Source organism: Anoxybacillus sp. MB8, assembly GCF_011006755.1.
Lineage (GTDB): Bacteria > Bacillota > Bacilli > Bacillales > Anoxybacillaceae > Anoxybacillus > Anoxybacillus gonensis.
Genome location: NZ_RXXX01000004.1, coordinates 56,798 through 114,468 on the forward strand (window position 1 = coordinate 56,798; position 57,671 = coordinate 114,468).

General features: G+C 40.8%; 60 protein-coding genes (2 of these 60 running past the window's edge). 16 read left to right on the forward strand and 44 right to left on the reverse strand.

The features are described 5' to 3' along the window. The 13 genes from spoVS to cysK form a co-directional block, all read right to left on the reverse strand. A protein-coding gene (gene spoVS / locus EKC99_RS02695; RefSeq protein WP_003181955.1) for a stage V sporulation protein SpoVS crosses the window boundary here: on the reverse strand, window positions 1-241 show its 5' portion. It extends 20 nt beyond the left edge of the window; 241 of the gene's 261 nt are visible here — the first part of the coding sequence; its start codon is at window positions 239-241; its stop codon lies beyond the left edge, outside the window. A 126-nt stretch (window positions 242-367) separates the two neighbouring features. Next, window positions 368-1,162, reverse strand: coding sequence for a TIGR00282 family metallophosphoesterase (locus tag EKC99_RS02700; RefSeq protein WP_163150356.1), 795 nt, complete (start codon window positions 1,160-1,162; stop codon window positions 368-370). A gap of 99 nt (window positions 1,163-1,261) precedes the next feature. Further along, window positions 1,262-2,818 (reverse strand): ribonuclease Y, encoded by a 1,557-nt coding sequence (gene rny, locus EKC99_RS02705; protein ID WP_009362675.1) that lies wholly within the window; start codon window positions 2,816-2,818, stop codon window positions 1,262-1,264. Between the two features lie 277 nt (window positions 2,819-3,095). After that, window positions 3,096-4,133, reverse strand: coding sequence for a recombinase RecA (recA, locus tag EKC99_RS02710; protein ID WP_163150357.1), 1,038 nt, complete (start codon window positions 4,131-4,133; stop codon window positions 3,096-3,098). Window positions 4,134-4,239: 106 nt separating this feature from the next. Continuing rightward, entirely contained in the window at window positions 4,240-5,472 is a 1,233-nt protein-coding gene (locus EKC99_RS02715; RefSeq protein WP_163150359.1) for a competence/damage-inducible protein A, read from the reverse strand. 21 nt (window positions 5,473-5,493) lie between these two features. Continuing rightward, a complete protein-coding gene (gene pgsA, locus EKC99_RS02720; protein ID WP_163150361.1) occupies window positions 5,494-6,072 on the reverse strand; it encodes a CDP-diacylglycerol--glycerol-3-phosphate 3-phosphatidyltransferase in 579 nt (192 codons plus the stop codon). 29 nt (window positions 6,073-6,101) lie between these two features. Further along, the gene (locus tag EKC99_RS02725) at window positions 6,102-6,968 is read right to left on the reverse strand and encodes a helix-turn-helix domain-containing protein (protein WP_019418271.1); all 867 of its coding nucleotides are present in this window, start codon (window positions 6,966-6,968) and stop codon (window positions 6,102-6,104) included. 9 nt (window positions 6,969-6,977) lie between these two features. Beyond that, on the reverse strand, window positions 6,978-7,769 hold the full coding sequence (locus EKC99_RS02730; RefSeq protein ID WP_009362682.1) for a DUF3388 domain-containing protein: 792 nt from the start codon (window positions 7,767-7,769) through the stop codon (window positions 6,978-6,980). Between the two features lie 182 nt (window positions 7,770-7,951). Further along, window positions 7,952-8,200, reverse strand: a complete 249-nt coding sequence (locus tag EKC99_RS02735) for a DUF3243 domain-containing protein (RefSeq protein WP_009362683.1) — start codon at window positions 8,198-8,200, stop codon at window positions 7,952-7,954. A gap of 65 nt (window positions 8,201-8,265) precedes the next feature. Beyond that, the gene (ymfI, locus tag EKC99_RS02740; protein WP_163150363.1) at window positions 8,266-8,979 is read right to left on the reverse strand and encodes an elongation factor P 5-aminopentanone reductase; all 714 of its coding nucleotides are present in this window, start codon (window positions 8,977-8,979) and stop codon (window positions 8,266-8,268) included. 6 nt (window positions 8,980-8,985) lie between these two features. Beyond that, on the reverse strand, window positions 8,986-10,266 hold the full coding sequence (gene yfmH / locus EKC99_RS02745) for an EF-P 5-aminopentanol modification-associated protein YfmH (protein ID WP_163150365.1): 1,281 nt from the start codon (window positions 10,264-10,266) through the stop codon (window positions 8,986-8,988). Beyond that, the gene (yfmF, locus tag EKC99_RS02750) at window positions 10,263-11,540 is read right to left on the reverse strand and encodes an EF-P 5-aminopentanol modification-associated protein YfmF (RefSeq protein ID WP_163150367.1); all 1,278 of its coding nucleotides are present in this window, start codon (window positions 11,538-11,540) and stop codon (window positions 10,263-10,265) included. Before yfmF ends, yfmH begins: the two co-directional genes overlap by 4 nt. A gap of 46 nt (window positions 11,541-11,586) precedes the next feature. Then, on the reverse strand, window positions 11,587-12,507 hold the full coding sequence (gene cysK, locus EKC99_RS02755) for a cysteine synthase A (RefSeq protein ID WP_163150369.1): 921 nt from the start codon (window positions 12,505-12,507) through the stop codon (window positions 11,587-11,589). Window positions 12,508-12,648: 141 nt separating this feature from the next. On the opposite strand from cysK, the gene EKC99_RS02760 reads away from it, so the two are divergent. Next, window positions 12,649-13,014 carry a rhodanese-like domain-containing protein gene (locus EKC99_RS02760; protein WP_163150371.1) on the forward strand — a complete coding sequence of 122 codons (366 nt, stop codon included), beginning with the start codon at window positions 12,649-12,651 and terminating at the stop codon, window positions 13,012-13,014. A 12-nt stretch (window positions 13,015-13,026) separates the two neighbouring features. Here EKC99_RS02760 and EKC99_RS02765 read toward each other — a convergent pair whose 3' ends face one another. From EKC99_RS02765 to EKC99_RS02780, 4 genes are read right to left on the reverse strand one after another with little or no spacing between them, the layout of a single operon-like run. After that, complete coding sequence (locus tag EKC99_RS02765) at window positions 13,027-15,171, reverse strand: DNA topoisomerase III (RefSeq protein ID WP_163150373.1); 2,145 nt, start codon at window positions 15,169-15,171, stop codon at window positions 13,027-13,029. Window positions 15,172-15,217: 46 nt separating this feature from the next. Next, window positions 15,218-15,964: a membrane protein insertase YidC gene (gene yidC / locus EKC99_RS02770; protein ID WP_163150469.1), complete on the reverse strand. Its 747-nt coding sequence runs from the start codon at window positions 15,962-15,964 to the stop codon at window positions 15,218-15,220. Between the two features lie 24 nt (window positions 15,965-15,988). After that, window positions 15,989-16,267 carry a hypothetical protein gene (locus EKC99_RS02775; protein WP_163150375.1) on the reverse strand — a complete coding sequence of 93 codons (279 nt, stop codon included), beginning with the start codon at window positions 16,265-16,267 and terminating at the stop codon, window positions 15,989-15,991. A 45-nt stretch (window positions 16,268-16,312) separates the two neighbouring features. Beyond that, a complete protein-coding gene (locus EKC99_RS02780) occupies window positions 16,313-16,600 on the reverse strand; it encodes a MerR family transcriptional regulator (protein WP_006323413.1) in 288 nt (95 codons plus the stop codon). A 325-nt stretch (window positions 16,601-16,925) separates the two neighbouring features. On the opposite strand from EKC99_RS02780, the gene EKC99_RS02785 reads away from it, so the two are divergent. Beyond that, window positions 16,926-17,063: a hypothetical protein gene (locus EKC99_RS02785; RefSeq protein ID WP_006323411.1), complete on the forward strand. Its 138-nt coding sequence runs from the start codon at window positions 16,926-16,928 to the stop codon at window positions 17,061-17,063. A 22-nt stretch (window positions 17,064-17,085) separates the two neighbouring features. Here EKC99_RS02785 and EKC99_RS02790 read toward each other — a convergent pair whose 3' ends face one another. The 3 genes from EKC99_RS02790 to EKC99_RS02800 form a co-directional block, all read right to left on the reverse strand. Further along, window positions 17,086-17,946 carry a TIGR03943 family putative permease subunit gene (locus EKC99_RS02790; RefSeq protein ID WP_100215879.1) on the reverse strand — a complete coding sequence of 287 codons (861 nt, stop codon included), beginning with the start codon at window positions 17,944-17,946 and terminating at the stop codon, window positions 17,086-17,088. A 6-nt stretch (window positions 17,947-17,952) separates the two neighbouring features. Then, window positions 17,953-18,930, reverse strand: a complete 978-nt coding sequence (locus EKC99_RS02795; protein ID WP_019418261.1) for a permease — start codon at window positions 18,928-18,930, stop codon at window positions 17,953-17,955. Between the two features lie 114 nt (window positions 18,931-19,044). Further along, window positions 19,045-19,962 carry a diacylglycerol/lipid kinase family protein gene (locus EKC99_RS02800; RefSeq protein ID WP_163150377.1) on the reverse strand — a complete coding sequence of 306 codons (918 nt, stop codon included), beginning with the start codon at window positions 19,960-19,962 and terminating at the stop codon, window positions 19,045-19,047. Between the two features lie 297 nt (window positions 19,963-20,259). On the opposite strand from EKC99_RS02800, the gene EKC99_RS02805 reads away from it, so the two are divergent. From EKC99_RS02805 to EKC99_RS02830, 6 genes are all read left to right on the forward strand, one after another. Beyond that, window positions 20,260-20,619 (forward strand): Na-translocating system protein MpsC family protein, encoded by a 360-nt coding sequence (locus EKC99_RS02805; protein ID WP_163150379.1) that lies wholly within the window; start codon window positions 20,260-20,262, stop codon window positions 20,617-20,619. Window positions 20,620-20,738: 119 nt separating this feature from the next. Further along, entirely contained in the window at window positions 20,739-21,728 is a 990-nt protein-coding gene (locus tag EKC99_RS02810) for a sodium-dependent bicarbonate transport family permease (RefSeq protein ID WP_163150381.1), read from the forward strand. 81 nt (window positions 21,729-21,809) lie between these two features. Continuing rightward, a complete protein-coding gene (locus EKC99_RS02815) occupies window positions 21,810-22,928 on the forward strand; it encodes an NAD(P)/FAD-dependent oxidoreductase (RefSeq protein ID WP_163150383.1) in 1,119 nt (372 codons plus the stop codon). A gap of 48 nt (window positions 22,929-22,976) precedes the next feature. Next, window positions 22,977-23,627, forward strand: coding sequence for an MtnX-like HAD-IB family phosphatase (locus EKC99_RS02820; protein ID WP_163150385.1), 651 nt, complete (start codon window positions 22,977-22,979; stop codon window positions 23,625-23,627). Next, window positions 23,624-24,661 carry an iron-containing alcohol dehydrogenase family protein gene (locus tag EKC99_RS02825; RefSeq protein ID WP_163150387.1) on the forward strand — a complete coding sequence of 346 codons (1,038 nt, stop codon included), beginning with the start codon at window positions 23,624-23,626 and terminating at the stop codon, window positions 24,659-24,661. The genes EKC99_RS02820 and EKC99_RS02825 overlap by 4 nt, the downstream gene beginning before the upstream one ends. 44 nt (window positions 24,662-24,705) lie before the next feature. Continuing rightward, window positions 24,706-24,969 (forward strand): sigma-G-dependent sporulation-specific acid-soluble spore protein CsgA, encoded by a 264-nt coding sequence (locus EKC99_RS02830; protein ID WP_370628347.1) that lies wholly within the window; start codon window positions 24,706-24,708, stop codon window positions 24,967-24,969. Between the two features lie 39 nt (window positions 24,970-25,008). Here EKC99_RS02830 and EKC99_RS02835 read toward each other — a convergent pair whose 3' ends face one another. From EKC99_RS02835 to EKC99_RS02895, 13 genes are all read right to left on the reverse strand, one after another. Next, on the reverse strand, window positions 25,009-25,740 hold the full coding sequence (locus tag EKC99_RS02835; RefSeq protein ID WP_163150389.1) for a YkgJ family cysteine cluster protein: 732 nt from the start codon (window positions 25,738-25,740) through the stop codon (window positions 25,009-25,011). Window positions 25,741-25,892: 152 nt separating this feature from the next. After that, on the reverse strand, window positions 25,893-26,840 hold the full coding sequence (hutG, locus tag EKC99_RS02840) for a formimidoylglutamase (protein WP_163150391.1): 948 nt from the start codon (window positions 26,838-26,840) through the stop codon (window positions 25,893-25,895). Next, window positions 26,824-28,086: an imidazolonepropionase gene (hutI, locus tag EKC99_RS02845; protein WP_163150393.1), complete on the reverse strand. Its 1,263-nt coding sequence runs from the start codon at window positions 28,084-28,086 to the stop codon at window positions 26,824-26,826. The genes hutG and hutI overlap by 17 nt, the downstream gene beginning before the upstream one ends. Window positions 28,087-28,088: 2 nt before the next feature. Beyond that, window positions 28,089-29,738, reverse strand: coding sequence for a urocanate hydratase (gene hutU, locus EKC99_RS02850; protein WP_483296089.1), 1,650 nt, complete (start codon window positions 29,736-29,738; stop codon window positions 28,089-28,091). A gap of 14 nt (window positions 29,739-29,752) precedes the next feature. After that, window positions 29,753-31,276 (reverse strand): histidine ammonia-lyase, encoded by a 1,524-nt coding sequence (gene hutH, locus EKC99_RS02855; protein ID WP_163150397.1) that lies wholly within the window; start codon window positions 31,274-31,276, stop codon window positions 29,753-29,755. 89 nt (window positions 31,277-31,365) lie between these two features. Next, entirely contained in the window at window positions 31,366-31,815 is a 450-nt protein-coding gene (gene hutP / locus EKC99_RS02860; RefSeq protein WP_020424588.1) for a histidine utilization transcription antiterminator HutP, read from the reverse strand. 335 nt (window positions 31,816-32,150) lie between these two features. Next, window positions 32,151-32,381: a thioredoxin family protein gene (locus EKC99_RS02865; protein WP_009362706.1), complete on the reverse strand. Its 231-nt coding sequence runs from the start codon at window positions 32,379-32,381 to the stop codon at window positions 32,151-32,153. 12 nt (window positions 32,382-32,393) lie between these two features. Next, window positions 32,394-33,341, reverse strand: coding sequence for a permease (locus tag EKC99_RS02870; RefSeq protein ID WP_163150399.1), 948 nt, complete (start codon window positions 33,339-33,341; stop codon window positions 32,394-32,396). After that, a complete protein-coding gene (locus EKC99_RS02875; protein ID WP_163150401.1) occupies window positions 33,334-33,693 on the reverse strand; it encodes an ArsR/SmtB family transcription factor in 360 nt (119 codons plus the stop codon). Before EKC99_RS02875 ends, EKC99_RS02870 begins: the two co-directional genes overlap by 8 nt. A gap of 238 nt (window positions 33,694-33,931) precedes the next feature. After that, window positions 33,932-34,321, reverse strand: coding sequence for a GtrA family protein (locus tag EKC99_RS02880; protein ID WP_205597785.1), 390 nt, complete (start codon window positions 34,319-34,321; stop codon window positions 33,932-33,934). After that, window positions 34,311-35,273: a glycosyltransferase family 2 protein gene (locus tag EKC99_RS02885; RefSeq protein ID WP_163150405.1), complete on the reverse strand. Its 963-nt coding sequence runs from the start codon at window positions 35,271-35,273 to the stop codon at window positions 34,311-34,313. The genes EKC99_RS02880 and EKC99_RS02885 overlap by 11 nt, the downstream gene beginning before the upstream one ends. A 12-nt stretch (window positions 35,274-35,285) precedes the next feature. Next, entirely contained in the window at window positions 35,286-35,885 is a 600-nt protein-coding gene (locus EKC99_RS02890) for a mannosyltransferase YkcB-related protein (protein ID WP_240468788.1), read from the reverse strand. Next, a complete protein-coding gene (locus EKC99_RS02895) occupies window positions 35,867-36,190 on the reverse strand; it encodes a YnfA family protein (protein ID WP_163150407.1) in 324 nt (107 codons plus the stop codon). The genes EKC99_RS02890 and EKC99_RS02895 overlap by 19 nt, the downstream gene beginning before the upstream one ends. A gap of 388 nt (window positions 36,191-36,578) precedes the next feature. Here EKC99_RS02895 and EKC99_RS02900 point away from each other — a divergent pair, with 388 nt between their 5' ends. The 6 genes from EKC99_RS02900 (at window position 36,579) to EKC99_RS02925 (ending at window position 41,782) form a co-directional block, all read left to right on the forward strand. Further along, window positions 36,579-37,307 (forward strand): amino acid ABC transporter ATP-binding protein, encoded by a 729-nt coding sequence (locus tag EKC99_RS02900; RefSeq protein WP_163150409.1) that lies wholly within the window; start codon window positions 36,579-36,581, stop codon window positions 37,305-37,307. A gap of 19 nt (window positions 37,308-37,326) precedes the next feature. Then, window positions 37,327-38,181: a glutamate ABC transporter substrate-binding protein gene (locus EKC99_RS02905; protein ID WP_163150411.1), complete on the forward strand. Its 855-nt coding sequence runs from the start codon at window positions 37,327-37,329 to the stop codon at window positions 38,179-38,181. A 64-nt stretch (window positions 38,182-38,245) separates the two neighbouring features. After that, the gene (locus EKC99_RS02910) at window positions 38,246-38,899 is read left to right on the forward strand and encodes an amino acid ABC transporter permease (RefSeq protein WP_019418239.1); all 654 of its coding nucleotides are present in this window, start codon (window positions 38,246-38,248) and stop codon (window positions 38,897-38,899) included. 14 nt (window positions 38,900-38,913) lie between these two features. After that, window positions 38,914-39,564: an amino acid ABC transporter permease gene (locus tag EKC99_RS02915; protein WP_021095745.1), complete on the forward strand. Its 651-nt coding sequence runs from the start codon at window positions 38,914-38,916 to the stop codon at window positions 39,562-39,564. A gap of 67 nt (window positions 39,565-39,631) precedes the next feature. Next, a complete protein-coding gene (locus EKC99_RS02920; protein WP_163150413.1) occupies window positions 39,632-40,882 on the forward strand; it encodes a sensor histidine kinase in 1,251 nt (416 codons plus the stop codon). Window positions 40,883-40,894: 12 nt separating this feature from the next. After that, on the forward strand, window positions 40,895-41,782 hold the full coding sequence (locus EKC99_RS02925) for a response regulator (protein ID WP_163150415.1): 888 nt from the start codon (window positions 40,895-40,897) through the stop codon (window positions 41,780-41,782). Window positions 41,783-41,820: 38 nt separating this feature from the next. Here the strand turns inward: EKC99_RS02925 and EKC99_RS02930 are convergent, their stop codons facing one another. Further along, window positions 41,821-43,524, reverse strand: coding sequence for a two-component system sensor histidine kinase NtrB (locus tag EKC99_RS02930; RefSeq protein ID WP_163150417.1), 1,704 nt, complete (start codon window positions 43,522-43,524; stop codon window positions 41,821-41,823). Between the two features lie 142 nt (window positions 43,525-43,666). Between EKC99_RS02930 and EKC99_RS02935 the strand changes: the two genes are divergently transcribed. Further along, window positions 43,667-44,059, forward strand: a complete 393-nt coding sequence (locus tag EKC99_RS02935; protein ID WP_163150419.1) for a permease — start codon at window positions 43,667-43,669, stop codon at window positions 44,057-44,059. Window positions 44,060-44,085: 26 nt separating this feature from the next. Here EKC99_RS02935 and EKC99_RS02940 read toward each other — a convergent pair whose 3' ends face one another. From EKC99_RS02940 to EKC99_RS02955, 4 genes are all read right to left on the reverse strand, one after another. Further along, on the reverse strand, window positions 44,086-45,231 hold the full coding sequence (locus EKC99_RS02940) for a mannitol-1-phosphate 5-dehydrogenase (RefSeq protein WP_163150421.1): 1,146 nt from the start codon (window positions 45,229-45,231) through the stop codon (window positions 44,086-44,088). Window position 45,232: 1 nt separating this feature from the next. After that, window positions 45,233-45,670, reverse strand: coding sequence for a PTS mannitol transporter subunit IIA (locus tag EKC99_RS02945; RefSeq protein ID WP_026011586.1), 438 nt, complete (start codon window positions 45,668-45,670; stop codon window positions 45,233-45,235). Further along, entirely contained in the window at window positions 45,671-47,746 is a 2,076-nt protein-coding gene (locus EKC99_RS02950; RefSeq protein WP_163150423.1) for a BglG family transcription antiterminator, read from the reverse strand. A gap of 195 nt (window positions 47,747-47,941) precedes the next feature. Beyond that, complete coding sequence (locus EKC99_RS02955) at window positions 47,942-49,342, reverse strand: PTS mannitol transporter subunit IIBC (RefSeq protein WP_163150424.1); 1,401 nt, start codon at window positions 49,340-49,342, stop codon at window positions 47,942-47,944. A gap of 226 nt (window positions 49,343-49,568) precedes the next feature. Here EKC99_RS02955 and EKC99_RS02960 point away from each other — a divergent pair, with 226 nt between their 5' ends. Further along, window positions 49,569-50,333, forward strand: a complete 765-nt coding sequence (locus tag EKC99_RS02960; protein WP_163150426.1) for a CAP domain-containing protein — start codon at window positions 49,569-49,571, stop codon at window positions 50,331-50,333. A 94-nt stretch (window positions 50,334-50,427) separates the two neighbouring features. On the opposite strand, the gene EKC99_RS02965 is transcribed toward EKC99_RS02960, so the two are convergent. The 6 genes from EKC99_RS02965 to EKC99_RS02990 form a co-directional block, all read right to left on the reverse strand. Continuing rightward, window positions 50,428-52,488 (reverse strand): GDYXXLXY domain-containing protein, encoded by a 2,061-nt coding sequence (locus EKC99_RS02965; RefSeq protein WP_163150428.1) that lies wholly within the window; start codon window positions 52,486-52,488, stop codon window positions 50,428-50,430. Between the two features lie 66 nt (window positions 52,489-52,554). Further along, window positions 52,555-53,319, reverse strand: a complete 765-nt coding sequence (locus EKC99_RS02970; RefSeq protein ID WP_163150430.1) for an IclR family transcriptional regulator — start codon at window positions 53,317-53,319, stop codon at window positions 52,555-52,557. A 57-nt stretch (window positions 53,320-53,376) separates the two neighbouring features. Then, window positions 53,377-55,560 (reverse strand): malate synthase G, encoded by a 2,184-nt coding sequence (locus tag EKC99_RS02975; RefSeq protein ID WP_163150471.1) that lies wholly within the window; start codon window positions 55,558-55,560, stop codon window positions 53,377-53,379. A 133-nt stretch (window positions 55,561-55,693) separates the two neighbouring features. Next, window positions 55,694-56,344, reverse strand: coding sequence for a TetR/AcrR family transcriptional regulator (locus EKC99_RS02980; protein ID WP_035065617.1), 651 nt, complete (start codon window positions 56,342-56,344; stop codon window positions 55,694-55,696). 11 nt (window positions 56,345-56,355) lie between these two features. Beyond that, complete coding sequence (locus EKC99_RS02985; protein ID WP_163150432.1) at window positions 56,356-57,150, reverse strand: ABC transporter permease; 795 nt, start codon at window positions 57,148-57,150, stop codon at window positions 56,356-56,358. Between the two features lie 10 nt (window positions 57,151-57,160). Further along, window positions 57,161-57,671, reverse strand: the 3' portion of a protein-coding gene (locus EKC99_RS02990; RefSeq protein WP_163150434.1) for an ABC transporter ATP-binding protein. 362 nt of this gene lie beyond the right edge of the window; the window shows 511 of its 873 coding nt (coding positions 363-873); its start codon lies beyond the right edge, outside the window; it ends in the stop codon at window positions 57,161-57,163.

The following is a 57,671-nucleotide window of genomic DNA, read 5'->3' on the forward strand; positions in this document are numbered from 1 at the left end:
GCTTAATTGCTGTCCGCTCTTCCCCATCAATTTGAATGTCCGTAAACGCAGGAATACAAATGAGATCAACTCCGCTCGGTGCTACGAATCCTCGCGCGATCGCTACTGCCTTAACGGCCTGATTTAATGCACCTGCGCCAATGGCTTGAATTTCAGCTGCACCGCGTTCTCTTAACACGCCTGCAAGTGCACCAGCTACGGAATTAGGATTAGATTTTGCTGAAACTTTTAATATTTCCATTTCTAGCTCCTCCTCGTTTCTAACAATTGCTTATGAAAAGTTGTACTGTTCATTATATATTCGTCCCTGTTTGCTCGTATTCCTGCTACGATATGTATTTTTTTCAGAAAAATCTTAAAAGAGGAACTAGTCAAAATACGGATGATCGTCATTGATAATAATTCGTTGAATAGACCTCGTTTTTCCGGTTTTTTCGTCTATTTCAATGAGCACAGCATTCAATTGTGTTCGACCTGTCGTCACTTCAAATCGAACCGGAAGCCCTGTTAAAAATTTGCGCAATACAGCTTCGCGATCAACTCCTAAAATACCGTCATAAGGACCCGTCATACCGACATCAGTAATGTATCCTGTTCCATTTGGCAAAATGCGTGAGTCAGCGGTTTGAACGTGTGTATGCGTGCCAACTACTGCGCTTACTCGGCCATCTAAGTACCATCCCATCGCTTGTTTCTCACTCGTTGCTTCTGCATGAAAATCAACGAGAATCACAGGAGTCCGCGCAAGCGCCATCTCGACTAATTCATCCGCTTTTTTAAACGGGCAATCGATCGCTGGTAAAAAAGTTCTTCCTTGTAAGCTAATAATCGCTACTTCATATCCTTCCACATGAACAAATACGATCCCTTTTCCAGGTGTACCTATTGGAAAATTGGCTGGACGAACGAGCACTTTCGCTTGGTCAATAAACTCGAAAACTTCACGATTATCCCACGCATGATTGCCAAGCGTCACTACATGCACTCCTATTTCTACAAAACGACGATATATTTTTTCAGTAATTCCTTTTCCACCCGCTGCATTTTCACCGTTTACAACAATAACATGGGGCTTATATTTTGCTTTCAGTTTCGGCACATATTCATCAATCATTTTTCGTCCCGGCTGTCCTACGACATCACCGATAAATAATATTTTCATTGTACTACCCTTTCTATACTCATGATCTCTATTTTTCAGTTTCGCACAAAATAAAGCATTTATCAATACGAAAAAGCTACCCCGAATAAGGAGTAGCTTTTACTTTGCGTATTCAACAGCTCGTGTTTCGCGAATCACTGTAACTTTAATATGCCCTGGGTAATCAAGCTCTTCTTCGATACGCTTGCGAATGTCACGTGCTAAACGATGCGCTTCCAAGTCATCAATCATATCTGGCTTAACCATGATACGAATTTCACGTCCAGCTTGGATCGCATATGATTTTTCAACACCTTCATACGACTCAGCAATTTCTTCAAGCTTTTCAAGTCGACGAATGTAGTTTTCCAATGTTTCGCTACGAGCGCCTGGTCGAGCAGCAGATAAAGCGTCTGCAGCAGCGACAAGAACAGCGATAATCGACGTCGGTTCCGTATCGCCATGATGGGACGCAATGCTGTTAATGACAACCGGATGCTCTTTATATTTCGTTGCGAGCTCTACCCCGATTTCGACATGGCTTCCTTCTACTTCATGGTCAACAGCTTTTCCGATGTCATGAAGGAGACCTGCTCGTCTTGCAAGCATTTCATCTTCTCCTAACTCAGCTGCCATTAAACCAGCTAAATATGCCACTTCCATCGAATGTTTAAGCACATTTTGTCCATAGCTTGTACGGAACTTCAAACGCCCTAAAATTTTAATTAAATCTGGATGCAATCCGTGGACACCAACTTCAAACGTCGTTTGTTCTCCCACTTCACGAATATGTTCATCCACTTCTCTTCTCGCCTTCTCGACCATCTCTTCAATTCGTGCTGGATGGATACGCCCGTCTTGAACGAGTTTATCTAGCGCAATACGCGCTGTTTCACGACGGATCGGATCAAAACCAGATAAAATGACCGCTTCCGGCGTATCATCAATGATAAGGTCAATACCTGTTAACGTTTCTAATGTACGAATGTTACGCCCTTCACGTCCGATGATTCGGCCTTTCATTTCGTCATTCGGCAAGTTCACAACAGATACAGTTGTTTCTGCTACATGATCAGCAGCACAACGTTGAATGGCAAGCGATAAAATTTCTTTTGCTTTTTTATCCGCTTCTTCTTTCGCTTTCGTTTCTGCCTCTTTAACCATGAGCGCAATTTCATGCGAAAGTTCTTTTTCTACACGCTCTAAAATGATTTGGCGTGCATCGTCACGCGTCAAACTAGAAATGCGCTCTAGTTCGGCTTGTTCTTTTCGAACGAGTTCTTCCACTTTGCTTTCCATCTCTTCAATATGCTGTTGTCTTTCATTCAGAGAATTCTCTTTCTTTTCAAGCAATGCTTCTCGCTTGTTTAACGCTTCATCCTTTCGATCGAGATTCTCTTCCTTTTGCAACAAACGGTTTTCCTGTTTTTGTAACTCACTTCTTCGTTCGCGAATTTCTCGTTCTGCTTCAACGCGAAGTTTGTGAATCTCATCCTTTGCTTCAAGAAGCGCCTCTTTTTTCAATGCGTCTGCTTCTCGTTTCGCTTCTTCGATCATTTGTTTGGCAGCTGCTTGTGCACCACCAATTTTTGCCTCGGCAATGGATTTACGAACAAAAAAGCCAACAACTGCACCGACGACTAGGGCAAGCAAAGCGGAGATGATCGTTTCACCCATTGTCCTCACCTCCTCTTGCTATAAATTCGTTACTTCATCAATGTCGGCATGTACATTGCAACCATTCAACATACACTTCAAAATTGTCAAATATACATGTACATTTTAAAGGTGGCCTTCCATATTGTCAAGGCTTGTCATTGTGGGAAAGCGTTTCATATCGTTTTATTTTCCAAAAAGAGAGGGTGTTCCAAAAATAACGGAGCACCCTTTCCATAACTATATATGCACATCATTACTTTTTTATTGAAGCAAGGTGGCCTTTTCGAACAATTTTTTACTCTAAAAAGTCTAGATCATCTTCGCGCACAGATGTCGTCGCTGCGCCTGCTGTAATGCCATAATGTTGGCGAATTTCACGCGCAATTTCTTCCATAATGTGTGGATTTTCCTTTAAAAATTGTTTTGCATTTTCTCGTCCTTGTCCTAGTCGCTCATCTTTATATGAATACCAAGCGCCACTTTTTTGGATAATGTCGAGTTCAGCACCCATATCAATAATTTCGCCTTCTTTTGAAATTCCTTCGCCATACATAATATCTACATCCGCTGTTTTAAACGGCGGCGCCACTTTGTTTTTCACGACTTTAATTTTCGTCTTATTTCCAACCATGTCGTTGCCTTGTTTAATTTGTTCTGCACGACGCACTTCTAAACGAACAGACGCATAAAACTTCAATGCACGACCCCCAGGGGTTGTCTCTGGGTTCCCAAACATAACACCCACTTTTTCCCTTATTTGGTTAATGAAGATAGCGATCGTTTTAGATTTGTTGATGGCGCCTGATAGTTTACGTAGCGCTTGGGACATGAGTCGCGCCTGCAATCCAACGTGAGCATCCCCCATTTCCCCTTCAATTTCTGCCTTCGGAACAAGAGCTGCGACTGAGTCAATGACGATAATGTCAACTGCCCCACTTCGCACAAGTGCTTCGGCGATTTCTAACGCTTGCTCTCCTGTATCTGGCTGTGAAAGCAACAATTCATCGATATTAACCCCTAATTTTTCAGCATAAATAGGGTCTAACGCATGTTCCGCATCAATAAATGCAGCTTGACCTCCTTGCTTTTGCACTTCTGCAATCGCGTGAAGGGCAACCGTTGTTTTCCCCGAAGACTCCGGACCGTAAATTTCAATAATCCGTCCGCGCGGATATCCTCCTACACCTAGCGCAATATCAAGAGCAAGGGAACCGCTCGATACCGTCGAAATTTGACGATCTGTTTGCTCCCCTAGCTTCATAATTGAACCTTTTCCAAACTGCTTCTCAATTTGCTTTAACGCTTGTTCTAATGCTGCTTGACGATCGTTCAAAGAAACTCCTCCTTTTGCTTGTGAAAAATAAAGCAGTAACTGCTACTTATTACTATACAGCTTTTCTATTTATTTGCCAAGAAAAAATCGAATGAGTGTTCGTAAATTAATGTAGCAACTGCAGCAAATAATAACAACCGTATTTCGCTGTACGCATCCGAATGGCTTGGCGTCCGCCTGATAATGTAAGGGCAAATGTCTTTGTTCCTTGTTCTGTTGCAATCCCTATCCATACCGTTCCTACTGGCTTTCCTTCCAACTCGTCCGGTCCTGCAACACCTGTAAAACTAATACCGATATCGCTTCCGCAAAGCTTTCGAACATTTTCTGCCATCAACTGCGCACATCGTTCACTAACTGCCCCCTCCGTTTGTAATATTTCTTTCGGCACATGGAGCACATTTTCCTTTATTTCATTCGTATAACAAACAACTCCCCCCACGATGACTGTAGAAGCCGTTGGAAGTGCTGTCATTTCTTCTAAAAATAAACCTCCCGTTAAACTTTCAGCAACAGCGAGCGTCTGATTGTTTTCTTTTAATGTAGCTAACAATTTGCTAAACAACGTGTCATCATTATAACCGTAAAAGTAAGGACGAACGCGGGCTAAAATGTTTTGCTCCAACTCATCAATGAGCCGCTTTGCTTCTTCTTCACGCTCATGCTTCGCTGTTAAGCGAAGAGTTACTTCGCCATCAGACGCCAGTGGAGCAATCGTCGGATTTGTTTGAGCATCGATGAAATCCTCAATTTCTGCTTCTAACTGTGATTCACCGATATGAAAAAAACGGAGAACACGCGAAACAATTTTCTCGCGAACATGACGTTTTTGCAATAAAAAAGGACGTCCATATTTGATGAACATCGGTTGCATTTCTTTTGGCGGTCCCGGGAGGAGCATGTACGTGATGTGATCAACAGTTATTGCCATTCCCGGGGCCATCCCATGTTCATTTTTTAACACATAACTTCCTTCCAATACGAGCGCTTGTTTTCGATTGTTCGGAGACATTGGGCGCTTCGTTTTCGCAAAATAATCACAAATAGAATGCCATGCTTCTTCATCTAAAACGAGCGATTTATTTAACATGTTTGCAATTGTTTCTTTCGTTAAATCGTCTTTTGTCGGACCAAGTCCCCCTGTGAAAATGATTAAGTTCGAGCGTTGCTTCGCTACTTCAATCGCATGTGTAAGCCTTTGAGGGTTATCGCCAACAACCGTATGGTAATACACATCTATTCCTATTTCAGCTAATTGTTGCGATAAAAACTGAGCGTTCGTATTTGCAATTTGACCAAGTAAAAGTTCTGAACCGACCGCAATGAGTTCTGCTTTCATCTTTCTCCCATCCCTTTTTATTTACTTTGAATGACGAAATGCTTGTTTATTTTTCGCAAAGTAATCCCATCCTGACCAAATCGTGAAAATAAGTGCAACCCACAACGAAATGTCCGCAAACGGAAACGACAAAAGTGAAAAAGGAAGATTATGCAAAAGAAGCGCAGCAATCGCTACAATTTGCGTCCACGTTTTAATTTTTCCAAGCATATTTGCTGCTACCACTTCACCTTCTCCCGCTAAAACAAGCCGTAATCCGGTTACAGCAAATTCACGGCTAATAATGACAATCACGATCCATGCAGGAGCTAAACCTAATTGGACAAGCGCAATGAGCGCAGCAGATACAAGTAATTTATCTGCGAGAGGGTCAAGAAACTTCCCTAAATTCGTTACTAATCCATATTTTCGTGCATAGTATCCATCAACCCAATCGGTTGTTGATGCGATGATAAAAATAAGCGCAGCTATGGCGTGTGTTACCGGCAGCTGTTCTGTTCCGATTTGAATCACACCGAAATCAATCGGTGCCAACAAAAAAATAAGAAAGAAAGGAATAAGCAACATTCGCGCAATCGTAATTTGATTCGGTATATTCACAACACTGACCTCCAACACTTCATCCAACATTATTGTTTTTTATAGATAATAGTAATATCTTGGCGCACATGATCGTTTGGATTGACAGGGTATTGTAGCGTCTGCCCGTTTATTTTTACTTCTGCATTCAATGTTTGTCCGATGACTAGCAATACTTCTGTTTCATTTGTTAAATCAAATGTTTCAGATTGATTCGCATACATCATTTTCCGTGCAAACGCCTTTCCTTTTCCATTTTTCACTTCAATCCAAGCATCTCCTTTTGTTGCAATGTCAATGATCAATTGCTCTCCTGTCACTTCAAGTGTCGATCTTCTTCCATTCGTTTCAATCACTTTAACCGTCGCTTCTAATGGTTGTTCCTGCTGTTCATTTTCTCCTTCGTTTTCAGACTGTTGTTCACTTTGTTTTTCCGGTTGTTGCTCGTTTGCTTGCTCGGACTGTTCAAATTCTGTCTTTTCGTTAATCACTTGCTCTTGTGGTTTTTCGTTCACCGTCCGATTTTGGAAAAAAAACCAAAGAACAACAGCCACTCCAATCACTAATGTACCAATTAAAATTTTCGGAAGAACATCGAGCACTTTTGCGCCTTGTTCTGATAATTGTCGCGATTTTACACGCGATAGTTCGCCAGGAAGTTCTTCTTGTTGGGCATTTGGAATTTCGTTTGCATATTGCTCAAACAGTTCGTCAGCATCAAGGCCGACTGCCTCAGCATATTGCCGAATAAATGCTCGAACATAAAATTTTCCTGGCATAATGACATAATTTCCTTGTTCAATTGCGATTAAATATCGTTTTTGAATTTTAGTGATTTCTTGCAAATCATCTAAACTCATATGACGTTGTTCTCTCGCTTCTTTCAAACGCTTCCCTAACTCTGTCAACGGAAACACCTTCCATCTTTAAAAATCGATATTTGAAAATCCGTCATTTCCAAAAAATGAAGACTGATCAACGAGATCATACGTAATTTCCTCATCTGCATCGTGACGCAATTCAATGATATAGTCAAAGTCGTCGAGCTTATATTCTGTATGCCTTACAAAAATATCAGGATGTTCAATCACTTTCGTCGCCGGTAGACGCATGAGCTCACGAATGAGTTGCCAATGTCGCTCGTTTGACCGACGCGTCGAAACAATCCCGTCAATAATAAAAACATTATTTTCGCTATATTCATCTTCGATTAATTGACTACGAATCGTCTGTTTAATTAATGTAGAAGAAACAAACAACCAACGCTTGTTTGCACACACGCTTGCAGCTACGATCGATTCCGTTTTCCCCACGCGTGGCATGCCACGAATTCCAATTAACTTATGCCCCTCTTGTTTAAATAGCTCTGCCATAAAATCAACGAGCAAACCTAGCTCGTCTCTAACAAAGCGAAACGTCTTTTTGTCATCAGCATCGCGCTGAATATAACGCCCGTGCCGAACAGCAAGACGGTCCCGAAGCTTCGGTTCACGTAATTTCGTTACCGTAATATCTTCCATCGTCGCTAAAATGGATTGTAAGCGCTCAATTTGTTCATGACTTTTACATAACAAAAGCATACCTCGCCGCGAATCATCCACACCGTTGATCGTGACGATATTAATGGAAAGCATGCCAAGGAGCGATGCGATATCCCCTAACAATCCCGGGCGATTCATATGTATTTCATACTCTAAATACCATTCTTTTTTCTCCATATACCCCTTCTCCCCTTTACGTTACACGATGCGATCATTTAAGCAACGCTTTGTCGAAACACGCATGTATGTTTATTTTACCATTTGAATGCGAGAATGAAAAGAATGGACGAGGGTTTTTTGTGAACAGATAAACATAGTAAAACAAGCTGGTGGATATCACCAGCTTGCGCTTACATGACTTATTTATTTTGGACAAGTTTAATCATCATGTTTGCAATAGCATGTTGCTCTTGCTCATTTGCGACATGCCACAAATCAGCAAGTACACGCTCTTCTGGGTTTTTCGGATCGACTTGTTTCGCCAAATAATCCCCAATTTGATAAGCAATATCCGAAATGACTTGCTGGTTCATCCCTTGCTCTTGTGCTTGATGAAGACGATCAGCTAAAAAGCTTTTCCATTGTTCAAAATTATCAAGAACAGACATATGCAAACCTCCTTGAAATTCGTTTCAAGAACAGTTTGCCTCACAACATAAAAAATTATGCTTGCTTAACAATACCAACCGCCATTTACAGATAAAATTTGTCCCGTAATATACGATGCATGATCAGAAATTAAAAATGACACAGCTTTTGCAACATCTTCGGGCTTCCCTATTCGCCCGAGTGGAATATCATCAATTAAAGCTTGAATTTCTTCTTCAGTAAACTCATGAAGCATCGGTGTATCAATGGCCCCTGGAGCGATCGCATTGACTCGTATGCCACTTGGAGCAACTTCTTTTGCTAACGCTTTAACAAATGTATTTTGCGCACCTTTTACCATCGAATATAACACTTCGCAAGACGCACCGGTTAGTCCCCAAATGGATGAAATGACTACAATTTGTCCACGACGTTGTTGAATCATAGAAGGCAACAGTCGTTTTGTCAGTAAAAATGGACTTGTTACATGCAGTTGCACCATTTGTTCTACTTGCTCATTAGTCATGTCCGTCATCAATCCATACGCACTCATTCCACTATTATGAATAAGCACGTCAATAGGATGGAAAATAGAAGACATTAACACATCTACTCCAGAAGGATGAGATAAATCAGCTTGAATCGCATATGTGTCTGTGGATAGTTCTTTCATTACATGTCGAACGGATTGTTCATTTTTGTAGTAATGTAAGTATAAACCATACCCATCTTTAGCGAGCTGCCGAGCAATTTCTTGCCCAATCCCCCCGCTCGCTCCCGTAATTAACGCATATTTCATCTCATTTCACCTTTTCGGAACAACTTGACATACAGTAAACTGTTCGCGAACAAAACATTCGCGAGCGACCGTTTTTAAATCGTCAGATGTTAATGATTGTAACGTTTCTACCACATCGAACAAACTCATATGATCAAACGCATACCGAGTAAACTGATTTGCAATATATTCAAGAGAGTTTAACGAACGTAAAAATGTGCCGATCTTTTTTCTTTTCATTCGTTCGACTTGCTCATCATCAATATCGTCAAACTCCAAAAGAATACGCTGAATTTCTGCCGCTAATTGATCAGGTTGCGATGTATCACCGCCAACTAATCCGAACCCAAAATCACTTTCTTCCGTATAGTCGACCATAAATGTTTCGTCAATTAATCCTTGTTGATACAATCGCTCATAATGCGGCGAGCTTTTCCCAAATAAATAGTCAAGCAATAAACCGATGGCACATTCATGTTTTAACTTTTCTTTTCCTTTTGTATATACGTTGTTCGCTTTTATACCAACGAAACATTTTGGCGTTTGCACGTTCATTTCAATGACATGTCGTTCACGAGCAACATGAGTCGGCTCCTCATAACGAAATCGCTCGATCTCTGTTGGCGGACGGAACGTTTTTTTCGCTTGATTCGTTCGAATTTGTTCAAGTATAGCGGATGGCTCAATAGGGCCTGTAACAAACAATAACATGTTGCTCGGATGATAAAACGTTTCATAACACTCATATAATAAGTCTTTCGTAATGTGTGAAATCGACTCTACCGTTCCTGCAATATCAATTTTTACGGGATGGTGATGATACATGCTTTCGATTGTCCCAAAATACAAACGCCAATCCGGATTGTCATCATACATGCGAATTTCTTGACCGATAATCCCTTTTTCCTTTTCAACCGTTTGTTCTGTAAAATACGGCTCTTGCACGAAATCCAGTAACGTTTCTAAATTTTTTTCTACATTTGTTGTACTAGAAAATAAATAGGCCGTGCGTGTGAAAGACGTAAAAGCATTCGCAGATGCGCCTTGTTTGCTAAACGTTTGAAATACATCGCCATCCTCTTTTTCAAACAATTTATGTTCTAAAAAATGAGCGATGCCATCTGGTACCTTTTTCATCGTTGTTTTTCCGTATGGAGTAAAGTAGTTATCCACCGAACCGTATTTCGTTGTAAAGGTTGCATATGTTTTGTTAAATTCTTTTTTTGGCAAAATGTAAACATCTAATCCATTGTTTAACCGTTCATAAAATAATTGTTCCTGTAATTGATCGTGGTGAATGAGTTTCATTTTTTCTCACCTTCCTTCTCCGTTAAAAAATAAATCGTATCTAATTCAATTTTTTTCCCCACACGCACGATATCTTCTCGCGTCACTTTTTCAATCCCTTCAAGCCATTGTTGTAACGGACGTTGATTTGTTGCAATGACATTATGGTAAGACATTTCGATCATCCCTCTAGCTGTATCAATCGTTTCTAATAGTTGATTACGAATGACCGCTTTTGTTTGAACGATTTCTTCATCGCTAAATTGTCCGTTACGCATCGCTTCTGCTTGAGCATGGATGATTTCGAGTGCACGCTCGTATTTGCTTGGGTCAATTCCTGCCATGACCATCATCATTCCTTGGTGACTTTCAATACGTGAAGCTGCGTAATAAGCTAAACTCGCTTTTTCGCGCACATTAATAAACAATTTTGAATGTGCAAATCCTCCAAATATCCCATTCCATACTTGTAACGCATCATAATCTGGATCATTATATGTCGTGTTCGTTCGATAACCGAGATGAAGCTTCCCTTGTTTCACATCTTGTTTTTCTACAACTTCTTGCACATCTGTTCGTCTTATGATCGTCGGTGTTGCTATTGAACGCGGCGGGCGCACTTGTAACGAAAAACGTTCAGTCACATCATGCTCTACATCTGCTAACATGACATCTCCAACAATGTATAAATCTATTTCATCGTGTTTCAACATGTGCTCATAATGTTCATATAACCGTTTGGCATCAATCGAATCGACATCCTCTAGTTTACCGTGAACATCGAGCGCATAAGGTGAACCTTTATACATTTCTTCCATGAGTCGATGTTGGGCATATCGTATTTTATCGTCAAACAACGATTGAATTTTTTGTTTCAATGCTCGTTTCTCCTGTTCAACGATCGCAACAGAAAACCCATCTTCCTCGGTAAACGGACGAAATAACATATCGCTAAATAACGTCAACGCTTCACGTAATAATGGGGATGTGTCACCTAAAAATTTTTCGTTTGCAATATCCATTCGAATAGTAATAATATGATTTTCTCCTTTTTTCGCTAAATCAACTTGTAACGTAGCACCATATAGTTCGTCTAAATATGTACGTAACGCTTTCATCGACGGATGCCGCTCGGTAGCGTTCTGTAGTACGTATGGAACAAGAGCTCGCATCGTTACATCTTTTTCACATAACGGCGCTTTCATCTTTAATACGAGCGTATTCGTTTTATATTTTTTTGTCGAAATGACATGAAGACGAAGACCGCCTATCGTTTTTACTTCTTCTTGAAACATACAATCACTCCTTTTTATTTTATAGCCTCGACATTTTTTATCGCTCTTATCTGCTAAATAAATCGGAGGATAAGTATCGCTCCCCTGTATCTGGTGCCATGCAAAGCACACGTGCATCTTCAGGAAGAGTGCGCGCCACTTGAATAGCACAATAAGCTGCCGCTCCAGCTGAAGCTCCGACGAAAATTCCTTCTTCTTTCGCTAATCTTCTTGCCATCATTTGCGCTTCTTCATCTTTGACGAGCAAAATATCGTCATACACCGTTCGATTTAAAATGCGCGGAATAAAACCTGGCCCAGTACCAGGAATTTTATGCGGCCCCGGTTGCCCACCCGAAAGGACGGGAGACCCATATGGTTCCACAACATAAATGCGTAAACGAGGAAATTTTTTCTTTAATTCTTCTCCCGTTCCTGTCACTGTCCCGCCAGTTCCCGCCGTAAGTACAAACGCATCAATCCCATCTGGAAATGCTTCTATAATTTCAAGCGCTGTGCTAACCCGATGAGCATCTGGATTTGCTTCATTTTCAAATTGCATGGGTATAAAGCTGTTTGGAATGTTCTCCGCAAGCCGATACGCTTCATCAATCGCCCCTTGCATGCGCAAAGCTGCAGGAGTTAAGTACACTTCTGCCCCATATGCTTTCAATAAATTGATCCGTTCTTTCGTTGCATTATCTGGCATCGTAATGATGCAACGATATCCTTTCGCAGCGCATACCATCGCTAATCCGATCCCTGTATTTCCTGATGTCGGCTCAATAATTGTGCTTTCATAAGGGACGATTTTTCCTTCTTTTTCCGCTCGTTCAATCATTCGTCTAGCTGCGCGATCTTTCACGCTTCCACCTGGATTAAAAGACTCGAGCTTTATATATACACTTGCTCCCTCTGGAAAAACGACCCGATTGAGCTTTACAATGGGCGTGTTTCCGATCAAATCGATAATCGATTGATACATCATTTTCCCTTCTTTCCATGTAAACCTTTTTTTCATTGTACTACATATGAAAATAACAATGGTGTCGAAACGTTTGAAGAAATGAAAAAAATAAGTTAGAATACACGTATGGGTATTCGATTGTATACGGAGGTTGATGACAAGATGAAAAAATGGACTGCTCTTTTATTCACATTTCTCCTCATCCTAAGCGGATGTGCACAAGAGCGCTATACAAACATTTCTGTTGATGAAGCCGCACAAATGATACAAAAAGGAGACGTTGTCGTTCTCGATGTTCGCACGGAAGAAGAATACGCTTCTGGTCATATTCCAGGCGCGATGTTACTTCCTTTACAACAACTGCAAGAGCGCATAAATGAATTGAAAAAAGACGAGACATATATCGTTGTTTGTCGTTCAGGTAATCGCTCAGCGCAAGCAAGCGAATTACTAGCGAAAGAAGGGTTTACAAATATATATAATATGACTGGCGGCATGAACGAGTGGAATGGTGATGTTGAAAAATAGGAGGCAGTCCTCCTATTTTTCAAACGAAAACGATATACGTTTTTCTTTTTCATCCCATATGAGCGCGGCGTTAAATGTGTTCTCTCCTTTTTTAAATCCTTTGATGACATTTGTCTTTCCTTCTGTTAACAATTTTTTTATGTTTGTTTGTGAAATGGATTTTCCTAACATCGTTTTTGAAATCGTAAATGAGCACTTTATTTTTGTATAGTTGACACAACCGTAAAACGAACCTTTATCAATGACCGAGCCTCCACAAAGCTTACAAACCCCAACTTGTTTTCCGATCGTTGTTTTTTTCTTCCGCTGAATCGAAGCAGTATCAATCCCTTCAAACGACCAGCCGCTTGCCATTTGCACCGCATCTGTTACGATTTTCGCCGCTAATTTTTTGACTTGTTCCATAAAATGTGTCGCTGACGCTTTCCGTTCACCAATTTCACTTAACCGTTGCTCCCATTTCGCTGTCATCTCGGGTGACGCTAAAATATGTGGACCGATCGCTTCAATTAATACTTTTCCTTTATCGGTTGCATATACTTGATTATTTTTTATTTCGATATAGTTTCGCTCCTTTAATGTTGTAATAATGGAGGCGCGCGTCGCTTCCGTGCCGAGTCCTTCTGTTTTTGCTAATACTTTTTCTAGTTGTTCATCGTCTAAAAATTTCCCTGCTGTCTTCATTAACGTGATCAGTTCGCCTTCTGTGTATCGCTTTGGCGGTTGTGTTTTTCCCTCTTTCACATGCACATCATATACCGTTCCTTTTTCTCCGCTTTGTACATTCGGTAAAAGTTGTACATCATCATCTTGTGACATAAGGACGTCTCGCCATCCTGCTTGTATTTGCTTTTTTCCTTTTGAAATGAAACGTGCCCGTCCATCGACAAGAGTAATCATCGTCGTATAGTCAAATACCGCCTCTTCACAATGGGCAGCGATCAATCGTCGAACGATCAGATCGTAAATATTTCGCTCATCATGGCTCAGTTTTTCCAAATCTGGAACTTGTTCAGTCGGAATAATGGCATAGTGATCCGTTACTTTCTTTTCGTTTACATAACGTTTATTATGTAAAATTGAATAATGAGCAAGCGGAAAGTAAGAAGCATACTCTTTCTTTTGCGCAAGAAACTTTAAAATATGTGGAAACGTTTCCGCTTCCCCTTTCGTGACATATTGTGAATCCGAACGCGGATACGATACATATCCTTTTTGATATAGCTTTTGTAATATATCCAGTGTTTTTTGTGGTGAATATTTAAATCGCTTGTTGGCTGTTGCTTGTAATGTTGACAAATTAAACAAAAGCGGCGGTAAAAATGTTTTTCGCTCACATGTCACTTCTTCTATCTCTACTTGTTTTCCTCTGCAAAATGCGCTCACCTTTTCGGCGAGCTGCTGATCATATGTTCTTGTTTCATTTTCATGCCACCACTTTCCTTCGTATCGTTTTCCGTTCACATCAAACGTAGCAACAACTTCCCAAAACGGCTCGGGACGAAACTGCTCAATTTCTTTTTCTCGTCTCACAATTAATGCAAGCGTCGGCGTTTGTACACGCCCGACGGAAAAAACATCGTTCATCCCTTTTTGTTTTAATAAAATTGTATACACTCTCGATGCGTTCATACCAACAAGCCAATCGGCACACGTCCGCGCATACGCCTCTTCATATAGCGGACGCGTCTCGTTTTCATCTAACAACTGGCGAAAGCCTTGTTCGATTGCTTTCGGTGTTAACGATGAAATCCAAAGCCGTTTGATCGGTTTTTTGACGCCGCTCATATAAATGATATTTCGAATAATCAATTCTCCTTCTCTCCCTGCATCGCCTGCATGAATAATTTCTGTCACTTCTGGCTGACGGAGCAATTGTTTAATAACAGAAAATTGTTTCGCCTTTTTTCGATCCATTTTATATTGAAAACGATCAGGAATGATCGGCAACGTATCTAGTGTCCACCGCTTCCAGCTTGCTTCATACGTTTCCGGAGAAGCTAATTCAAATAAATGTCCAACCGCCCATGTCATATAAGCACCTTTCGGAAACAGCTCATTCGGTAAAATTTCAATATACCCTTCTCGTTTTTTTGTTTGAAAAATAGATGCAAGCGTCTTTCCTTGATCCGGTTTTTCAGCAATAATCACTTTCATTTTTTCACCCCTTCACGAAAAGAAACCTGCTCAGCTAGCGAGCAGGTTATTTTGCAACTTCTGTATCGTATCTTTTCCATTGTGCACGCATGATAAGCGACTGAATAATTGAAAAACATCCACCAACGACCCAATATAGCGACAAAGCCGAAGGGACAGAACTCGCTCCCATGAAAATCATAACAGGCATAATATATGACATCATTTTCATTTGTGTAGCCGCTTCTGTTGTTGTAGCAGTCGGAGATAACCGCATCGAAATAAATGTCGTTAAGCTTGCTAATATTGGCATAATGAAATACGGATCGCGATGACCGAGCTGCATCCATAAAAACGAGTGCAGTTTAATTTCTTCCGTTCGCGAAATTGCGTAATACAGCGCCATAAAAATAGGCATTTGAATGAAAATCGGTAAACAACCGCTCATTGGGTTAACACCGTGTTTTTGATATAGTTGCATCATTTCTTGCTGTAGCTTTCTTTGCGTTTCCATGTCTGTGCCTTTATATTTTTGTTGAAGTTTTTGTATTTCCGGGCGAATGCGCTGCATCGCAATATTGGCACGAAACTGTTTGATGATCAGCGGAAGCAATCCAAAGCGAACAACAATCGTCAATGCAATAATAGCGAGCCCATAATTTTCTTGAAATGCGTGTCCAAGCATCAGTAATAGCTTTGACATCGGGTAAACAAAATAGTGATCCCATACACCTTGACTATGTTCTGTAATCGGTACATTTCGATTGCATGCACTTAATAAAAATACAAAAAATAAAATAATCCATTTTTTCATCATTTTACTCCTCCTTGTTTGTTATCATAAGCAAACAAGGAGTGTCCTTCCTTCTTCATCACTCGCATACGATCGTTCATCAATCGGAATTTTCCGCTGTTGAAATGTAACAAATCGCACATGTAACGACATATATCTATATGCATCGCTCGTCTTCACACAGACGTTTACATCGTATGGAACGAATCGTTGGACGGAGATCGGATAATTCGCTTGTCGCGTGACATAGCACGTCATCGCCACAACGAACATACTGAAGAGCGATACATACGTAAATACATCGAATGAAAACTCCATAAACATGACCATTCTCCTTCCCCTATCAATTATAACATGGAGAAGAGAAAATTACATGCGAGAACGAAAATGCGCGTTGATTTGTCCTTTTCTCATCGTTTCACGAATTTCTTTCATCATTTCATAACGAATTTCTCGTGTTTGCACTCCTTCCTCGCGTTTGTTTGCGATCTCAACAAGCCATTCAACATCAGCAAAGGAATACTTTCTCGTCCCTTTTGATCGATCAGGAAAAATAAGTTGGCGTTCTTCATAATACCGAATTTGTCTCGGTGACAAACCTGTTAACTCACTAACAATACCAATCGAAATGACTTTTTTATGTTTATACGATTCCATCCTCATCCTCCTCATGTACGTTACATTTCATAACATTAATATACTGTATTTTATGAATATTGAAATGAATTTTGTTATAAAAATTAACAAAATTCATTATTCATGTTATAAAAAGTAACAAAAATGCTGTTTACAATATAGAGAATAGATATAATGATTATCAAATAAATGACGGAAGGAGGAAAGAACATGGGAACCCTTCTGCAAATAACGATGAAACAAAAACAATTTTATATCGACAAACTGCATGAAGGAGGAGAAATACATCATTGGACATTAGCAGAACTGCGAAAAAAATATGAACAACTTCGAAAGGAGATTGCCAATGGAAAAGAAAGCGATAGATTTAGCGAAACAAATTATTGAGCTTGATTTGCAGCGAGACGCGATATTTGAGCAACTCCTTGCACTTCTTGGCGATCGCGCCTATGAAATATTGCGGCATATGCAAAACAAGTATTAAAGGCTCTTAGCGCTAAGAGCCTTTAATACTCATATACGTACGGTTGCTCTGGCGCATTCACAACGGTGACACTTGGCTTTATGATTACGGGAACAAACCTTTCTCTGTATGTCGTTTCATCAATAATCCCTTCAACTTTTACCCATGTATCGTTTTCCCACTTTGCTGCCTCGTCTGTTTTTACTAATATCCCATAAACGGTTGCATCAGCCACACAACAAGTTAATCCATAACGTGCAACAACGAACTCATTTGCAGCAAAATCACGTTCCCGAAATACAAATCCTGTAATTTCAATTCTTTTCCCAATCATAGCATCAATTTGTTCGTTAATGAAATTTAACGTTGATACGTACTTGTCATCGTTTACAACAACTGTTTGCGCCTCTAATAAATCTTCTTTTAACTGTTCTTGTTTCTCAACTTTTTCCATACCTTCATCTTGCATAATATTTTCAATTTGCTCATCAATATTTTCCATATATCCTTCTGGATCTTCTAAAAACTGTTCGACGATCTGTTTATTTTCTTCACTTATTTCTCTCCCACCTAACTGCACACCACGTTTAGCTGCAAGTGAGCTATCTAGTACATAGTTCGAAAACATAAAACCGATAAGCAAAGGAACAATAAACACTCCATACACTCGTATGCTTTGTCCGACTGTTTTCGGAACATGATGCCCCCCTTCACAATGATGACAACATCTATCCTCTTCCTTTCTCCATATTTGTATACTTCCAAGTAGTAAAAGTGTGAACGTTGCAAAATAAATAAAAGGTAACATTTTAGGGGCGATATAGTTTGTCAAGTTCCCGCTTAATAATAATTTGATAAACAATAAAGCATATCCACACAATAAAACACCTCGAATCATCATCATCCCTCCTCATCCTATGAAGTGAAATATATAGATGCACACATACACAACAGTCGTCACAACACCGATAAATATAACGACAAATATTCGCCGAAAATATGCAAGCATCATTAACGTATTTTTAAAATCAATCATTGGACCATATATTAAAAATGCTAACAGAGACGCTGGAGTAAATGTCGATGTAAACGATGCCGCAACAAACGCATCTGCCTCTGAACAAAGTGACAACACATAAGCAAGCCCCATCATTAAAGCCGGACCAATTATTTCGTGTTGTCCAACTTCAACTAATATTTCACGATTAATCACAACTTGAAAGAAACTAGCGACAAATGCACCAATAATTAAGTAGCGACCAACATCAAAAAACTCATCAATTGCGTGAGTCAACGTTGCTGTTAGCCGACTATTTACATGATGATCATGTGAATGCTTAATCGACTTTAATGGCAAATGATTCTGAAAAATAACATAAACAATTAAACCAATAATCAAAGACGCAACAAATGCAATGCCCATTCTTCCATAAACGATAGACATATTTGACGAAAACGCATAGTACGTAGACGCAAATACAACAGGGTTTAAAATCGGTGCGGTTACCATAATAACTACCCCTACATGAAGCGGCATTCCTTTTGCGATGAGTCGACGAACAACAGGAATAATGGCACATTCACAAATAGGTAGCAGGGCACCAACAACTGCCGCTGGAACAAGTGCAGCTAATGGGCGTTTCGGAATCCACTTTTGTACCATCTGTTCCGAAACGAACGTCTGAATTAATGAAGAAGCAAATACACCTAATAAAATAAACGGAATAGCCTCCAACAAGATACTTAAAAAAATTGTTCCTACTTGTAAAGTAAATGAAGGAACGTTTACTCCCTTAACAAGAACATCCCCAAATAAAAATAAGACCATGATCAATATAAACAATATTAATGAAGCTAAATCCCCTTTTTTATCAACCACTTTCTCCATGTGCACCCTCCAAAAAAGAATGATTCTTATTTTCTTTATATGCTTGTCTATCTTTTAACATACAACTTTTTTCTTGTCAAAATAAAATCCCGAACAGATGAACATCCATTCGGGCTACTTCAACACACGTATTTGTTTGTTTACTGAAATCGTGATTTCACCTTCGCCAATTTGCTCACCATCTGCATGGAGAGGAAGAGACGTATTGCTGCAAATATGAATATATTTCCCTTGAAACGTATGTACTTCTTTCATCCTTATATGACCACCCCAAAACACCGTCACAAATAAGGCGAGTAATTTTAAACGTGATATATTGTCGACAACAACGACATCAAAATGTTGATCATTTGACTGCGCAAATGGAGCAATCTTCATTCCACCACCGTAATATGGATGATTCGCAACGGTGACAAGCCATGCATTTGAAAACGTATATTGTTTTTCATCAACTGTTAATTGCACAACGGTCGGTTTATATATAAACAACTCTTTCAATAAATAAAACACATAAACAAACTTCCCTAAATATAATCTATTCAAAAGATGTTTCCATCTCGAATGATTCACCTTTCGTGAAATATGTGCATCGAATCCACAACCGACACTGTTCACAAAAACACCTTGTTTCACACCTTTAAACGTTCCGATATCATACGGTTCGACATACATATCCTTCACACGTAATAACATTTGACTAAGCGCTTTTCTCCACGTTATCGGGATGTTTATCCCTCGGGCAAAATCATTTCCTGTTCCAGCTGGGATGTATCCGACAGTAACATGATCATACATTTCAACACCATTCATCACCTCATGGATCGTTCCGTCTCCACCAACTGCAATTAATATAAACGGTTCATCTGTTTGCCCAGCCATTTGTTTCGCTAGCTTCGTTCCGTCTCCTTGTTTTTGTGTAAATACAACATGATAACGAATGTGATGATCTCGAAGTGTTCGTTCGATTTTTTTCCATATTTCTTTACATTTCTCATTTTTTGCTGAAGGATTTACAATAAAATATAGTACCAAACCTTCTCCCCCATTCTCTAACCCTTTCCTTTTATTTTACCATGGCATATACATGTATGACATCAATCTTTTCCCTTGACATAATTTTTAAAGCCTTATACAATTGAAAACAAATTGTCACACCGAACGATTGATAGCAAACTCGTTTGCTTGTTTTGTCTTAGCGTTTTTGACATGGCGACATGGCGAAAACGAAAGGACGGACGCCGAAACGAGTTGAGCTAAAAATACATCGGTATGTTTCACTTCAATCTATATGTGAGGCATGCCGTTTTTTGTTTCTAAAGGGGGATCAACGTGAAAACAAAAGGAGAACTAGAAGATCAAATTAGTCGCGCGCTCACCCAATGGGAAAAAGAATATTTAGGCCGCGGTCCACTCTCTGTGAAAACAGATATTTTACGAAATATGGTCATCGTACAGTTGCGCGGCATTTTAACTCCTGCTGAAAAAGTATTGTGCGAAACAAAAGAAGGCATGTTGTCAATCAAACGCATTCGCGCAGATTTAATCGAGTCAGGTAGCGAGCATCTAAAACAAATGATTTATACATTGACAGGTAAACAAGTAACAAGCATGCATACAGATATTAGCACAAAAACAGGAGAACGAATGATCGTCTTTTTATTACAAGAACCAGTCGATATACAAGGTTGATCTTTTAAAGGCCGATTGCGGTCAGTAAAAGATACGCCGGAAATATTTTTCGACCAAATCGAAAAATGTTTCCGGCTTTTTTGTTGAATATAAAAAAGAAATAGAAGGAGAGGATTGCTATGCAAGAAATGATTATTAACAATTTAACATCGCCAGCCATTTTATTTTTTATTCTCGGCATTATTGCTGCTCTCGTCAAATCAGATTTAAAATTACCTACGGGGTTAAATGAATCGTTAAGCATCTATTTGTTAATCGCAATCGGAATGAAAGGTGGCATTGAACTTGCGGAACATTCTTTTCATGAACTTATTCGCCCGTTAGTTGGAACGTTGTCGCTTGGTATCATTATTCCAATTATTACGTTTGCGATTTGCCGTCGTCTTGGCATTGATCGTAAAAATGCAACCGGCATTGCAGCGACTTACGGATCCGTTAGCATCGTTACGTTTGGTGCTGCAATTGCTTTTGTTGAACAAGCAAATATGACGTACGAAAGCTACATGAACGCCTTTGTCGTCTTGTTAGAGAGCCCTGCAATTATCGTATCACTCGTCATATTGAAATTGTTAGAAAATCGCTCATATAAACAAGAAGTAGTATATCGTTTTTCAGCTACATCTGTATACGGACCGATCATTAAAGAAGGACTATTTGGAAAAAGCGTCTTTTTAATGGTCGGTAGCCTTCTCGTTGGGTTAATCGGCGGCGAACGCGCCCTTACGATTGTTAAACCGTTGTTTATTGATTTATACCCAAGTGTTCTCGTCCTCTTTTTACTAGGGATGGGATTAACAGCAGGAAATCAACTTGCAGCCGTACGTAAATATGGGATCAAACTGCTCGCATTAGGTATTCTTTTACCTCCTGTATACGGGTTTTTAGGAGTGGTGATCGGTTATTATTCAGGGCTATCTTTGGGAGGAACCATTTTACTTAGCGTGCTTGCTGCAAGTGCTTCATATATCGCTGCTCCAGCAGCGATGCGCGCATCTGTTCCTGAAGCGAATCCTGCGATTTATCTTGGTATGGCACTCGGGCTTACGTTTCCGTTTAACTTAACGATCGGCATGCCACTATATTATGAAATGGCTAAATGGTTTTATTGAAAAAGCAAGGGGCGTCCCTTGCTTTTTTGTCGTCTTATGTTATTGTAATGGTACAAAACAACAAAAGAAAAGGTGTGAACAATGAATCGTTATATCGTCATCGGGGCTGGAATTGTTGGTGCTTCTGTCGCCTTTCACCTAGCAAAAGAAAAAGTGCAGGTGATTTTAATCGATCGTGAAGACCGAGGGCAAGCAACAGATGCGGCAGCAGGAATCATTTGCCCGTGGACGTCACAACGGCGAAATAAAAAGTGGTATGCACTTGCCAAAGGCGGTGCGGCATTTTATCCCCATCTCATTGAACAATTACAAACATACGGTCACCAAACAGGATACAAGCGTGTCGGAGCCATTTGCTTACATCATGATCATAATAAGTTACAAAGCATGGAAGAGCGTTTGTACAACCGGCGTGAAGAAGCGCCTGAAATTGGGGAGATTATTCGTCTATCTTCACAAGACGTAAAAACACGATTTCCTGTACTAAGTGACGAATACGAAGCGCTATATGTAAGCGGAGCTGCTCGAGTGGACGGACGTGCATTGCGACGTTCTCTTATTCATGCTGCTATTCAATTAGGGGCAACATATATAAAAGGAAGTGCAACACTTCTGCATAAAAATAACCGAGTCATTGGTGCTACAGTGACAAATAAATGTTACGAAGGGGATGCTGTCATTGTTGCGGCAGGTGTTTGGGCAAAATCGTTACTTTTACCGCTAAGTATCGATTTTCTCATTACCCCACAGCGAGCACAAATCGTCCATCTACAAAACCTTGAGCAACATACTGATCATTGGCCTGTCGTCATGCCACCAAACAATCAATATATACTCGCCTTCCCAAAAGGGAAAATTGTCGTTGGAGCTACACATGAAGATGGTGTTGGCATCGATTGTCGCGTGACTGCTGGTGGAATATATGAAGTGTTACATAAAGCGTTAACCGTCGCCCCCCATCTTGCTGATTGGACTCACGTAGAAACACGTGTCGGCTTCCGACCTCACGCACCGAACTTTTTACCTGTATTCGGTGCCGTCCCACAGATCGAAGGGCTTTATGTTGCAAACGGCCTTGGGGCATCCGGTTTGACTGCAGGACCATACGTTGGCTTCGAACTAGCCAAAATGATTCTTGGGCAATCTACCTCATTACAACGAAGCGACTACGATGTCGCTCAGGCGATTCGATTTCTTTGATGAACGTACTGTTTAATGGCATATCCTATCGAAAGAGGAGGTTTTCTTATGAACAAATGGGCATTTGTTTCTGACTTTGACGGAACGATCTCTCATCAAGACTTTTATTGGATCGTTATTGAAAAATATTTTCCTGAAGGTAAACAATTGTTTCAACAATGGCGTGACGGAAAAATAAAAGATATTGACTTTTTAAGCACCGTCTTTACATCCATTCATCAAGATGAAGAAAAAATTATTGAAGATATTTATCACATTCCGATTGACGAAACGGTTTTACCCTTTATTACACGCATCCAGCAAAACGGGGGCGATTTTTACGTGCTAAGCGCGGGGACGGATTACTATATTCGCCATATTTTCAGAAAGTACAATATACATGGCGTAGACATTTTTTCTAATGAAGGGTATTATCACGATAAAAATATTCATATGCGCATCGATCCGAATCATATTCATTATTCAGAACGATATGGCATCGATAAATCAAGTGTCGTTCGCACATTAAAACAAACGTACAAAACGGTTTATTTTATCGGCGATAGTGAACCAGATGTTCATGCAGCGAAAGTCGCAGATGTCACATTTGCAAAAGGCACTTTACAATCGTTGTTGCGCGAACAACATATTCCTTTTGTTCCTGTGAACACATTTGCGGACGTTGAACGTTATTTACAAGAAAAAGGAGTATTGAAATGAACATCCCCATTCCATCCATTCTTGAAATTGGCGAAGGTGTCATTTGGCGCATCGACGAGCTGATGAAAACGTATCGTTTTTCCAAAGCTGTTATCTTATTTGATGATTTCACTTACCAAACGTACGAGAAAGAAATGAAGCGAGCCATTTCATCTGCTTCTGTTCATACTGTTTGCTTACCACCGCAGCTTGATATCGTCGACATTATGAAAAAGGCGTTTGAACTTCCTCACTGTGATGTCATGATGGCGATGGGCGGCGGAGCAGTCATTGACTGCGGTAAATATATGGCGTTTTTACGACAAGTGCCGTTTCTTAGCATACCGACATCTGCGTCAAATGACGGGTTTGCAAGCACAAACTGCTCGTTACTTGTCAATGGTAAAAAAACAACCGTTCCCGCTAAAGTACCATTCGGGATTTTAGCTGATTTACATATTGTTCAACAAGCACCGAATCGTTTTATTTTAGCGGGCGTTGGGGACTTAATGTCTAATATTACGGCGTTGTATGACTGGGAATTTGAACAAAACCATGGAGTCAGTCGGGTAAACGCTTTTGCGGCGATGATCAGTAAAAAAGCAGTCAATAGCTTCATTCGTACGCCGATGCAAAACATTAAGCATCCCATTTTTTTAAAAGAATTAATTAGTTCCTTAACAATGGGAGGCATTTCAACAGTTATTAGCGGAAATAGTGCACCCATTAGCGGATCTGAACATTTAATCTCCCATGCGCTCGATCAAATTAGCGAATCACCGCATATGCATGGCATTCAAGTTGGGATCGCTACGTATATTATGGCACACGTACAACAACATCGGGCGGAACGCATTACAAAAGTGTTTACACGTACCGGATTTTTTGACTACGTTAAAACATTACGTTTAAATAAAAAAGAATATCGAGAAGCAATCAACATCGCACCAACGATCAAGCCAAACCGTTATACGTACATTCATGATGAACAATATCGCAAGCGCGCCATTCAACTTCTTGACGAAGACCCTATTTTACAAGAGATTTTCGTATAACGCACATAATTGATCACGAAACCGCTTACCCTACTGTTGAGGAGGTGGAGCGGTTGAACCAAACGTTAGCTTATTTGCGTGAAGCATTAGCAAACTATGCTGACCGACATCACACGATTGCCATTCATTTATATAAAAAACTAATGAGTAAATCATACAAAAACGAGGAACAGTTCGTTCGGGATTTATCGCAAAAAGAAGCGGCATTTTTAGATCGCATGCTGCGTCAAGAAATGAAGTATGCAAAAGAAGAACAAGATGTTGTTCGCGTTTATCATTTAAATGAAGTATATGAACAACTCATTTAAGCAAACCATGTCTAGCGCTTACATGGGCGCTAGACATGGTCATTTGTTTTCATCCATAAAATAACAAAACAAATAGTCCATCGTAAACAAATCGTCAGGATAATCGATCCCTACCTCTTCTCCTTCATAAATGAGCGTTTGAATGAAATCATGAAGCGAATCGATATAAAACTCATATAAAAATTCATAACTAAACGGTTCATTCGGCATATGTGAGTTCGCACATACACTCGGTGAGCAGTAATTTACATACGTGCGACACGGAATCGGCCGTACGTCATAAATGAGACATGTGTTTGTTTGTTGATTTAAAAATATACAAGGGATTTGTTCTTCCATGTACATTTTTTTAAAATGTCTTTCTTCTGTAAAATTTAACGTTTCTACTCGCTTTATTTGTTCCGCGTAGTGCTGAGTATACCATTTTATATGCTTATATATGCGTTCTCGCTCGTCATTTGGCAGTTTAGCGATATGAGTCATCATCCATCTTGCTTCTGCACGCGTCGTAATAATGGGAAAATAGCAACAGTGTGTACACCCTTTTGTACAAGTTGGGCGAATATTCACTTTGCGCTCAATTGTATGAATATGTTCATCAACAAGCGAAAGCAATTTTTTAAACGCTTGAAACATAAATTCTTTTCCGTTTTCCCCATCATATCGTTCCAACCATTCATCAACCACATCAACGAACGCTTGTCCATCCGGCATATGCTTGTCGTTAATTTGCTTACAAATCCGAACAATTTGATCATATGTTAAAGCCATCTTTGTTCTCCTTTCAAACTACCTTCCTTTCAGTTCAATCATACAAACATAGTATTTATTTGTCGATCTATTTTGCCCAAAACAAAAACCTTCCTTTTTCTTTTCAGAGAAAATAATAGCACTTTGCGTGCAAATGAAAAGAAAGGGTCCCTCTACACCCTTTCTTTTTTCCCTTTTAAAAACTGTAAAATTACCGATGCCGCTATCCTGCTTGTCATTTGTCGAAAATCAATCGTCGGGTCGATTTCGACAATGTCCATTGCCTGCACCTTATCATAGCGCGCAAGTAGCGAAATGGCGTGCAACAGCGTGCGGCTATCCATGCCGCCTGGCCCAATGGCTGGACACCCAGGGGCAAACGCTTGGTCAAGCACATCCATATCGACCGATACATACACCGCGTCCACACCCGATAACATCTGCATACTTTTTTCGATCATCGTTTGTATACCGAGGCGATACACCTCTTCGATCGTATACATCGTAACCCCACATTGTTTTCCGTATTCCGTATACGCGCGGCTATTCGCAAAGTCGCGCAAGCCAATTTGGACAAGCCGACTGCCATCGACGATGCCCGCTTCGATTAACCGACGAAATGGCGTACCGTTTGTTGGTCCCCCATCTTCTAAATTGCGCAAATCGTGATGAGCATCGAACTGGATAATGCCAATTGTCCCTTTTTGTTTTTGCCAGCCGCTAACGACTGGACACGTGATGGAGTGATCGCCTCCGAGGACAATCCACATCGACTCGGGCTGTAACGCGACCACTTGCTCGATTGTTTCCGCAATGCGTCTTTGTGACGCAGCAATATCGGTCGGGTGCATCACTATATCGCCATAATCAGTAACCGTAACATCCGCTAAATCTATTCCCGATTCGATAGAGTATGTGCTATAAAACGATAGCGCTTGCCGAATGGCCTGTGGGGCGAACGCTGCTCCCGAATGGCTAATCGATGATTTCGAGAGCGGTGCGCCAATCAAGCCGATGCTGCTACAATTCTTTCCGTCCCACGAAATGAGCAGTTCATTTGCTTTTGTCACATAACGGTCTTGAAAATTCGCTTTGCCTGCTTCTTTAAGATACGGAAACATCGCCTCTTCCCCTTTCTCTCACAACTTTCCCATCTTTTAGCACCATTCGGACATGGTTAATTCCGTAATGGTATGGTACGTACATATAATTCGGTGCGTCCCAAATGACGATGTCCGCTCTTCTGCCAACCATAATTCGCCCGGCGTCTTGCCCGCGATTAATTGCATATGCCGCATTGACCGTTACCGCATGCCAAATTTCTTCCGGGGTCATCCGCAAATAGAGCGCAGCGAGCGTCATAATGAATTGCAAATTCTCTGTCGGCGAGCTACCTGGGTTAAAATCTGTCGCAAGCGCCACCGCCGCCCCTTCCTCAATCATTTGCCGCGCTTTTGCATACTTTCCTTTCCCTAAGTAGAACGACGTCCCAGGAAGCAGCACTGCTATCGTATTGGAATGAGCAAGCTGCTGAATTCCTGCTTCCGATGATCCGACAAGGTGATCAGCGCTTACAGCTCCCACTTCCACCGCTAACTCTGTCCCACCAAGCGGGTCAATTTCATCGGCATGAATTTTGACGACAAATCCTTTTTCTTTTGCTTTTTGTAAAAAGGTGCGCGACTGTTCGACGGTAAATACGCCCGTTTCACAAAAAATGTCGACAAACTCGGCAAGCTGCTCTTGCTTAATGACATCTAGCAAATCCACCATTTGTTGCAGAAAATCATCAGGATTGTCTTGATGTTCTGTAGGAATCGCATGGGCGCCTAAGAACGTTGACACGACATCTACATGATGCGTTTGGTGTAAGCGCTTCGCGACAAGTAATTGTTTCCGTTCTGTTTCCACGTCTAACCCGTATCCGCTTTTCGCTTCGACCGTTGTTACCCCGTAGGAAAGCATGCGGTTCAAATGAACGCGTGCTTTTTCGTACAACTCATCTTCACTTGCTGCCCGTGTCGCGCGTACAGTCGATAAAATGCCGCCGCCTCGCTTTAAAATGTCTAAATACGAAACACCTTGCTGCTTTAGCGGCAGTTCATGTTCGCGCGAACCAGCGAAGACAAGATGGGTATGCGGATCAACAAGACCGGGCGTGACGAGTTTTCCTTCTGCGTCAATGAAATGACTAGCAGAAATGGTTTTTGCTTCTTCATTGCTACCAATCCACGCCACGCGTCCATTTTTTATTCCAACAGCTGCCTGTTCGATCAGAGGGAGCGTCTTCATCTTCTCCCCCTTTACCGGTCCGTCCCCTTCCATCGTTAATAGCTGCCCAATATTTACAATCAGCGTATCCATCATATTTACCCCCTTAGCATCGGGATATGAACGTTCATTTCTTTCGCTACTTCAATTGCTCGTTCATAGCCCGCATCTGCATGGCGAATAATGCCCATGCCAGGGTCGGTCGTTAGCACCCGCTCGAGCCGTTCCTTCGCTAAATCTGTTCCATCGGCAACGACAACCATCCCCGCATGCAACGAATAGCCCATACCAACGCCACCGCCATGATGGAACGAAATCCAAGAGCCTCCAGCCGCAGTGTTAATGAGGGCATTGAGCACCGCCCAGTCCCCGACAGCATCGCTTCCGTCTCTCATCGCTTCTGTTTCGCGGTTTGGAGAAGCAACCGAACCGCAATCTAAATGGTCGCGCCCGATGACAATCGGCGCTTTTACTTCGCCTTTGCGTACTAATTCGTTCATCGCTAGCCCCATTTTCACCCGCTCGCCATAACCGAGCCAGCAAATGCGCGCAGGAAGCCCTTGAAACGCTACTTTCTTTTGTGCCATATCAATCCAGCGCAAGAGCGCCTCGTTTTCTGGGAACAGTTCTTTAATTAGTTCATCTGTGCGATAAATATCTTCTGGATCGCCGGATAGCGCTGCCCACCGGAACGGTCCTTTTCCTTCACAAAATAGCGGACGGATATACGCAGGAACAAACCCCGGAAACGCAAAGGCGTTTTCGACTCCTTCGTCTTTAGCGACTTGGCGAATATTGTTGCCGTAATCAAAAACGATCGCACCGCGTTTTTGGAACTGTAACATAGCTTCTACATGTTTTGCCATGCTTTGTTTTGAACGCTGGACGTATTGTTCTGGATTGCTTTTTCTCCATTCAGCTGCTTCTTCTAACGATAACCCTTCTGGTACATAGCCGTTTAATGGATCGTGGGCAGACGTTTGGTCGGTCACGATGTCGATATGCACACCGCGTTGTAACAACTCATGGTGCACTTCGGCGGCGTTGCCAACAAGCCCGATCGATAATGCCTCCCCTTTTTCTTTCGCTTCCTGCGCCCAACGAAGCGCTTCATCGAGCGAATACGTCATCCGGTCGCAATATTTCGTATCTATTCGCTTTTGAATTCGGTTTGGATCGATTTCTACTGCAATGACGACACCTTCATTCATCGTTACCGCCAGCGGCTGTGCCCCGCCCATGCCGCCTAATCCAGCAGTAAGCGTAATCGTTCCTTTTAACGTGCCGCCAAAATGTTGCTTGGCTACCGCAGCAAATGTTTCGTACGTTCCTTGTAAAATGCCTTGAGTGCCGATATAAATCCAGCTTCCCGCTGTCATTTGACCATACATGATTAACCCTTTTCGGTCGAGCTCATGAAAGTGCTCCCACGTCGCCCATTTCGGTACAAGAACAGAGTTTGACAAAAGTACGCGTGGTGCCCGTTCATGCGTTTTAAACACGCCGACCGGCTTTCCAGATTGAATCAATAACGTTTCATCGTTTTCGAGCGTACGCAACGTGCGGACAATCGCATCGAATGCTTCCCAATTTCGCGCCGCTTTCCCAATGCCACCATAGACAATTAACTCTTCCGGTTTTTCCGCTACTTCTGGATCTAAATTGTTGTATAACATGCGTAACACCGCTTCTTGTTCCCAGCCTTTACATTCGAGTTCTAATCCTTTTTTCGCTTGAATATGTCTCATTCTCATATCCCCTTTCATCTATTGGTTACCGTTTCTATCGTTTGTAGAAAAAAATCCCCTTTCACATCCTTCAGCCATTTTGCCGCTGTCTCAATATCTTTTGCGAAGACGCGGTCTTTTGTAATGGACGGAATGATTTTCCGCGCTGCTTCATAAAACGCGCGCGTCTTTGGTGCCATTTGTTCCACTCCACGATATTCGACGGCCTGCAACGCACAAATGAGTTCAATCGCCAAGACGCGCCGCGCATTTTGAATGATCGCATATGCATGGCGAGAGGCGATCGTGCCCATGCTGACATGGTCTTCTTGATTGGCGGATGACGGAATCGAGTCAACACTTGCAGGGTGTGCTATCGTTTTATTTTCCGATACAAGTGACGCGGCCGCATACTGCATAATCATTGCCCCTGATTGTAGCCCAGGTGCTGGACTCAAAAACGGCGGCAAATCGTTTAGTTGCGGATTGACAAGCCGTTCAATGCGTCGCTCCGAAATGTTGGCCAGTTCTGCCACAGCAATTTTCATAAAGTCCATCGCTAAAGCAATCGGTTGTCCGTGGAAATTCCCGCCAGAAATAACGGCTGCACCGTGATCGAAAATAAGCGGGTTATCAGTGGCGGCGTTTATCTCAATTTCTAGTTTTTCTTTTACATAGTCGAGCGCTTGCCAAGAAGCCCCATGCACTTGCGGGATACAACGAAGCGAGTAAGCGTCTTGGACACGCAATTCGCCTTGTGTCGTCGTCAGTTTACTTCCTGCTAAATACGAACGGATGCGTTTGGCTACTTCCGTTTGTTGGCGGTAGCCGCGCACAAGGTGCACGCGCTCATCAAATGCATCGATAATGCCGCGCAAGCCTTCCATCGTTAACGCCGCAATTAACTCACTTTCATAAGCGAGCTGCTCTGCTTCCAAATAACCGACGACCCCCATTGCCGTCATCGCTTGTGTACCGTTAATAAGCGCTAATCCTTCTTTTGCTTTTAATGAAAGAGGAGCAATACCCGCTTGTGTCAACGCAGCGAGCGCAGGCATACGGCGCCCGCGGTAAAACACTTCTCCTTCACCAAGCAATGCAAGCGCTAAATGCGATAGCGGCGCTAAGTCACCGCTCGCTCCGAGAGAGCCTTGCTGCGGAACGACTGGATGAATATGCGCATTTAATAAATCAAGCAACCGTTGAATGACGACCGGACGAACGCCGGAATAGCCTTTTAAGAGCGCGTTGGCCCGCAATAAAAGCATCGCACGCGAAACGATTTCTGGAAACGGCTCACCTACCCCACAAGCATGTGAATGAATTAAATTCCACTGCAACTCCTCTACATCGTCTGCTTCAATAAACACGTCACTAAACTTTCCAAAGCCTGTCGTAATCCCGTATACAATTCGTTTGTTAGCAACGATTTCTTCGACCGCCTGTCGGCTTTTTTTGACTGCATCTATACTGTCTTTCGATGCAATAACGGCTTCATTTTGATATAACACCCGTTTAACCTGCTCTAACGTTAACGTGTGTCCTGTTAAAATGACCACGTTCACACCCCATTCCTTTAATGAAATAAAGAAGGAGGCTACACCACCATTTGGTGGAATAGCCTCCTTCTAAACTAAAGACCTATAGGCTACATATGATTAATTCCTAATCCGATTGTTTCGTGCTCTAACCCACGAATCGGCGCCCCGATTGTTCCGTATAACGCCACAGCAATCCATTCGCCTTCTGCTTCGTTTTCATATGGCATTCCGCGTACAACCGCAAAGCGAAGACCGACCGTTCGCATGAAATCACCTAATTCTACTTGGCCTCTTGTAACCCCTTGCATCGCTTCGACAACGGCGTGATATAAAGCATGCATTTCACGGTACAACTCTCCGTTCACGACACCGTTTCGTTTAGCTGCTGTTTCGATGGCGGCTACAATTTTTTGCAGTTCCATGGCTCCAACTTTTCCTTTGCAACAACGCCACTGCAATGTAGCTAAGTGCTCAAGCAGCGCTTGCTCCTCTTCTTCTTCCATCAAAGCGAGCAATATCGCATTGCGGCCAATTCTTCCTCCTGTCTTTTTTAGCAACGTATATCAACACCTATTTTTTAAATTTTCTAAAAAACTAATGATCTATCATCATTGTAAAGGTCCTTTCGCGAACTGTCAATTGTTTTTTTACCACTTTTTAACAAATTAATATAGTGCCTTATTACTAAACTAAAGTTTAACTTCGCGATCTCAATAACATGACACCGGACAACTATTAAGCAAATCATCTATATCTGGTGTTTTTTTATCTCCCCGCCATCCCTAAAATATAAAACGCCCTTCATATTTTTTGTTGCGGATCATTGAATTTTCAAACCGCTTGTCGATTATCATAATTTTGCAAAAAAAATAAAGAGGCGTTTCACGCCCCTTTATTTCAATACCCCCATCAATTCATCGACAGATAATAGCTTTCCTGTTGATACAACTTTCTCATTTACGACAAGCGCTGGCGTGCTCATCACTCCATAGCTCATAATCTTTCCGATATCCTCCACCTTCTCTACTTGCGCATCGATTTGAAGTTGCGCAATGGCCATTCGAACGTTTTGTTCGAGCTCTTTGCATTTTTTACATCCTGTTCCTAACACTTTAATCACCATTTTCTCATCCTCCTACAATATCGCATTAAATATATAGCCAATGGCGATAATGCCAATGGTTGCAATAAGGACAAACATACCAATGAGCTGCGGTTTCATCACTTTGCGAAGCAACACCATCTCTGGGAACGATAGTGCTGTCATCGCCATCATAAAGGAAAGTGCCGTTCCCGGTGCCACTCCTTTCCCCATTAACGCTTCAATCATCGGAAGTGACCCGACTGCATTCGAATATAATGGTACTCCAAGAATGACCGCCACTGGAACAGCGAATATACTTTTTTCTCCAGCATAACGAACGAGTAAATCTTCAGGAACATATCCGTGAATCCACGCCCCAATTCCAATACCAATAAGCAAAAATACCCATATTTTTTTTACAGTATCAATGACATTTGTTTTTGCATAAGCGAATCGCTCACGCATCGTCATTTCTTGGACAACAGATTCCCCTAATTGAATATTAAACACATATGGCTCGACATATTTCTCTAATTTTAGCTTTCCAATCACCCATCCAGCGATAATGGCTAATAATACGCCAAACAAGACGTACAGCACCGCAATTTTCCATCCGAAAATCGAAAACAACATAACAAGTGAGACTTCATTGACAATCGGTGATGAAATTAAAAAGGTAAACGTCACCCCAAGCGGAATGCCTGCCTCGACAAATCCGATAAAAAGAGGAACGGTTGAACACGAACAAAATGGCGACAAGACACCAAGCAGAGCTGCTAGTACGCTCGCAACTCCTTTTTTCTTCCCGCTAATCCATCGCTTTACTTTTTCAGGCGGAAAATAGCTGCGTACAAACGAAATGGCAAACACCATAACAGACAATAAAAAAAGAATTTTTAACGTATCATAAATAAAAAAATGGAGCGCTCCTCTAAACTTTGAAGTGATAGACAGTCCGAATACATCTTCAACTAACCAATCCGCAAACATGTTAAACATGAATATCTCTTCTTTCTTCCATAAGTGGCATGACCACTTCTTGATTTAGTTGATAAATTGTAAATTTTCCTTGTTTATATACATGTACTACTTTTCCTCGCTCAAGCAATTTCAAATGATGCGTAACAGTCGATGGAGGTAGCTGCAAGGCAGCTGTAATCTCACACATACATAAATCGCTGTGCATTAACATACCAACAATGCGCAAACGTGTTTCATCTCCAAGTGCTTTAAACAATTGAGCGCGATGTTGTATGAGCTGATCATCTTGAAGAAAAGGAAACGTTTGCTTCGCTTTTTCAATCACAACGTTTAGTTCTTGCTCATTTTTTAGTTGCCAATGATTTTTCATCCGTCATTCACTCCTCTCACTTTTATAATAAAACTATTTTTCTAGTTTTGTAGTTATAAATAATGAACATTTGTTGAACATCATTTTTAAATTTCCCCAGTCGTTTTTCGTAGTCTTTAAATGTCTGTTTACTCATAAAAACCCATGGTGCTACGAGCACCATGGGTTTTGCCATTAAACCGCTTCATCTACTTCTTTAAGCGTTGTTGATAGACATTGATGTGCGGGATGGACATGATTACCTTCTCTCTCTTTCAAATACCCAAAAACGACTTCCCACAAAATTAACTGCCATGCCTGCAACCGTCGCCACGGCTTTACTGCTAAATAGCTGCATTCCTGCTAATTTATGCAGCAAATAAAGCAAAACGATTGTCGTGCTTAACGATACAAGGTTGATGAAAATAAACTGAAGAAACTCTTGAACAGATGCTTTTTTTCGTACTTGAAACGTCCATGTGCGGTTCCAAACATAGCTATTCATCATACCTGCGCTATAAGAACATACTTGGGAAAAAACATATGGAACTCCTATCGAAGCAAGAAAGAAAAATACTACGAAGTCGACGAGTGTATTTCCTATCCCAACAACGGCAAAGCGAACAAGCATCATTTTTTCATTCCACATAATATGGTACCTTTTCATTTCCGCGTCTGATTCCCCAGCTTTCTTTTAAAATATAGAGCGGGCGATGCTTCACTTCATCGTAAATGCGACCGATATATTCTCCGATTACGCCAAGCATTATAAGGACAACACCGTTGAAAAAAAGAACCGTCATCACGAGCGATGACCAGCCCGTGACGGTAGAATGGGTAAACAATTTTAAATACAAGACAGCTATCATCCAAACGACACTAACAAACGAAAACAAAAACCCTAACAAACTGGCAAGCTTTAGCGGTTTGTATGAAAAAGACGTAATGCCGTCAAGCGAAAAGCGAATCATTTTTTTTAGCGGGTATTTCGTTTCCCCCGCAAACCGCTCGTCGCGTTCATATTCAATCGCCGTTTGTTTAAAGCCAACCCAGCTCACGAGCCCGCGCACGAACCGGCTCCGCTCTCTCATTTCTACTAACTCGTCGCGCACTTTTCGGTCGATTAAACGGAAATCGCCCGTATCAAGCGGAATATCAAATTCCGTCGCTGCCTGTAATAACCGGTAAAAGGCGTAGGCAGTTGCTTTTTTAAAAAACGTTTCTCCTTTTCGTTTCGTTCGCTTTGCATAGACGACATCGTACCCTTCTTTCCACTTTCCAATCATTTCTAAAATTAACTCTGGCGGGTCTTGCAAGTCCGCATCAATAATGACAATCGCTTCCCCAGAAGCATAATCCATCCCTGCTGTAATTGCAATTTGATGCCCGAAATTGCGGGAAAAATCCAAATATTTCACTGTATCGTCTCTAACCGCAAGCTCTTTTAACATATCAAGCGTTTCATCTTTACTACCATCGTTGACAAATAATAGCTCATACACTCCGTCCGTTTGTTCCATTACTCTTTTTAATCGCTTATACGTTTCACGAATCACAAGCGCTTCATTATAGACAGGAATCACGACCGAATATTTCACCACGTTTCTCTCCTCCTATCCTTCATATTTATACAGCTTTTCTGCACCGTCTCTCCCAAACGACTGTTGTGTATCGCTGGATTGTTTCCATTCGGATTGCGGTATTTCTTTGCAGTGTGTTTGAATCCACTCGACGATGTCATTATTGCTTTGACCGCCGCCGAATCCAGAAAGAAGGAAATATTTCACTTCCCCATTTTTCACTAAGTTCTCTAGCTTTTTAGCCGTCAATGCTGGATCGTTTCCAGAGAATCCACCCATTGCCATGACCGCTTTATCGGTTTTTAACATGATTTGTGCCGCTTCTGTCGCACGGAACATCGCTACTAAATAAGTTTCTCCATCATAGTTCTTTTCTAAATATTGAATGAGCTTCTCATTTGCTTCATTTCTTTCCACACTCCCCATCATCCGCCCATCTTGTCGGCCATCGAAGGTTGTTTGCGGACCTGCTGCTGGAATCATGCTATTGCCGCCGTATAATATAGGCGTGAGCGCCCAATAAAACGGCATGAGAAGAAGTCCAAATAAACTAGCTACTTTTACAATGAAAATTAAGTGAAAATAAAAAAGAGCCAGTAAACCATTTGGCTCTTTTAGTTCCTCGGCCCCCATAAGATAATCAGCACACCAAGCAAGCATACGGCCGAGCCGATCCAGTCGTAGAGATCAGGGGTTTGTCGATCAATCCCCCACCCCCATAAAACAGATAAAACGACAAACACGCCACCGTATGCCGCATAAACCCGCCCAAATGACGGAAACTGCTGCAACGTCGGAATGATGCCGTAAACGATCAAAATCACTCCCCCAACTAATCCGTACCAAACAGGCTTGGATTCACGCAACGAAAGCCAGATTAAATAACCGCCGCCAATTTCCGCAAGCCCTGCTAAAATGAATAACATCACTGCCATCATCGAACCAAATCCCCCTATTTCCCACGAAGTTCCAAACAGTCTTTCACTAGGCGATGGGTTGCTTCAAAAAAACAGCTATCGACTGTATTGCCTTTCACCATGTCTCCATCGATGAGTACAAACAATCGTTTTTCATTTCCCTAAACAACCTTTTCGTTTCGCTATTTTTATACGTCCGCTGCAAAAATGTATATAATTTTTTGTTGTTATGGTGCAATCCTCTCTTCGTGATGATAAAAATTATCATTTTCATATTATCATAAAAAATTACCCCCACGAAAAAATTTTTTTGCTGTTTTCTTGTTGTTTTTTGTAGATTTCCGTAGGTTTATTTTACATTTAATTCAGAAAAGAAAAAATAGTCGAAAAATAGGAAGGAGGGGACATATTGATCTATTTTCATCAAGTGAATAAACATTACGGAGACTTTCACGTCTTAAAAGATATTCATCTCACTATCCAACAAGGCGAAGTCGTCGTGATTATCGGGCCGTCCGGTTCTGGAAAAAGTACGTTAGTCCGCTGCATTAACCGCCTAGAAACAATTACAAGCGGCGAACTGATTGTCGATGGCGTGAAAGTAAACGATAAAAACACTGATATTAACAAACTGCGCCGCAACATCGGCATGGTTTTTCAACATTTTAACTTATATCCACACAAAACCGTCTTGCAAAATATTACATTGGCACCGATGAAAGTGCTCGGCGTGCCAGAACAAGAAGCAAAAGAAACAGCCATGTACTATCTAGAAAAAGTCGGTATTCCCGATAAGGCGAACGCCTACCCAACAGCGCTTTCCGGAGGCCAACAGCAGCGCGTCGCTATCGCTAGAGGACTAGCGATGAAACCGAAAATTATGCTGTTTGACGAACCGACTTCCGCGCTTGACCCAGAAACGATTGGCGAGGTGCTCGATGTCATGAAAACGCTGGCAAGAGAAGGAATGACGATGGTTGTCGTCACCCACGAAATGGGATTTGCTCGGGAAGTCGCTGATCGCATCGTCTTTATGGACCAAGGGAGAATTTTGGAAGAAGCACCACCAGAACAGTTTTTTGCCAATCCGCGCGAAGAACGGGCGCGCCTGTTTCTCAGCCGGATTTTAAATCATTAATACAAGGGGGAAATTTTTCATGTTCAAAACCGTTTGGAAAAAAATGATTGGGCTTGGGCTTGTCGCCATGCTTAGCGCCACTGCCTTAGTCGGCTGCAGCAGCGAAACAACAACAGAGCACAAAAATAGCAACAAAACAGAGGAAAAAGCAGCAGAAACCACGTTAGACAAAATTAAAGAACGTGGAAAATTAGTCGTCGGCGTCAAATACGACCTCAACCTTTTCGGCTTAAAAAATCCGCAAACGGGCGAAGTAGAAGGCTTTGACATTGATATTGCGAAAGGATTAGCGAAAAAAATTCTCGGCGATGAAAACAAAATTGAGCTAAAAGAAGTAACATCCAAAACGCGCATTCCAATGCTAAACAACGGCGAAATTGATGCGATTATCGCGACAATGACGATCACCGAAGAGCGGAAAAAAGAAGTTGACTTCTCCGACGTCTATTTCATGGCGGGCCAATCGCTACTCGTCAAAAAAGACAGCAACATTAACGGGATTGCTGATGTGAACAAAAAAGGCGTGACGGTATTAACAGCAAAAGGCTCTACTTCCGCACAAAACATTCGGGCAAAAGCGCCAGAAGCAACCGTGCTAGAATTTGAAAACTACGCCGAAGCATTTACCGCGCTAAAAGCAGGACAAGGCGATGCGCTCACGACAGACAATGCGTTGTTGTTCGGAATGGCAAAACAAGATCCAAACTTCCGCGTCGTCGATGAAACGTTCTCGGAAGAACCGTATGGAATTGCGGTTCGCAAAGGCGATAAAGAATTATTAGACGTCATTAACGAATACTTAAAAGAAATTAAAGCAAACGGCGAATACGATAAAATTTACGAAAAATGGATTGGCGAAAAGCCAAAACAATAACGAAAAGACGATGAGCGGAAATATATCCGCTCATCTCTTGTTCATTTGGAAAGGAGGCTACAAGGTGCTCGACTATTCGATTCTTATCGAACATTGGGATATGTATATGCAAGGATTTGCCAATACATTAAAGGCGAGTGTCCTTGCGTTAATCGGCAGTTTAGCGATCGGAACGGTAATGGCCGTTTTTCGCATCGCGCCCATTCGCCCATTAAACTGGATTGGCGCTGCCTATGTCGAATTTATTCGCAACATCCCGCTCATTTTAATCGTTTTCGTCTTTTTTGTCGGGTTGCCTGCAATCGGCATTCGCTTTGATTCATTCACTGCCGGCACGTTAGGGTTAACTGTTTACACGGCGGCGTTTATTGCCGAAGTCATCCGCGCGGGCATTCTTGCCGTTCCGAAAGGACAAATGGAAGCTGCGCGCTCATCGGGACTGACGTATTTACAGGCGATGTGGCATGTGATTTTGCCACAAGCAGTAAAAATCGTCATCCCTCCAATGGGCAACCAATTTATTAACCTCGTTAAAAACTCATCGGTTCTCGGGGTCATCGCTGGGCTTGATTTGATGTATTTCGGTGACTTAATTTCGTCAGAGACGTTTGTCACATTTGATGTGTATATTTTCGTTGCCTTATTTTATTTACTTTTAACAATTCCATTAAGTTTAGGCGTTGGCGCATTAGAACGCCGCCTAGCAAAAAGTCGATAAAGGTGGAGTGAGAAATGGATTTTGTCGGTGCCTATGCTCCTGCGCATTTGAAGTTTTTATTGGAAGGATTTGTTGTTACTCTTGAAGTTGCCTTTCTCTCCATTTTCTTTAGTTTTCTCATTGGTATTATCATCGGCGTGCTACGGTATAGCCGTATTCCTTTTCTTTCTCCAGTACTTGCGGTCGGGGTGGAGACGATTCGGAACTTGCCGCTGTTATTAATTATTTTCTTTACGTACTTTGCGCTCCCTGAAGTCGGATTCAAACTTGATAAGTTTTATGCTGCGATTTTAGCGCTCGTCATTTTCGAATCAGCGATGCTATCAGAAATTGTGCGGAGCGGGCTGAATTCGATTGAAAAAGGACAAATCGAAGCCGCACGGTCATCGGGACTCACCTATACACAAACGCTATGGCATATTGTTTTGCCGCAAGCGTTGCGCCGCATGGTTCCTCCGATTGTCGGGCAGTTTATTTCGCTTTTGAAAGATACGTCGCTCGCTGTCGTCATCGCCTTGCCGGAATTAATGAACCATGCCCAAATTATTAACGGCCAAAACGTCAACTACGTCATTCCTATTTTCCTATTAGTTGCCGTCATGTACTTTGTCGTCAACTACTCCCTTTCGCTCGTTTCACGAAGACTGGAGCATAAACATACGTAACAATGAATCTCCGTTTCCTGTATAATAGGAAATGGAGATTATTATTTCCAAGATAAAGGAGATATGTATGCGCGAACGGATACTACCAATCTTGCTTCTCATCATCGCTACTGCTTTTTTCGGAGAAATGAAAGTGAATCCGTTTGGAAGTTCGTTTCGGTTTTCGCTCGGAAGCGCCGTTTTCTTTTTCGGGCTTATTTGGTTTCGAACCGTGCCAGTGATATGGACAGGAGTGCTCACAGGTCTTTTTATTTCTCTATTTCGGACAAGCATCGACCTACTGATGAGCGACGAATCTTTTAGCGATCATTTTCTTTCTCATCTTCCGGCTGCGTGCTATTATCTCGCTTTTGCATTTTTTGTTCACCTATGCCGCATTCGCACTTATATGGAATTGCCTATTCATGTCGCGTTGCTCGGGGCAATCATTGATTTCGCCTCTAATATTATCGAACTGTTTGTCCGTCATCTAATGGGCGAAACGATTGCTGTCACGCATGAAACGATTTTTATGCTTCTTTTGTTCGGAATTTTGCGAAGTTTTTGTGTTGTTGGACTATACAACATTCTAATGATTCAACAAATGCAAACGTTAGGAGAAGCCAGACGGCAAGAGCTTGAACGGCTCGTGATGATGAACGCCAGCCTCTATGAAGAAGCGTTTTATTTGCGCAAAGCAATGAGCCATATGGAGGACATTACACGCAAAAGCTACGAGCTATACACAACGTTAATGGACGGGAAAAGGGTTGAACCGCGCACTGCGCTTTATATCGCGGAACATGTGCACGAAGTCAAAAAAGACTCCCAGCGCATTTTAGCTGGTCTGTCAGAATTAATGAACCAAGAACAGCGTGATTTGCGCTTGTCGATTGCTGAGCTTTGCGGTATGGTCATTCGCGCGAATCAAAAATACGCGGAATCGTTAAAAAAAGAAATTGCTTTTCAATTCACGTGCGATCTCGACTTATCGACTAGGCACGTCTACGCCCTTCTTTCTGTCTTAAATAATTTAGTCGCCAATGCGGTAGAGGCAATTCCCTTATCCGGGTGGATTCAGCTTCGCGCTGAACTTGATGGCGGCGACCTCGTCTTTACCGTCACTGATTCCGGTCCTGGAATACCGGAAGACGAGCGCGATTGGGTGTTTGAGCTTGGGTTTACAACCAAATATGATGAACACGGCAACCCATCCACTGGCATCGGGCTAACGCACGCGAAAGAAATTGTTCATAGTTTCAATGGAAACATACGATTAGCAACCGACGAAAATGGGCAAACGCAATTTCAAATACACATTCCTAGCAAACAATTATAAGGAGAGGATGCCATGCACTTTTTTCTAATTGAAGATGATGCGGTTGTAAGAAAAATGTTAGAGAAAATTATTCATGAAAGCGGACTTGGAGAAGTCGTGGGACAGGCTGAGGATGGGCTAGATGTATCGATCGATCAGCTATATGCTGTCGATGTCGTGCTTATCGATTTACTTATGCCAGGGCTTGATGGCATTCAAACGATGAAAAAGCTGCGGGCGCAAGGGTTTACCGGCCCATTTATCATGATTTCCCAAGTAGAAAATAAAGAAATGATTGGGCAAGCGTATCTTCACGGCATCGATACATATATCCATAAACCGATTAACCGTTACGAAGTCGTCTCGGTTTTAAAACGAGTCGCCCACTACCTTTCTGTCGCTTCATCGCTTGACTCCATCCGCCGCCTATTGCAAACGCTAGAAAAAACGAAACAACCACTCGCCACCCATGAAGCGACGACCGAACAAAAGGCACGGCAGCTTCTTCTCGTCTTAGGCATCGCTGGCGAAGCGGGGGCGGCCGATTTATTAGCTATTATGCGCTGGCTTTCGGAACAAGAACAACATGGGCGATCGATTCACGACTTGCCGCCATTGAAAGAACTATACGCCCAAATCGTGCGGCGTGTGTACAAAGAAGAGCAACTCGTACAAAAAGAAATACGCGCGATGGAACAGCGCATTCGCCGCATGGTATTACAAGCGTTTACACACTTATCGTCACTCGGGTTAGCCGATTACACCAATCCGACATTTGAGCATTTCGCCCCGCGCTTGTTTGATTTTGAAGAAATTCGCCTGCGCATGCAAGAGTTAGAAGCCGGAGAAAAAGCAACAAAATGCCGAATTAACGTAAAAAAATTTTTAACTGCCTTCTATATGGAAATAAAAAATATATAGCAAAGGTGCCCGTAACGGACACCTCTTCTTTACTCTTTCTAACGTCGAATGGGTAGCTTAATAACAAACGTCGTTCCTTGTTCCGAGCTGTCGTGAAGCGCAATCGTTCCGCCATGGTTTTCAATAATTCGTTTGACGATCGTTAATCCTAATCCGGTCCCTGATGACTTCGTTGTGATAAATGGTTCAAAAATCGTCTCCTGCATATGTGTCGGAATGCCGCTTCCAGAGTCGTACATGTACATGTTGTACGTTTCATCGACATCGGAATATATGCAAATCGTTCCGCCTTCTTCCATCGCTTCGATGCTGTTGTGAAGCAAATTGTATAACACTTGCATCATTTGTTTCGAATCAAGCTGTAACGGCACGTGATCAAGGCGCACGTGCACGCGTATACGTTTTGCCTCTAACGTTTGTTGAAAGAGAGAAAGAACATCTTGAACGATCGTTTCGATGTACGCCTCTTTCATCACTGGGGCACTCGGTTTGGCGATCAGAAGCATATCTTCAACAATGGCATTGATGCGATCAATTTCTTTTAATAAGAGGGGAATATGATATTGTTCGCGATCGCGTTCATGTAAATTTTCGTTCATAAACGCTAAAAAACCGTGAATAACCGCAAGCGGATTGCGAATTTCATGCGCTGCCTTTGCCGCCATTTCCCCCATTAACGCCAACTTTTCCGATTGATGTATTCGTCTAGAAATTTTCTCAGCTTCAGTAACATCGAGAAAGAAAATAATACGTCCAATTGGCTCTTTATGTGGAATAATTAAATCTGTTTTAGAGACCAAAAATTCCCTCTCTCCCTCATCTGAGTCGTATGATATTTTTACTTGTTGAAAAGAATCTTGAGATGTAAGTAGATTCCAAAACAAACTGTTTTCTTCCGATCCTTCTCTAATTTTCTCCTTTATTTTTCTTTGATCCAAGCATAGTAATAACATAGCTGATTTGTTAATAAAATAATCTGAACGAGTTTCATCCATTGTGATAATTCCAATCGGTAAAGAGTTAAGTAATTTTTCAATGTACGCCTTATCGTCTGCCAATCTCTCGTACAAATGAGAGTATTGCCTAAAAACTGCTGAAAGTAGCAGCATAATAAACATATATAAAAGCAAACCGAATATAGTATCAAAAACGAAAAGAATGGCCAAGATAAGTGAGGCTGTCAATTCTACCATATAAATATATATTAATTCTTTTATAGTATTTAACAAAATCAAACGAAACTCAGTAGATGAGCGCAATGAAAAATATATGGTCATAAGTAATACGTTTAAAACAAAAAAAGCAGCGAAGGAAGCGATATAGGCTCCAAAATAGTAAATAGAAACTTTCCCGACAACGCCCCCAAAAACGATATAAGCATAATAACTCCCACAAATCATCATTGTATAAACAGAAAAATTAAATACATGGTTAAACCATGACGTTTTTCGTGGATACCAAAAGTACATCACAAAACTACTTATTAAAAGTATGATTAAAGAAAAGTGCAACCCATGAGTAAAAAGCAAAGCAAGGTAAACAGAAGACTCTAACGTAAAAGCATTTCCATTTGGCGGCAAATAGATCGTATATCTACTAAGCAAAACGGCAGCCCCAGCAAACAACAATAACAAAAACCATTCGTTTTGTACGTTCACGTCTGAAAACGGCCATGTATATAAAAATAATGCACATCCAAGCAACGAGATGAGCGTCACATATATCGCAAATAATCGTTTCATTACATTCACCTATGACGTAAAATTGACTCTATTATTCTATTTTAAAACAAAACAATAAGCAACAAGACAATTTTCTTCATTTTTCTGTTCAGCCCAATTCACGGTACGATATAATAAAGAAAATAATCAAGGGGTGACAACGATGTTTAAACTTCCTAAAAGTCGATCAAAACAATGGTATGTGATTAGCATTTTTTTGTTTTTTCTCTTTCTTTGTACGCTGATCGTATCTCGTTTATTGCTTAACGTGGATATGGACTTTAAGCAACTCGTTGGTTTTGCGATCATATCCTTCATTTTATCATCCATCATCGGAATAGGTGGTTTTTTTGGTAAAACGACGTTCATTACTATCTCCTTTGCTTTTTTCCTCATAGGAATGAGCTATGTCTTGTTCATTTCCGTTACGAATTTGCACGATGGCTGGAGCGATATAACAAGCATCATTTCTTTTCTCACTATTTCATTGTTTGGCGTTGTTATCGGAGTGATTGCCGAAATCATTCGCACTCTTTTGAAAAAGAAGTCCAAGTAAAAAGAGCCATCTATAAAGATGGCCCCCTACATATAAAGCATTTGTTTTTTGATTTCTACCGCAAGTGGATGATCAGACGGGAGCTTCGCGTACGTTTCAAGTGCTCCTTCTACTCCGCTTTCTTTTATCGTTTGTTGAAGTTGTACTGCTTCTGCATCCCCTTCATAATCAAATAACAACAATGCTGCGATTCCTTTGGCTAAAGATGTAGGAACTTCTCCAAAGCATTCATAATATTTCATCGCTGGGCGAATGAGCCGATCGTTTGGTCCGAGTTTACGAATTGGCGAACGAGCTACTCGTGTTACTTCATCTGTCATGGAAGGATTGACAAATCGTTGAACAATTTTTTCAATATACGCTTGATGTTCAGCTTCATTCCAACCGTATTGATGAACAAGTACTCGCCCTGATTCACGTAAAGCGTTTGTCACATCCGATAAAATATCACCGTCTGCCATCGCTTGATGGATCGTCTCATATTTTTTACGATATCCTAAATAAGCAACGATCGCATGGCCAGTATTCACAGTAAACAATTTTCTTTCGATGTATGGTTGTAAATCATCAACAAAATGGGCTCCGATTATGTGTGGAATATCTCCAATCACTTCTTTCGTTTCAATGACCCATTCAAAAAACGGCTCAACGACAACGGTTAACGGATCGTCGTGACTTTGATTTGGGACGATACGATCGACTGCACAGTTTAAAAATGCACATTTATCTTTTAAAGATGTTTGTTCTTGTTCTGATAAATGTTCCCATACATATTTCTTTAAATGCTCACTACCACCAATCATGTTTTCACAAGCAATAACATGTACAGGCTGAGAACATACCGTTATTCTTTTTTGCAATCCTTCTGCAATTGTCTGTGAAATAAACGGTAACACATTTGGTCCAACAGCTGTTGTCACTAAGTCAGCACGCGCAATTTGATCGATAATTTCATTTCTTTGATGTTGACTATGCAATGCTGATACATGGCGAACAACTTGTGTTTCTGTCGTCTCTCCCGCGATGATCACTTCATATTGCCCTCTTTGTTGAAGCGCTTGTACAACTTTATCGTTTACATCAACAAACACAACATCGTACCCTGACTGAGATAATAAACTTCCGATAAATCCTCTTCCTATATTTCCTGCTCCAAAATGGACAGCTAACATATTATTCCACCTCATTTAATAGTGCTAAAATCTCATCTTCAGTCGTTGCTTCAATCATTTTTTGAATGTTTTCTTCTTCTGAACATACAATCGCAACTTTCGAAAGAATTTCTAAATGCTCATTATCTTTACCTGCAATACCGATTAAAACTTTGACGATATTTCCTCCTCCAAAATCAACGCCGTTCGGCACTTGAACAATGGATAAACCTGCTTGTTTCACAAGTTTTTTTGCTTCTTCCGTACCGTGCGGAATCGCTACAAAATTCCCCATATATGTTGAAGTTAATGCTTCTCTCTCAAACATTTTGTCGATATAAGACTCCTCTACGTACCCTCGTTCAACTAAAATACGTCCTGCTAATTGAATCGCTTGTTCTTTCGTTTTTACATCTGCACCTAGTACAATATTTTCTTTTGCTAACACTGCCACTGTGATTCACTCCTTATGATGTTGAAGTTGTTCGTAAAAAAATTTTTCTAATTGTGTGCTTAAAAATGCATAAATTTGTTCTTTATTACCTTTTGAAAATAACTCTATACTTTCTTCGTCTTTAATAATGAGCGAACTGACATGACTAAGCACTTGCAACATATCGTCTTGCGCATCTTGAGGTGCAAGCAACAACAAAAGACGATTCACTTGCATCGGTTGCTGATCCATACCGACGATCGTTTTTGGTTGTGTTAGTGTATACATCGTAAAAGATGGTCGCAAAACAGCCTCGCTTCGCGTATGATACAACGCTAAAGTAGTATTCGGGATTCCTAATCCACCGATTTGTTCTCGTCGCAACAACTCCTTCACGACGATCTCTTTCGTTCGAATGGCTCCGTGTCGTTCAAGATGTGTGCAAGCGTACATTAACGCATCATTCATGGAATGAGACGATAATTCGAGCAACGAAAAACTGTTTAACAGTTGAACGATTGTCTCGCTTACTACGTGAATCGAACGGATTTTTTCAATTCCTTTTTTCGATGGGTTCGTTTTTCGAAAACGCATAGAAAACGTTTTCGTTTTTAGAAATTGTCGAATTGCAACAACTTCCTCTTCCGGCAACATCGGATTCACAAGAAAATATGGTTGCGACGTATGAAGTGGAATCGTTGATACGATCAAATCGTATTCGTGCACATCCATATGTCGAACGTCAAAAAACGACTTTTGTTCAATATGAGAAATATCTGGAATTTCTTGTTTGAGACGTGTAGCTAATATTTTTGCCGTCCCAATTCCGCTTGAACAAATAACGAGCGCACGCAACCCTTTCTTTTCGCGCAATAACGCTGATGCAAAATGAAGAACTAAGTAACCAACTTCTTCTTTCGGCACCGTTATATCCGAAAATACATGTTGTACACCTTGTTGCACAATATAAAACAATTCGCTATAGTCTTGCATAATTTTATGAAGCAACGGATTAGTAATGCCCATATGATGCTGTATACGATATAAAGCTGGTTTTAAATGGACGATTAAATCTTCGTACAACGGGTAGTCGTCCGTTAAATCAATCCCTATTTTATCGCTCACAAAACGAATGAGCTCTTGTGCTTTCATCGCGATTGCTAAACTCGCCTCTTCTAACATATAGCCGCGCCGAGTTCTTAACTTTGCACCCATTAAATGCATCGTGATGTAACCAATTTCTTCTTCGGGAATCACAACATGAAAAACTTCTTCTAATTTTTTTGCGATTTTTTCTGCTGTTTCATATTCTTTCGTTGCACGAATGGCTTGCAAATGTTGGGCATCAAAATGGATAGCCTCTCCTTGCACAATGCGTTCGATGGCTAACGCCAGATGAATAACGAGAGCGATATATGAACTATCGGCAATCGTAAACGGAAGATTTTCTTTCATTGCTTCAATTTGTTGTTCGATCATAAACAATTTTTCTTTATCAACAAGCCCAAGCAACTTCTCTGTCACCGTATTTACTAAATCTGTCGACTTTTTTTGAATAGACTCTTTCATTAAAGAGAGAAATTGTGACTCGTCAAAATGATCAAATAACAGTTCGCTCATCATTTTACGTTTTGCAGCTTCGGAGCCACATATTTCGACTCCATATCCCCTTTTACGAATGAGGGAAAGGCCGTGTTTTTCTACCTTTTCTTCCATCTTGTCTAAATCGTTGCTGATCGTGGCGACTGTTACGTTTAAATCATTCGCAAGAGAGACTAACTTCACCGGTTCTCCTGATTCTAATAAAGCAATTAAAATCATCGTTTGCCGCTCTTCAGGTGTATATTCCGTATGTGATAAACGAAATACATGCATTTGTAGCTGGCGCTTTTTTTCTTCTTCTCCGACAATTTGAATACCAACACCTGCTTTTTTTATGAGTTGTAAATCATATGATTCAACAACTTGTTCAACACCTTTTAAATCACGGTGAACCGTTCGTTCGCTTACATCTAATTGCTTCGCGACATCTCCTACTGTAATTCCTTTTGGGTTCGCTAATAAAAGATCTAATATTTTTCTTTCTCTCGCTGATATATACACACACTCACCTCCCATCTAGCAACGATTGTTGACATTTTTTAAAAACATGTTTGCTTTTCAAGAAAAATTTTACCGTCACTTTTCTCTAATCACAACAAATAGAAAGCGCTTTTTCGTCATTTTACATGTTGACATTTTTTAAATGGAAGAAGCAAAAAGGTAAGCTGTTCACTTACCTTTTTGCTTGTTTATTCGTTATTCACCTTTTTTTAACATCTCGATTAATTCATCATATTTTGGACTATTTAAGAAGTTTTCAACAGATACGTGGTATGCATTTGGTAATTTTTCTTTCGCACGATCTGTTAAATTTTGATGAGTAATAACCACATCTGCATCCGCTGGCAATTGATTAATCGCTGTATTTGTTACTTCAATATCAAGTCCAGCTTTTTGCACTTTGTTTCTCATAATGGAAGCACCCATCGCACTTGATCCCATTCCTGCATCACAAGCAAAAACAATTTTTTTCACTTGTTTTGGCGCTGCAGTGCTTAAAGCTGAAGCCACGCTGCTTTTCTTTCCTTTTAATTGTTGCATTTGTTCTGTCGCTTGTTCTAAATCGCCTTCTTCTTGTTTTGATGTTTTTAAGAAGAAGGATGCCACTAAGAAAGAAACGGTAGCAGCAACGATTACCCCAGCAAGAACTCCTAAGTAATGACCGCGCGGCGTCATAGCAAGTAGTGCAAAAATACTTCCTGGCGATGGAACTGCAACAAGACCTGCATTAAATAATGTGAATGTAAACACCCCGCTCACACCACCAGCAATTGCAGCTAAGATGAGTACTGGGCGCATTAAAATGTAAGGGAAGTAAATTTCGTGAATTCCTCCGAGAAAATGGATGATCACCGCACCTGGCGCCGATTGTTTTGCCATCCCTTTTCCGAATAACCAATAAGCAAGTAAAATACCAAGACCCGGACCAGGGTTTGTTTCAAGCAAGAATAAAATAGATTTTCCTGTTTTTGCTGCTTGCTCAATACCAAGCGGGCTTAAAATACCATGGTTAATGGCATTGTTTAAAAATAATACTTTTGCTGGTTCAATAAAGATGTTTGCTAAAGGTAACAATTTCGCGTTAACAATTGCTTCTACGCCTGCTGCTAATGTTTTGTTTAATCCTAAAACAACTGGACCAATTCCTTTGAAAGCGACTAATGTGAGTAACCCACCAATAATACCTGCCGAAAAGTTATTTACTAACATTTCAAAACCTTGTTTCACTTTCCCATGAACAAGTTTGTCAAACTGTTTAATGGCATATCCGCCAAGCGGCCCCATGATCATGGCACCTAAAAACATCGGAATGTCTGAACCGACAATAACTCCCATGGTTGCGGTTGCACCGACGACACCACCACGCACGTCATAAATCATTTTTCCGCCTGTATAACCAATTAATAATGGCAATAAATACGTAATCATTGGGCCAACTAATTTAGCGAATGATTCGTTTGGCAACCAACCTGTCGGGATAAATAATGCAGTAATAATTCCCCACGCAATAAATGCTCCGATGTTTGGCATAATCATTCCACTTAAATAACTGCCAAATCGTTGCACTTTTACACGAAAACCTGTTTGATTTTCCATGTTTCTTCCTCCTCTTTTTTATTTGGTCTTGCTATAGCTTCATATTAAAGCGCTTACAGGTCACATTCAATGTAAAGTAAATATCATTTTGTCTGTCACAATCTTGTCATTTTTTAAAAACAAAAAGAGGAAAAAACATTTCTCAACCATTCCCATCATTAGTTTGCTTCATAACAGCAAAAACTAATGATGCATAACGATTGAAATGCCAAGGAGGGATGCACAAATGATAAAGAAACTAACGAAATCTATTGCCGCCTTAAGTTTACTGGCCATTGTTGGCTGTAACAACGCAATGGATATGAACAACCGTTCAAACATTTCTGCTTTGCATACGACGCTATCAAGCGATCAATATCCTCATACAAAAGCGATATTGATTCAAGAAGCTCGCTATAAATTTGTTCCGATCGATCCGAAAGACGCAGCCAATTTACGCACACAAATTGAACGATCGTTAACGGAACAACAAAGAATGTATGTGCAACCAAGACCTTACACGCCGTCACCAAATGTGTATCAACGTCCAAATCAGGTGACGCCGACACAACCGAACAGACAAACACAACAACCGACTCAGCAGCAACCAAGACAAACAACACCGACAACAAGTATTAGTCAATATGCACAACAAGTCATCGATTTGACAAACAGAGAACGTGCTCGTGCAGGGCTTCCAGCTTTACGTGCTGATGCGCAGCTCAGCTCGGTCGCTCAGAAAAAATCGGAAGATATGCGAAAAAAGAATTATTTCTCGCATACAAGCCCAACATACGGTTCTCCTTTTGATATGATGCGCGATTTTGGCGTTTCTTATCGAACAGCTGGGGAAAACATCGCGAAAGGGCAGCGAACACCTCAAGAAGTAGTGAATGCGTGGATGAATAGTGCCGGACACCGCGCGAACATTTTAAATCGAAACTTTACCCATATCGGTGTTGGATTTGACGGAAACGGAAACTATTGGACACAAATGTTTATTGGAAAGTAAAGTCTCCTTTACCATTGTAAAAGGAAATGTCATTTGAAGCTAAGCAACATCATAAAAAAACCGCCGTCTCCATACGAGGCGGCGGTTTCCTATCTTACCGTTCAGACACTTTTTCTAATAACGCATCTCCTGTCTTACTTACACGTACATAGGCAAAGCGAGCATGGCGTTGGATCTCTCCTCCTGTTTTTTCTGGAACAAAATACGTTTCAATTCCATAAATGATTGTATTTCCATATATATGTCCGTTTACTAACACATCGCCTTCTCGATACATCGTCGAATTTCGTGGCTTCCCATTTAATGAATAAACACCAACAAATCGATGAACGCCTGTTTCATCTTTCCGTAAAATGACTTGGGCTTTTCCCCACTCATTCATTCCCTCAATTGTTGAAATTTCGTATTGAAGACGAACATAATCTCCTTGAATGAGAGAACGTGGATCGACTGGTTCAAGTTGCAGTTTTATTCGTTGACCATATTGAAGATGTTGCTCTTTATCAAACGTGACATAAGTGATAAAAGCAACTTGCAACATGATGATGACGAAAAGCGGTAACCATTTTTGCTTATGGAAAGATAATGAAATCGACTTTCTTTTTTGTACGACCGAAGCAACGATCAATAAACATACTCCAACAATGGCTAATGTCACGGATTTATGCAATAAACTCCATACCCATTCATAATACTTTAACGTTAAAAACAAAAAGATATATAACCAAGCAATCGACTGTTCTTTTTCATTCGTACGAAAAAAGAGAACAAGGGCAACAAAACCAAGAAACAGTATATTCCATACAACATACGCCCAATCCACCACAACTAAATCAGCACTCGTCAATAAAAGAAGCGTAGCGAATGAAAAAACGAGGAAAACGAGTCGCTCATACGTATGTTTTGTCATCCAATAAATGATGCCGTAAAAAACAAATACAGTAAATAACGTAAAACGAATGTCGCTCCACTCATCAAGCATCATCATGGCGAAATAAAGCGAAACTGCCATATTCGTCATCGTTCGTACACCCGCCGACATTCGCCATGAAACAATAAATAATACAGCGATATATACAGTGATTACGATAAAGGAGACCTCTGTTACGCTAAATGCACCGAGGATATATCCAATCGTAAGCAATGTGTAACGAACAACATCGTTCCATCTTTTCCATAACAATCCCGGAACAACAAATAAAAAAACAGATATACTAAATAACCAATAAGGAGAAAACACATTAAACCAAAACGATAATAATTGCAATATACTTCCAACTACAATGATGGAAGCCACCCCTGTGACAATCACTTGAAAAGCAACAAAAAATATTTTCTCTACTTTTCCGTTGCTTCGCTTTTTCATCCAACGAAGCGCATAAATGCCTATATAAACGATAATGGCTGCCAACACAAGCCCAAATATATACCAATTGCCACCAACATGTCGCTCAACAAAGCGAAAATATTGCACAACCCCAAACATACCTGTAAACAGCACAGTACATATAAAATACGGTTGTTTTCTTACATATATTAAAAACAACACGAAGATAAAAGCATATACGTATGGCCAAAAATGAAACTGGTCTGTGAAAATCCTTTGTATAAAGATGACAAATAGCCAACTGTGCATCGCCATATAAGCCAGAACAGAAACAATTGATGGACGTCCAAGAAATGAAATGATTCCGTTAATTACGGCAAAAAGCAATAAAATAAAAAACGATGGCCATTCTCCACGTTCAATTTGATACGAAGACGGAAAATAGTAAAACCAACATGTAAGCTGTAGCAGTCCGAAACTGAATATAGAGAGAAACGAAATGCGAGTAAACATGGCAAACATAGCAGTCGGAATAAACCAAATGAAAAACAATAAAAAGCTATCCGCATGCGAGTTATATACTTGACCAATTAATGCGATACAAATCCCAAATGTTATCGCCCCAAAAATAAGCAACCATTTACTTAAAAAATGATGGCGAAAAACCGTGGCGCTCATGCCATAAAACAAAATCATAAACCCAGCACCAATCCCGACTTTCATTAAGCGCCCAAGTTCAGGCCAATTAGAAGCAAAAAAATAAACGAGCGCTGCGACCAAAAACAAAAGTCCTAACAAATATGTTGTTTTCACAACACGTTGTGCCATAAAGTGGCCTCCTTAAACATCCTTTTTATCATTATACTATGACTAGAGGCCAAACGTATACATCATTCATCGATATCCAAGTCGCTCTGAAATTTGTTGACCTATCTTTCTCATTTGTGCGTGAAGTTGTTCAATCCGCTCATTTGTCATGCGAATGGTCGGTCCAGAAACACTTACTGCGGCAATGACTTGTTTCGTATGATCAAAAATCGGAACAGCGACACATCGTATACCGTATTCGTTTTCTTCTAAGTCGAGCGCATAACCGCGTTGCCGAACACGTTCTAGCTCTTGAAACAGCATTTGACGATCTGTAATCGTATAATCAGTATGTGGCGGCAATCCTTTTCGATCTAAAATATCTGCAACAACATGCTTAGGCAAATGTGCTAAAATCGCTTTTCCAACAGCCGTACAATGCATCGGTGCTCGCTTTCCAACTTTCGAATGCATGCGCAACGTTTCATTTCCATCTAACTTTTCAATATAAATGACTTCTCCTTGGTCGTACACGACAAGATGTACGACTTCATTTGTCAATTTTTCCAGCTTACGCAAATACAGTTTCGCTTCTTTTCGTAAATCGATCGATTCTAACAACTTTGAGCTCATCTCTAGTAGCTTGTAGCCAAGTTTATAGCGCTCTGTTTCTTCGTCTTGTTCGACATACCCATACTCAACGAGCGTCGACAACAACCGGTACACCGAGCTTTTATGAATACCTACTTGTTTTGCGATTTCGGTTACACCCATTCCATGACGTTCATTACTTAAAATATCCATGATTTGCAACGCTCTACTCACTGATTTCACAAACGAATCTTTTTCCATGCTGCTTCCCACCTTTAGCACATAACGAGGGCATTCACATGGAATGCCCTCATCACATTATTGTTTTACATGCGCAAATTTCGCTTTTGCTTCTAAACGGCGGCGATGCAAAATCGGTTCTGTGTAGCCGTTCGGCTGTTCATATCCTTTGAACACGAGATCGCACGCCGCTTGAAAAGCAACGGATTGATCATAGTCAGCTGACATCGGTCGATACAATGGATCATCAGCATTTTGTTCATCTACCACTTTGGCCATTCGCTTCAATGTTTCCAGTACTTGTTCTTTTGTGCAAATTCCATGATGCAACCAGTTCGCAATATGTTGGCTCGAAATACGTAACGTTGCTCGATCTTCCATTAAACCAACATTATGAATATCAGGAACCTTTGAACAACCAACACCTTGGTCAATCCAACGAACAACGTAGCCAAGAATACTTTGGGCATTGTTATCTAGTTCCTGTTGAATTTCCTCAGGCGTCCACGTTGGATGGATTGCGACAGGAATTTGTAATATGTCGTCACGATAGTTTTTCACATGTTTCTTCAACCCATCTTGCACCGCAAATACGTCAACTTTATGATAATGGAGCGCATGTAAAGTTGCTGCAGTCGGTGACGGCACCCACGCTGTGTTTGCCCCAGCTTGCGGATGAGCAATTTTTTGCTTTAGCATCTCCGCCATCATATCAGGCATCGCCCACATTCCTTTGCCAATTTGAGCTCTTCCTTGAAAACCTGTCGCTAACCCAATCGCGACGTTCGATTTTTCGTAGCTTTGTAACCATGTGGCCGACTTCATTTCGTTTTTCCGAATCATCGGACCTGCTTCCATTGACGTATGGATTTCGTCGCCTGTACGATCTAAAAAGCCTGTGTTAATGAAAACAATTCGATCTCTTACTTGATAAATGCAATTTTTTAAATTCAACGTTGTCCGACGCTCTTCATCCATCACGCCAATTTTAATTGTATTGCGTTCAAGACCGAGCATGTCTTCCACACGATCAAACAATTCGTTCGCAAATGCTACTTCTTCTGAACCGTGCATTTTCGGCTTTACGATGTAAATGGAACCTTTTCTTGAGTTCACGTATTTTCCGTTACCGAGAAGCGAATGTTTCATAATTAAAGTCGTCACAACGGCATCTAAAATGCCCTCATACACTTCTTCCCCATTTTCAAGCAAAATCGTACTGTTTGTCATTAAATGCCCAACGTTTCGCACAAACATGAGTGAACGACCTGGCAATGTGAGCGTTTCGCCATTTGGTGTCGTATACACGCGATCCGGTTGAAGGGCACGAGTCACTATTTTATTCCCTTTTGTAAAATTCGCTGTTAAATCCCCACGAACTAAGCCGAGCAAATTGCGATAAACAAGCACTTTATCTTCTGCGTCCACCGCTGCAACGGAATCTTCGCAATCCATAATCGTTGTTAAAGCTGACTCTAAATAAACATCTTTAATCCCAGCTGCATCTGTCTGCCCAATCGGATGAGTCCGATCAATTTGTATTTCAATATGCAGACCGTTATTTTTTAACAAAACGGCAGATGGTTGCTCTGGTGAGCCTTGATACCCGACAAATTTCTCACCATCTTGTAATGTTGTCGTTTGTCCATCTTTTACTGTGACAGTTAATGTCCCGTTTACAACAGCATATTGAACGGCATCTTTATGCGAATATTCACGAAGCGGTACCGCTTCATCTAAAAAGGCACGGACGTAAGCAATCACTTTCTCCCCGCGTACTGGATTGTATCCTTTTCCTCGCTGTGCACCACCTTCTTCACTAATCACATCTGTCCCATATAGCGCATCGTACAAACTTCCCCAACGAGCATTGGCTGCATTGAGAGCATAACGTGCGTTTGTAATTGGAACAACGAGCTGTGGACCGGCTTGCTTAGCAATTTCATCATCTACATTTTCTGTTGTAATTTCAAAGTCATCAACTTCCGGCTCTAAATATCCGATTTCTTGTAAAAACGATTGATATTGTTCAAAATCGAACTGCCCACGATGTTGCTTATGCCACTCATTTATTTTTTCTTGCAACTCATCACGCTTCGCAAGCAACGCTTTATTTTTCGGTGTCAATTCTTCAATCAGCTGCTCAAAATCGCTCCAAAACTTGCCTGCATCTACCCCGCTATTTGGTAATACTTCATTTGTCATAAAATCATAAAAGATGCTTGCTACTTGCAAACGCCCAACTTGTACATATTCTCCCATCATCATTCCCCTTCCCCTTTTTTGTTGCGTATTACGAAACACAGTTTCAAATTTCTCGAAAATATCATACCACATAAAAACAGAAAATTTCAATAATTTTCTTGCAATGAATAAAGGCGGGAAGATCCCCGCCTCACTTGTAAATCCCATATTTTATAATATTCACATATTCCTCTAACTCTTGCACAAGCAAATTCCCGTGTTGAATTGGATTATATTTTTTATTTTTATACAATTGCATGTACTTATTCGATAATTGTTCAACGATCAACATCGTCATGCGCACGACAGTTTCAGCACATACATCATCACGTAACGTTTCTTTCTGCAGAAGATCTTTTAAAAAAATATGTTGCAATTGAAAATCTTCAGCATATGTTTCGTAATGTTCCGCAAGCAGTTGTTCCATTTCTTTTTTTACCACTTTTGGTGGATTAGCCACTGCATCGATGACTAGTTGTGTTTCATGCGGATATGTCATAAATATTTGTTGTTTAGTAAGCACAATTTGCTTTATTCGCTCAAAAAAGTCACTACATCTTATTTCGTTTACTGCTTCCATCGTCTTTTCGGTCAACAACTGTTTTGCATAATGAACAACATATAAATATAAATTTTTTTTGCTTTTAAAATAATGAAATAACAATCCCTTTGAAATGCCAGCGCGACTCGTCATCACATCCGTTGATGCATTGTCGTATCCGTTTTGTACAAACTCTTCGATCACGGTTTGAATAATGAGTTTCTTTTTTTCTTCCGGTTGCCTTTCAAACGCTTCGTACAATCAAATCCCCCTCACACGACAATATCTTTCTTTTGATAAATTACGTATGCTGCAACAATACTTGAAAGAATGATCGCCATCATTAAACTTGCATACAATGGATCTATTTGTAAATCATAAATAATCGGTGCTGCATCAACATATTTAAACGGACTCACGTATTTTAAGAACGATAAATCTTCAGAAATACTTGACATCATATTCATAAAATAAGTAACAAAGACAAGCCCAAGGGCAAACGATGATGCATTTCTCGTTTTACGCATCATCGTTGATAATAAAAATGCTATGGACGCAAACGTAAAGTGAAGGAATACAGTTGCCAACGTCAATAAATAAATCGCTTTTAATGAAACATCGTATTCTCTAGCCATTTGAAAACCAATCAAACTAACAAGCAAAGAAACCACATTTAAAATAAGAATATTCACCACCACAACAAGCCACTTATTCGTTAAAATTTCTCCTCTCGTTACTGGTTTAGCAAGTAAAAATTCAATCGTTTTATCGTTTTCCTCTTTTGCAACGATGTTGGCAGCTAACATCGTTGCATAAACGCTACCAAGTAACGTTGTCATCATATATACCCGAACACCGTAATACCCTGTTAAATCGCCAATGCTTAGTTGATCCATCCCAAACGCCTTAATCATCGCTGGCGGCAATGATTGAAGAAGTTTTGTTACTTCTTTTTGCTGCTCCGCAAACTGTGGGAAAATGCTTAATGTCAAAAACACAAGACCACCAAGTACGATACTCCAAATCATTAAAGATTTTGCATTTCTCTTCCATTCACGTTTAAACATCGTCCATCCCTCACTTTTCGTAATAGTGCATAAACACATCTTCTAAAGATGGCTCGCTAATCGACACATCTTTTATGCGCAAGCTGTACAATAGGGCGATCAGTTCATTCATATCTCCTTTATATAGCATCGTCATTTCATTGCCGTTCATTTCTTTTTTTACAACACCTGCTAAATCAAATGAAGTATATTGCCCTTCTTCAAACACGATCGTCACATGTTTCAAATGGTTTTTCGTTAAATGTTCAATCGTTTCCACTTGAATTAATTTCCCTTCTTTAATAATCGCTACACGATCGCAAAGTTTTTGTACTTCGGAAAGAATGTGCGAGGAGAAGAAAATCGTCACTCCTTTTTTCCGTTCTTCCAAAAGTAGTTCAAAAAATGTATGCTGCATGAGCGGATCTAATCCACCGGTTGGTTCATCTAAAATTAACAATTTCGGCTCGTGTAAAAGCGCCTGAACGATACCGACTTTTTTTCGATTTCCAAATGATAAATCTTCAATTTTTTTATAAATA

What these genes read in the sequence shown, in the direction of transcription:
- EKC99_RS02700 (WP_163150356.1), bottom strand. Translation starts at nt 1,162, where the DNA reads ATGAAAATATTATTTATCGGTGATGTCGTAGGACAGCCGGGACGAAAA.
- rny (WP_009362675.1), bottom strand. Translation starts at nt 2,818, where the DNA reads ATGGGTGAAACGATCATCTCCGCTTTGCTTGCCCTAGTCGTCGGTGCA.
- EKC99_RS02715 (WP_163150359.1), bottom strand. Translation starts at nt 5,472, where the DNA reads ATGAAAGCAGAACTCATTGCGGTCGGTTCAGAACTTTTACTTGGTCAA.
- EKC99_RS02730 (WP_009362682.1), bottom strand. Translation starts at nt 7,769, where the DNA reads ATGGAGAAAAAAGAATGGTATTTAGAGTATGAAATACATATGAATCGC.
- EKC99_RS02735 (WP_009362683.1), bottom strand. Translation starts at nt 8,200, where the DNA reads ATGTCTGTTCTTGATAATTTTGAACAATGGAAAAGCTTTTTAGCTGAT.
- ymfI (WP_163150363.1), bottom strand. Translation starts at nt 8,979, where the DNA reads ATGAAATATGCGTTAATTACGGGAGCGAGCGGGGGGATTGGGCAAGAA.
- yfmH (WP_163150365.1), bottom strand. Translation starts at nt 10,266, where the DNA reads ATGAAACTCATTCACCACGATCAATTACAGGAACAATTATTTTATGAA.
- yfmF (WP_163150367.1), bottom strand. Translation starts at nt 11,540, where the DNA reads ATGTTTCAAGAAGAAGTAAAAACGATAGGCGGTCTTCGTCTTCATGTC.
- cysK (WP_163150369.1), bottom strand. Translation starts at nt 12,507, where the DNA reads ATGATGTATCAATCGATTATCGATTTGATCGGAAACACGCCCATTGTA.
- EKC99_RS02760 (WP_163150371.1), top strand. Translation starts at nt 12,649, where the DNA reads ATGAAAAAATGGACTGCTCTTTTATTCACATTTCTCCTCATCCTAAGC.
- EKC99_RS02765 (WP_163150373.1), bottom strand. Translation starts at nt 15,171, where the DNA reads ATGAAAGTGATTATTGCTGAAAAACCGGATCAAGGAAAGACGCTTGCA.
- yidC (WP_163150469.1), bottom strand. Translation starts at nt 15,964, where the DNA reads ATGAAAAAATGGATTATTTTATTTTTTGTATTTTTATTAAGTGCATGC.
- EKC99_RS02775 (WP_163150375.1), bottom strand. Translation starts at nt 16,267, where the DNA reads ATGTTTATGGAGTTTTCATTCGATGTATTTACGTATGTATCGCTCTTC.
- EKC99_RS02780 (WP_006323413.1), bottom strand. Translation starts at nt 16,600, where the DNA reads ATGGAATCGTATAAACATAAAAAAGTCATTTCGATTGGTATTGTTAGT.
- EKC99_RS02785 (WP_006323411.1), top strand. Translation starts at nt 16,926, where the DNA reads ATGGAAAAGAAAGCGATAGATTTAGCGAAACAAATTATTGAGCTTGAT.
- EKC99_RS02790 (WP_100215879.1), bottom strand. Translation starts at nt 17,946, where the DNA reads ATGATGATGATTCGAGGTGTTTTATTGTGTGGATATGCTTTATTGTTT.
- EKC99_RS02795 (WP_019418261.1), bottom strand. Translation starts at nt 18,930, where the DNA reads ATGGAGAAAGTGGTTGATAAAAAAGGGGATTTAGCTTCATTAATATTG.
- EKC99_RS02810 (WP_163150381.1), top strand. Translation starts at nt 20,739, where the DNA reads ATGCAAGAAATGATTATTAACAATTTAACATCGCCAGCCATTTTATTT.
- EKC99_RS02815 (WP_163150383.1), top strand. Translation starts at nt 21,810, where the DNA reads ATGAATCGTTATATCGTCATCGGGGCTGGAATTGTTGGTGCTTCTGTC.
- EKC99_RS02820 (WP_163150385.1), top strand. Translation starts at nt 22,977, where the DNA reads ATGAACAAATGGGCATTTGTTTCTGACTTTGACGGAACGATCTCTCAT.
- EKC99_RS02825 (WP_163150387.1), top strand. Translation starts at nt 23,624, where the DNA reads ATGAACATCCCCATTCCATCCATTCTTGAAATTGGCGAAGGTGTCATT.
- EKC99_RS02835 (WP_163150389.1), bottom strand. Translation starts at nt 25,740, where the DNA reads ATGGCTTTAACATATGATCAAATTGTTCGGATTTGTAAGCAAATTAAC.
- hutG (WP_163150391.1), bottom strand. Translation starts at nt 26,840, where the DNA reads ATGTTTCCGTATCTTAAAGAAGCAGGCAAAGCGAATTTTCAAGACCGT.
- hutI (WP_163150393.1), bottom strand. Translation starts at nt 28,086, where the DNA reads ATGATGGATACGCTGATTGTAAATATTGGGCAGCTATTAACGATGGAA.
- hutU (WP_483296089.1), bottom strand. Translation starts at nt 29,738, where the DNA reads ATGAGACATATTCAAGCGAAAAAAGGATTAGAACTCGAATGTAAAGGC.
- EKC99_RS02865 (WP_009362706.1), bottom strand. Translation starts at nt 32,381, where the DNA reads ATGGTGATTAAAGTGTTAGGAACAGGATGTAAAAAATGCAAAGAGCTC.
- EKC99_RS02870 (WP_163150399.1), bottom strand. Translation starts at nt 33,341, where the DNA reads ATGTTTAACATGTTTGCGGATTGGTTAGTTGAAGATGTATTCGGACTG.
- EKC99_RS02875 (WP_163150401.1), bottom strand. Translation starts at nt 33,693, where the DNA reads ATGAAAAATCATTGGCAACTAAAAAATGAGCAAGAACTAAACGTTGTG.
- EKC99_RS02880 (WP_205597785.1), bottom strand. Translation starts at nt 34,321, where the DNA reads ATGTGGAATGAAAAAATGATGCTTGTTCGCTTTGCCGTTGTTGGGATA.
- EKC99_RS02890 (WP_240468788.1), bottom strand. Translation starts at nt 35,885, where the DNA reads ATGGGGGCCGAGGAACTAAAAGAGCCAAATGGTTTACTGGCTCTTTTT.
- EKC99_RS02895 (WP_163150407.1), bottom strand. Translation starts at nt 36,190, where the DNA reads ATGATGGCAGTGATGTTATTCATTTTAGCAGGGCTTGCGGAAATTGGC.
- EKC99_RS02905 (WP_163150411.1), top strand. Translation starts at nt 37,327, where the DNA reads ATGTTCAAAACCGTTTGGAAAAAAATGATTGGGCTTGGGCTTGTCGCC.
- EKC99_RS02915 (WP_021095745.1), top strand. Translation starts at nt 38,914, where the DNA reads ATGGATTTTGTCGGTGCCTATGCTCCTGCGCATTTGAAGTTTTTATTG.
- EKC99_RS02920 (WP_163150413.1), top strand. Translation starts at nt 39,632, where the DNA reads ATGCGCGAACGGATACTACCAATCTTGCTTCTCATCATCGCTACTGCT.
- EKC99_RS02925 (WP_163150415.1), top strand. Translation starts at nt 40,895, where the DNA reads ATGCACTTTTTTCTAATTGAAGATGATGCGGTTGTAAGAAAAATGTTA.
- EKC99_RS02930 (WP_163150417.1), bottom strand. Translation starts at nt 43,524, where the DNA reads ATGAAACGATTATTTGCGATATATGTGACGCTCATCTCGTTGCTTGGA.
- EKC99_RS02935 (WP_163150419.1), top strand. Translation starts at nt 43,667, where the DNA reads ATGTTTAAACTTCCTAAAAGTCGATCAAAACAATGGTATGTGATTAGC.
- EKC99_RS02940 (WP_163150421.1), bottom strand. Translation starts at nt 45,231, where the DNA reads ATGTTAGCTGTCCATTTTGGAGCAGGAAATATAGGAAGAGGATTTATC.
- EKC99_RS02955 (WP_163150424.1), bottom strand. Translation starts at nt 49,342, where the DNA reads ATGGAAAATCAAACAGGTTTTCGTGTAAAAGTGCAACGATTTGGCAGT.
- EKC99_RS02960 (WP_163150426.1), top strand. Translation starts at nt 49,569, where the DNA reads ATGATAAAGAAACTAACGAAATCTATTGCCGCCTTAAGTTTACTGGCC.
- EKC99_RS02965 (WP_163150428.1), bottom strand. Translation starts at nt 52,488, where the DNA reads ATGGCACAACGTGTTGTGAAAACAACATATTTGTTAGGACTTTTGTTT.
- EKC99_RS02970 (WP_163150430.1), bottom strand. Translation starts at nt 53,319, where the DNA reads ATGGAAAAAGATTCGTTTGTGAAATCAGTGAGTAGAGCGTTGCAAATC.
- EKC99_RS02975 (WP_163150471.1), bottom strand. Translation starts at nt 55,560, where the DNA reads ATGGGAGAATATGTACAAGTTGGGCGTTTGCAAGTAGCAAGCATCTTT.
- EKC99_RS02985 (WP_163150432.1), bottom strand. Translation starts at nt 57,150, where the DNA reads ATGTTTAAACGTGAATGGAAGAGAAATGCAAAATCTTTAATGATTTGG.